The organism is Streptomyces sp. NPDC050433 (assembly GCF_044458565.1).
GTDB lineage: Bacteria > Actinomycetota > Actinomycetes > Streptomycetales > Streptomycetaceae > Streptomyces.
This window is the reverse complement of sequence record NZ_JBITIB010000002.1, coordinates 285,716-342,230: the sequence shown is the minus strand read 5'-3', so window position 1 is coordinate 342,230 and position 56,515 is coordinate 285,716. Positions and strand designations below refer to the sequence as shown.

Annotated in this window: 53 protein-coding genes and 1 pseudogene (2 of these 54 cut by a window edge); 17 read left to right on the top strand and 37 right to left on the bottom strand. The window is 70.7% G+C overall.

The window, feature by feature from the left end:
- From ACIBLA_RS04305 to ACIBLA_RS04280, 6 genes are all read right to left on the bottom strand, one after another.
- Nucleotides 1–70: the beginning of an ABC transporter permease gene (locus ACIBLA_RS04305; RefSeq protein WP_363244250.1), read on the bottom strand. The gene continues 995 nt to the left of window position 1, outside the view; the window shows 70 of its 1,065 coding nt (coding positions 1–70); the start codon lies at nt 68–70; its stop codon lies beyond the left edge, outside the window.
- Complete coding sequence (locus ACIBLA_RS04300; RefSeq protein ID WP_363244249.1) at nt 67–1,599, bottom strand: sugar ABC transporter ATP-binding protein; 1,533 nt, start codon at nt 1,597–1,599, stop codon at nt 67–69. The genes ACIBLA_RS04305 and ACIBLA_RS04300 overlap by 4 nt, the downstream gene beginning before the upstream one ends.
- A gap of 157 nt (nt 1,600–1,756) precedes the next feature.
- Nucleotides 1,757–2,938 (bottom strand): ROK family transcriptional regulator, encoded by a 1,182-nt coding sequence (locus ACIBLA_RS04295; protein ID WP_363244248.1) that lies wholly within the window; start codon nt 2,936–2,938, stop codon nt 1,757–1,759.
- A 329-nt stretch (nt 2,939–3,267) separates the two neighbouring features.
- Entirely contained in the window at nt 3,268–3,951 is a 684-nt protein-coding gene (locus ACIBLA_RS04290) for a GntR family transcriptional regulator (protein ID WP_363244247.1), read from the bottom strand.
- 93 nt (nt 3,952–4,044) lie between these two features.
- Nucleotides 4,045–4,992 carry a beta-ketoacyl-ACP synthase III gene (locus ACIBLA_RS04285; protein ID WP_363244246.1) on the bottom strand — a complete coding sequence of 316 codons (948 nt, stop codon included), beginning with the start codon at nt 4,990–4,992 and terminating at the stop codon, nt 4,045–4,047.
- A 224-nt stretch (nt 4,993–5,216) separates the two neighbouring features.
- Entirely contained in the window at nt 5,217–6,599 is a 1,383-nt protein-coding gene (locus ACIBLA_RS04280; RefSeq protein ID WP_363244245.1) for an OFA family MFS transporter, read from the bottom strand.
- Between the two features lie 195 nt (nt 6,600–6,794).
- Between ACIBLA_RS04280 and ACIBLA_RS04275 the strand changes: the two genes are divergently transcribed.
- From ACIBLA_RS04275 to fdhD, 5 genes are all read left to right on the top strand, one after another.
- Nucleotides 6,795–7,766: a 2-dehydropantoate 2-reductase gene (locus tag ACIBLA_RS04275; RefSeq protein ID WP_363244244.1), complete on the top strand. Its 972-nt coding sequence runs from the start codon at nt 6,795–6,797 to the stop codon at nt 7,764–7,766.
- Between the two features lie 194 nt (nt 7,767–7,960).
- Nucleotides 7,961–9,919, top strand: coding sequence for a molybdopterin oxidoreductase family protein (locus ACIBLA_RS04270; protein WP_399197701.1), 1,959 nt, complete (start codon nt 7,961–7,963; stop codon nt 9,917–9,919).
- Nucleotides 9,920–9,925: 6 nt separating this feature from the next.
- Complete coding sequence (locus tag ACIBLA_RS04265; protein ID WP_399197700.1) at nt 9,926–11,866, top strand: NAD(P)H-dependent oxidoreductase subunit E; 1,941 nt, start codon at nt 9,926–9,928, stop codon at nt 11,864–11,866.
- The gene (locus ACIBLA_RS04260; RefSeq protein ID WP_399197699.1) at nt 11,863–12,720 is read left to right on the top strand and encodes a 2Fe-2S iron-sulfur cluster-binding protein; all 858 of its coding nucleotides are present in this window, start codon (nt 11,863–11,865) and stop codon (nt 12,718–12,720) included. Before ACIBLA_RS04265 ends, ACIBLA_RS04260 begins: the two co-directional genes overlap by 4 nt.
- A 61-nt stretch (nt 12,721–12,781) precedes the next feature.
- A complete protein-coding gene (gene fdhD / locus ACIBLA_RS04255) occupies nt 12,782–13,621 on the top strand; it encodes a formate dehydrogenase accessory sulfurtransferase FdhD (protein ID WP_363244240.1) in 840 nt (279 codons plus the stop codon).
- 133 nt (nt 13,622–13,754) lie between these two features.
- Here fdhD and ACIBLA_RS04250 read toward each other — a convergent pair whose 3' ends face one another.
- From ACIBLA_RS04250 to ACIBLA_RS04235, 4 genes are all read right to left on the bottom strand, one after another.
- Nucleotides 13,755–14,690: a GNAT family N-acetyltransferase gene (locus tag ACIBLA_RS04250; RefSeq protein WP_363244239.1), complete on the bottom strand. Its 936-nt coding sequence runs from the start codon at nt 14,688–14,690 to the stop codon at nt 13,755–13,757.
- Nucleotides 14,691–14,805: 115 nt separating this feature from the next.
- Nucleotides 14,806–15,153 (bottom strand): YciI family protein, encoded by a 348-nt coding sequence (locus tag ACIBLA_RS04245; protein ID WP_363244238.1) that lies wholly within the window; start codon nt 15,151–15,153, stop codon nt 14,806–14,808.
- On the bottom strand, nt 15,150–16,082 hold the full coding sequence (locus ACIBLA_RS04240; protein ID WP_363244237.1) for a virginiamycin B lyase: 933 nt from the start codon (nt 16,080–16,082) through the stop codon (nt 15,150–15,152). Before ACIBLA_RS04240 ends, ACIBLA_RS04245 begins: the two co-directional genes overlap by 4 nt.
- Entirely contained in the window at nt 16,079–16,756 is a 678-nt protein-coding gene (locus ACIBLA_RS04235; protein ID WP_399197698.1) for a CatB-related O-acetyltransferase, read from the bottom strand. The genes ACIBLA_RS04240 and ACIBLA_RS04235 overlap by 4 nt, the downstream gene beginning before the upstream one ends.
- Before the next feature lie 287 nt (nt 16,757–17,043).
- Between ACIBLA_RS04235 and ACIBLA_RS04230 the strand changes: the two genes are divergently transcribed.
- The gene (locus ACIBLA_RS04230; protein WP_363244235.1) at nt 17,044–17,943 is read left to right on the top strand and encodes a LysR substrate-binding domain-containing protein; all 900 of its coding nucleotides are present in this window, start codon (nt 17,044–17,046) and stop codon (nt 17,941–17,943) included.
- A 59-nt stretch (nt 17,944–18,002) separates the two neighbouring features.
- Here the strand turns inward: ACIBLA_RS04230 and ACIBLA_RS04225 are convergent, their stop codons facing one another.
- A complete protein-coding gene (locus ACIBLA_RS04225) occupies nt 18,003–19,118 on the bottom strand; it encodes a bile acid:sodium symporter family protein (RefSeq protein WP_399197697.1) in 1,116 nt (371 codons plus the stop codon).
- Nucleotides 19,119–19,278: 160 nt separating this feature from the next.
- On the opposite strand from ACIBLA_RS04225, the gene ACIBLA_RS04220 reads away from it, so the two are divergent.
- The 3 genes from ACIBLA_RS04220 (at nt 19,279) to ACIBLA_RS04210 (ending at nt 23,216) form a co-directional block, all read left to right on the top strand.
- Nucleotides 19,279–20,199 (top strand): LysR substrate-binding domain-containing protein, encoded by a 921-nt coding sequence (locus ACIBLA_RS04220; protein ID WP_399197696.1) that lies wholly within the window; start codon nt 19,279–19,281, stop codon nt 20,197–20,199.
- 308 nt (nt 20,200–20,507) lie between these two features.
- Nucleotides 20,508–22,307 (top strand): long-chain fatty acid--CoA ligase, encoded by a 1,800-nt coding sequence (locus tag ACIBLA_RS04215; RefSeq protein WP_363244232.1) that lies wholly within the window; start codon nt 20,508–20,510, stop codon nt 22,305–22,307.
- 69 nt (nt 22,308–22,376) lie between these two features.
- Complete coding sequence (locus ACIBLA_RS04210) at nt 22,377–23,216, top strand: aldo/keto reductase (protein ID WP_363244231.1); 840 nt, start codon at nt 22,377–22,379, stop codon at nt 23,214–23,216.
- A 25-nt stretch (nt 23,217–23,241) separates the two neighbouring features.
- Here ACIBLA_RS04210 and ACIBLA_RS04205 read toward each other — a convergent pair whose 3' ends face one another.
- The 6 genes and pseudogenes from ACIBLA_RS04205 to ACIBLA_RS04180 all read right to left on the bottom strand — a co-directional run bounded on the left by ACIBLA_RS04205 (nt 23,242) and on the right by ACIBLA_RS04180 (nt 28,401).
- On the bottom strand, nt 23,242–23,943 hold the full coding sequence (locus ACIBLA_RS04205) for a hypothetical protein (RefSeq protein WP_363244230.1): 702 nt from the start codon (nt 23,941–23,943) through the stop codon (nt 23,242–23,244).
- A gap of 31 nt (nt 23,944–23,974) precedes the next feature.
- Nucleotides 23,975–24,271, bottom strand: a pseudogene (locus ACIBLA_RS04200) (helix-turn-helix transcriptional regulator); the annotation flags it as partial.
- A gap of 51 nt (nt 24,272–24,322) precedes the next feature.
- Nucleotides 24,323–24,625, bottom strand: a complete 303-nt coding sequence (locus ACIBLA_RS04195; protein ID WP_363244229.1) for a 4a-hydroxytetrahydrobiopterin dehydratase — start codon at nt 24,623–24,625, stop codon at nt 24,323–24,325.
- 3 nt (nt 24,626–24,628) lie between these two features.
- Entirely contained in the window at nt 24,629–25,948 is a 1,320-nt protein-coding gene (locus tag ACIBLA_RS04190) for an NAD(P)/FAD-dependent oxidoreductase (RefSeq protein ID WP_363244228.1), read from the bottom strand.
- 55 nt (nt 25,949–26,003) lie between these two features.
- Nucleotides 26,004–26,945: a LamG-like jellyroll fold domain-containing protein gene (locus ACIBLA_RS04185; protein WP_363244227.1), complete on the bottom strand. Its 942-nt coding sequence runs from the start codon at nt 26,943–26,945 to the stop codon at nt 26,004–26,006.
- Entirely contained in the window at nt 26,935–28,401 is a 1,467-nt protein-coding gene (locus ACIBLA_RS04180) for a PQQ-dependent sugar dehydrogenase (RefSeq protein WP_363244226.1), read from the bottom strand. The genes ACIBLA_RS04185 and ACIBLA_RS04180 overlap by 11 nt, the downstream gene beginning before the upstream one ends.
- A 277-nt stretch (nt 28,402–28,678) precedes the next feature.
- On the opposite strand from ACIBLA_RS04180, the gene ACIBLA_RS04175 reads away from it, so the two are divergent.
- Complete coding sequence (locus ACIBLA_RS04175; protein WP_363244225.1) at nt 28,679–29,299, top strand: Hsp20/alpha crystallin family protein; 621 nt, start codon at nt 28,679–28,681, stop codon at nt 29,297–29,299.
- Nucleotides 29,300–29,437: 138 nt separating this feature from the next.
- Here the strand turns inward: ACIBLA_RS04175 and ACIBLA_RS04170 are convergent, their stop codons facing one another.
- The 13 genes from ACIBLA_RS04170 to ACIBLA_RS04110 all read right to left on the bottom strand — a co-directional run bounded on the left by ACIBLA_RS04170 (nt 29,438) and on the right by ACIBLA_RS04110 (nt 43,091).
- Nucleotides 29,438–29,983 (bottom strand): ferritin-like domain-containing protein, encoded by a 546-nt coding sequence (locus ACIBLA_RS04170; RefSeq protein WP_363245533.1) that lies wholly within the window; start codon nt 29,981–29,983, stop codon nt 29,438–29,440.
- 6 nt (nt 29,984–29,989) lie between these two features.
- Nucleotides 29,990–30,268: a DUF5133 domain-containing protein gene (locus tag ACIBLA_RS04165; protein ID WP_363245534.1), complete on the bottom strand. Its 279-nt coding sequence runs from the start codon at nt 30,266–30,268 to the stop codon at nt 29,990–29,992.
- Between the two features lie 140 nt (nt 30,269–30,408).
- Complete coding sequence (locus tag ACIBLA_RS04160) at nt 30,409–32,253, bottom strand: transketolase (protein ID WP_363245535.1); 1,845 nt, start codon at nt 32,251–32,253, stop codon at nt 30,409–30,411.
- A gap of 256 nt (nt 32,254–32,509) precedes the next feature.
- A complete protein-coding gene (locus ACIBLA_RS04155) occupies nt 32,510–33,175 on the bottom strand; it encodes a GntR family transcriptional regulator (RefSeq protein WP_363245536.1) in 666 nt (221 codons plus the stop codon).
- Between the two features lie 170 nt (nt 33,176–33,345).
- Nucleotides 33,346–34,830, bottom strand: a complete 1,485-nt coding sequence (locus tag ACIBLA_RS04150; protein WP_363245537.1) for an aldehyde dehydrogenase family protein — start codon at nt 34,828–34,830, stop codon at nt 33,346–33,348.
- A gap of 102 nt (nt 34,831–34,932) precedes the next feature.
- On the bottom strand, nt 34,933–35,913 hold the full coding sequence (locus ACIBLA_RS04145; protein WP_363245538.1) for an ABC transporter ATP-binding protein: 981 nt from the start codon (nt 35,911–35,913) through the stop codon (nt 34,933–34,935).
- On the bottom strand, nt 35,910–36,932 hold the full coding sequence (locus ACIBLA_RS04140; RefSeq protein ID WP_399197695.1) for an ABC transporter ATP-binding protein: 1,023 nt from the start codon (nt 36,930–36,932) through the stop codon (nt 35,910–35,912). Before ACIBLA_RS04140 ends, ACIBLA_RS04145 begins: the two co-directional genes overlap by 4 nt.
- The gene (locus ACIBLA_RS04135) at nt 36,904–37,647 is read right to left on the bottom strand and encodes a GntR family transcriptional regulator (RefSeq protein WP_363245540.1); all 744 of its coding nucleotides are present in this window, start codon (nt 37,645–37,647) and stop codon (nt 36,904–36,906) included. The genes ACIBLA_RS04140 and ACIBLA_RS04135 overlap by 29 nt, the downstream gene beginning before the upstream one ends.
- 41 nt (nt 37,648–37,688) lie before the next feature.
- Nucleotides 37,689–38,510 carry an ABC transporter permease gene (locus ACIBLA_RS04130; protein WP_363245541.1) on the bottom strand — a complete coding sequence of 274 codons (822 nt, stop codon included), beginning with the start codon at nt 38,508–38,510 and terminating at the stop codon, nt 37,689–37,691.
- A 64-nt stretch (nt 38,511–38,574) separates the two neighbouring features.
- Nucleotides 38,575–39,522: an ABC transporter permease gene (locus tag ACIBLA_RS04125; RefSeq protein ID WP_363245542.1), complete on the bottom strand. Its 948-nt coding sequence runs from the start codon at nt 39,520–39,522 to the stop codon at nt 38,575–38,577.
- A gap of 31 nt (nt 39,523–39,553) precedes the next feature.
- Nucleotides 39,554–40,831 (bottom strand): NAD(P)/FAD-dependent oxidoreductase, encoded by a 1,278-nt coding sequence (locus ACIBLA_RS04120; protein ID WP_399197694.1) that lies wholly within the window; start codon nt 40,829–40,831, stop codon nt 39,554–39,556.
- A gap of 61 nt (nt 40,832–40,892) precedes the next feature.
- Nucleotides 40,893–41,561 carry a haloacid dehalogenase type II gene (locus tag ACIBLA_RS04115; RefSeq protein ID WP_363245544.1) on the bottom strand — a complete coding sequence of 223 codons (669 nt, stop codon included), beginning with the start codon at nt 41,559–41,561 and terminating at the stop codon, nt 40,893–40,895.
- 63 nt (nt 41,562–41,624) lie between these two features.
- Complete coding sequence (locus tag ACIBLA_RS04110; RefSeq protein WP_399197693.1) at nt 41,625–43,091, bottom strand: ABC transporter substrate-binding protein; 1,467 nt, start codon at nt 43,089–43,091, stop codon at nt 41,625–41,627.
- A 412-nt stretch (nt 43,092–43,503) separates the two neighbouring features.
- Between ACIBLA_RS04110 and ACIBLA_RS04105 the strand changes: the two genes are divergently transcribed.
- A complete protein-coding gene (locus ACIBLA_RS04105) occupies nt 43,504–44,343 on the top strand; it encodes a helix-turn-helix transcriptional regulator (protein ID WP_363245546.1) in 840 nt (279 codons plus the stop codon).
- Between the two features lie 98 nt (nt 44,344–44,441).
- On the opposite strand, the gene ACIBLA_RS04100 is transcribed toward ACIBLA_RS04105, so the two are convergent.
- The 4 genes from ACIBLA_RS04100 to ACIBLA_RS04085 form a co-directional block, all read right to left on the bottom strand.
- Nucleotides 44,442–44,612 carry a hypothetical protein gene (locus ACIBLA_RS04100; protein ID WP_363245547.1) on the bottom strand — a complete coding sequence of 57 codons (171 nt, stop codon included), beginning with the start codon at nt 44,610–44,612 and terminating at the stop codon, nt 44,442–44,444.
- A gap of 96 nt (nt 44,613–44,708) precedes the next feature.
- Nucleotides 44,709–45,074, bottom strand: coding sequence for a hypothetical protein (locus ACIBLA_RS04095; protein WP_363245548.1), 366 nt, complete (start codon nt 45,072–45,074; stop codon nt 44,709–44,711).
- 157 nt (nt 45,075–45,231) lie between these two features.
- A complete protein-coding gene (locus ACIBLA_RS04090; RefSeq protein WP_399197692.1) occupies nt 45,232–47,364 on the bottom strand; it encodes a phage holin family protein in 2,133 nt (710 codons plus the stop codon).
- Between the two features lie 126 nt (nt 47,365–47,490).
- A complete protein-coding gene (locus tag ACIBLA_RS04085; RefSeq protein WP_363245550.1) occupies nt 47,491–47,895 on the bottom strand; it encodes a hypothetical protein in 405 nt (134 codons plus the stop codon).
- 266 nt (nt 47,896–48,161) lie between these two features.
- Between ACIBLA_RS04085 and ACIBLA_RS04080 the strand changes: the two genes are divergently transcribed.
- Both ACIBLA_RS04080 and ACIBLA_RS04075 read left to right on the top strand, forming a co-directional pair.
- Entirely contained in the window at nt 48,162–48,953 is a 792-nt protein-coding gene (locus tag ACIBLA_RS04080; RefSeq protein ID WP_363245551.1) for an MBL fold metallo-hydrolase, read from the top strand.
- A gap of 11 nt (nt 48,954–48,964) precedes the next feature.
- Complete coding sequence (locus ACIBLA_RS04075; protein WP_363245552.1) at nt 48,965–49,588, top strand: VTT domain-containing protein; 624 nt, start codon at nt 48,965–48,967, stop codon at nt 49,586–49,588.
- 170 nt (nt 49,589–49,758) lie between these two features.
- Here ACIBLA_RS04075 and ACIBLA_RS04070 read toward each other — a convergent pair whose 3' ends face one another.
- Together ACIBLA_RS04070 and ACIBLA_RS04065 are read right to left on the bottom strand one after the other, a co-directional pair.
- Nucleotides 49,759–51,000 carry an aminotransferase class I/II-fold pyridoxal phosphate-dependent enzyme gene (locus ACIBLA_RS04070; RefSeq protein WP_399197691.1) on the bottom strand — a complete coding sequence of 414 codons (1,242 nt, stop codon included), beginning with the start codon at nt 50,998–51,000 and terminating at the stop codon, nt 49,759–49,761.
- A gap of 52 nt (nt 51,001–51,052) precedes the next feature.
- Nucleotides 51,053–51,625, bottom strand: a complete 573-nt coding sequence (locus ACIBLA_RS04065; protein ID WP_399197690.1) for a TIGR03086 family metal-binding protein — start codon at nt 51,623–51,625, stop codon at nt 51,053–51,055.
- A gap of 102 nt (nt 51,626–51,727) precedes the next feature.
- Between ACIBLA_RS04065 and ACIBLA_RS04060 the strand changes: the two genes are divergently transcribed.
- The 4 genes from ACIBLA_RS04060 (at nt 51,728) to ACIBLA_RS04045 (ending at nt 55,140) form a co-directional block, all read left to right on the top strand.
- Nucleotides 51,728–53,233, top strand: a complete 1,506-nt coding sequence (locus tag ACIBLA_RS04060; RefSeq protein ID WP_399197689.1) for a bifunctional phosphatase PAP2/diacylglycerol kinase family protein — start codon at nt 51,728–51,730, stop codon at nt 53,231–53,233.
- Between the two features lie 32 nt (nt 53,234–53,265).
- Nucleotides 53,266–53,823, top strand: a complete 558-nt coding sequence (locus tag ACIBLA_RS04055) for a GNAT family N-acetyltransferase (RefSeq protein ID WP_363245556.1) — start codon at nt 53,266–53,268, stop codon at nt 53,821–53,823.
- 89 nt (nt 53,824–53,912) lie between these two features.
- Nucleotides 53,913–54,722 carry a methyltransferase domain-containing protein gene (locus ACIBLA_RS04050; protein ID WP_399197688.1) on the top strand — a complete coding sequence of 270 codons (810 nt, stop codon included), beginning with the start codon at nt 53,913–53,915 and terminating at the stop codon, nt 54,720–54,722.
- Between the two features lie 58 nt (nt 54,723–54,780).
- Nucleotides 54,781–55,140, top strand: a complete 360-nt coding sequence (locus ACIBLA_RS04045; RefSeq protein ID WP_363245558.1) for a VOC family protein — start codon at nt 54,781–54,783, stop codon at nt 55,138–55,140.
- Between the two features lie 55 nt (nt 55,141–55,195).
- On the opposite strand, the gene ACIBLA_RS04040 is transcribed toward ACIBLA_RS04045, so the two are convergent.
- A protein-coding gene (locus tag ACIBLA_RS04040) for a DUF5107 domain-containing protein (protein ID WP_363245559.1) crosses the window boundary here: on the bottom strand, nt 55,196–56,515 show its 3' portion. Its footprint extends 663 nt past the window's final position; the window shows 1,320 of its 1,983 coding nt (coding positions 664–1,983); the start codon falls outside the window, past its right edge; the stop codon is at nt 55,196–55,198.

The window sequence follows — 56,515 nt, the reverse complement described above, 5'->3', positions numbered from 1 at the left end:
TCAGCGGTACGGCGTCGGCGGGTGCGGCGTCGGGCCCGCCCTGCTGCGCCTCAGAGGCAGGCTGTTTCATGGCGTCGGACTCCCTTCCATCACAAGGTCGAGTACACGGTGCTCGTCCAGCTCCTGGGCCGGTGCCGTATGGACGACACGGCCCTCCCGGAGCACCAGCACCCGGTCCGCGAGGCCAAGGACCTCGGGGACCTCGCTGGAGACGAGAAGTACGGCGAGGCCGTCGTCGGCCAGCCGGCGGATCACGGAGTACAGCTCGGCCCGCGCCCCGACGTCCACTCCGCGGGTGGGTTCGTCGAGGAGCAGGACCCGGCAGCCGCGCAGCAGCCAGCGGGCGAGGACCGCCTTCTGCTGGTTGCCGCCCGACAGGGTGCGGATGACCGCGTCGGGGTTGTCGGGGCGCAGGGAGAGTTCCTGGGTCGCGGCCCTGGCGGCCTTGCGCTCGGCGGCGCTGTCGAGCCAGCCGCCGCGGGAGAAGCGGGACATGGAGGACACCGACACATTGCGGGTGACCGACTCGATGAGCAGCAGGGCCTGGGCCTTGCGCTCCTCGGGGGCGAGGCCGAGTCCGGCGCGGACGGCGGCGCGGACGCTGCCGGTCTTCAGCTCCTTGCCGTCGACCAGCACCCGGCCGGCGGTGGGTTTGCGGGCGCCGAAGATGGTCTCCAGGATCTCGGAGCGTCCCGAGCCGACGAGACCCGCGAGGCCGACGATCTCGCCGGGCCGCAGTTCGAGGTCGACCGGTTCGAACTCGCCTTCCCTGGTGAGGCCTTCGGTCCGCAGCACGGGCTCGCCGCGCGGGGCGTCGGCGACCTGCGGGCGGTCGGGGAAGACGTACGCGACCTCCCGGCCGGTCATCAGCGCGACGACCTCGCTGGTGGGGGTCTCCTTCGCGGGCAGTCCCACGGCGACGGTGCGGCCGTCCTTGATGACGGTCACACGGTCGCCGATGCGGCGGATCTCCTCCAGGCGGTGGGAGATGTAGATGACGGCGACGCCGTCGGCGGTGAGCGAGGCGACGATACGGAAGAGGTTGTCGACCTCGTCGGGGTCGAGCGCCGCCGACGGCTCGTCCATCACGATGAGGCGTACGTCGTGGGAGAGCGCGCGGGCCATGGAGACGATCTGCTGGTGCGCGGCGGAGAGTTCACCGACGAATCGGCCGGCCGGGATCTCGGGGTGGCCGAGCCGCGCGAGCAGTGCCGTGGCGGCGGCCCTGGCCTCGCCGCCCTTGACGATGAAGCCGGCGGAGGTCGGCTCGTGGCCGAGGAAGATGTTCTCGGCGACCGACAGGCCCTCGACGAGGTCGAGTTCCTGGTAGATGGTCGCGATACCGAGCTTCATCGCCGCGATGGGCGACCCCAGTTGGACCTCTTCGCCGCGCCAGGTGATGACACCGTCGTCGGGCTGGTGCGCGCCGGCGAGCACCTTGATGAGTGTGGACTTGCCGGCCCCGTTCTGGCCGAGCAGACAGTGGACTTCGCCTGCCTGGACCTCCAGGTCCACGCCGTCCAGGGCGCGGACGCCCGGGAACAGCTTGGTGATGCCGGACATGGTGAGCAGGTGGCCTTCGGGTGGTGCTGGTGCCATGGCGTATCCCCTCGGCGGATGCGGCCGGTGAGCGGGTGTGCGGGCGAACAGGGCAGGGCGGAGCGAGGTGCGGTGGTGCTTTTGTTCTGTCTTTTGCTGTTATTTCGGTGATGCGGGTGAAGCGTGTGCCGTACGGCCCGACGCCGGGGTGCCGGTGTCAGGCCGGGGAGAAGAGATGGTCGCTGATGAGGCGGGCCGCGCCGGTGACTCCGGCGGTCGGTCCCAACTCCCCCAGCACGATGGGGAGGTTGCCGGTGGCCAGCGGGAGTGACTGGCGGTAGACCTGGGTGCGGACGCTGGCCAGCAGGGTGTGGCCGAGTCCGGTCACCCCGCCGCCGATCACGACGAGGCCCGGATTGAAGAAGCTGACGAGTCCGGCGATGACCTGGCCGACCCGGTTGCCGCCCTCGCGGATGAGGTGGAGGGCGGTGGGGTCGCCGGCCGCGGCGGCGACGGCGACGTCGGCGGCGGTGAGCCGGCCGGCCGCTTCGAGGCGCGAGGCGAGTTCGGCGGAACGGCCCGTACGGGCGGCGTCCTCGGCGTCCCTGGCCAGCGCGGCACCGCTGAAGTGGGCTTCCAGGCAGCCCCTGTTGCCACAGACGCAGGCGCGTCCGTCGGGTTCGACGCGGATATGGCCGATGTCGCCCGCGCTGCCCGTCGTACCCCGGTAGACCTCGCCGCCGACCACGATGCCGCAGCCGATACCGGTGCCGATCTTGACGCAGAGGAAGTCGCCCACGGAGCGTGCGACGCCCGCGTGCTGCTCGCCCATGGCCATCAGGTTCACGTCGTTGTCGACCATGACGGGGCAGCCGAGGTCCTGGCTCAGTGCCTCGCGTACGGGGAAACCGTCCCAGCCGGGCATGATCGGCGGCGCGACCGGTACGCCTTCGGGGAAGCGGACGGGGCCGGGGACGCCGATGCCGGCGCCGTCGAAGCCGTCGGCGAGCCCGGAGGCCTTGAGCTTGGCGGCCATCGCGAGCACCTGCTCGAAGACGGCGACCGGGCCCTCACGGACGTCCATGGGGTGGTTGACATGGCCGAGGACTTCGAGCTCGGCGTTGGTGACGGCGACGTCGATGGACGTGGCGCCGATGTCGACGCCGAGGAAGCGCAGGGCGGGCGCGAGCCGGATGTTGTGGGAGCGACGGCCGCCGCGCGACGCTGCGAGTCCGTCGGCGACGACGAGCCCGGTCTCCAGGAGCCGGTCGACCTCCACGGCGAGCTTGGAGCGGGACAGGTCGACCTGATCGCCGAGCTGGGCGCGGGAGTTGGGCCCACCGTCACGCAAGAGCCGGAGCAGTCGCGCCTGATGGGCGTTCGCGGGTCGTGCGGTCATTCGTCTCACGCGCCCCTCCCCGCCTCTCGGCTGTGTGTGCGTCGCTACGTCGGGTGTCGTTTCGACGGGCTTTCGAGGGGAACGTAGCAGCGCTTTCCCCGAGTGGGAAGAAGTTGCGCAGGAATCCTCCCCAACTTTCTCCACAGTCAGGACAAAGCCGTTTGGCTGGCCGTCGATACAGAGTGCCCGTACGGACAGGGCGGCCCGGTCGCTCGGCCGGACGACCCCGTTCGCGCCACTCGTGGCGGCAGCCGTTTCCGGGCATACGAAAGGCGCCTCCGCGATGTGCCGGAGGCGCCTCACTGTTCACTCGCACACGTGCGAATCGGTCAGACGCGGGTGTCCCCGCGGTGGTGGTACGTGGTGCGCGTCTGCTCCGTGTGGGCGCGCATGACCTCCGTCGCGGCCCGCTCGTCCCGCGCGGAGATCGCCGCGATCAGGGCCCGGTGCTCAATCCAGGACTGCTTGCCCCGCTGCCGCGCCACGGGCGCGTAGTACCAGCGCACCCGGCGGTCCACCTGCGCCGCCAGCTCCGCCAGGACGACGTTGCCCGCCAGCTCCATCACCTTCGCGTGGAAGGCCGCGTTCGTCGCGACCGTCAGCTCCACGTCGTCGTCGGCCACCGACTGCTCGCCCCTGGCGCAGAGCGCTTCCAACGCCGCGATACCCGCCGAGCCCGAATTCGCTGCCGCAAGCCTCGCCGCCTCGGCCTCCAGGAGCGTACGGACCGAGAGCAGCTGGTCCGCCTCCGCCTCGGTCGGCTCATGGACGAACGCACCCTGGGCGGGCCGCAGATCGACCCAGCCCTCGGTGTTCAGACGCTGCAGCGCCTCGCGTACGGGCTGCCGCGAGACCCCGAGATGCCCGGCGAGTTCGCTCTCCACCAGATGCTGTCCGGGCCGGAGCTGACGGACGGTGATGAGTTCGAGCAAGGCCTCGTAGACGCGCTCGCGGAGCGGGCCAGGGCGTTCGAGTTTGGGCACTGAGCCCTGCGGCAGTCCTGCGGACAACATGCGGTCCCCCATCCTGGCTGATCTACGGCTAAGACCTCGGCAGCTGAAAGCAACGATTGGCTATCGTCTACAGTCTACCGAGAACCGTAGCGGTCAGGGGCAGCGGATGACCTGTCCGGCGTAAGAGAGGTTTCCGCCAAAGCCGAAGAGCAGCGCCGGAGCGCCGGAATCGACCTCGCCGCGCTCCACCAGTTTGGACAGCGCCATCGGAATGGAGGCGGCCGAGGTGTTGCCGGAGTCCACGACATCGCGCGCGACGACCGCGTTGACGGCACCGATCTTCTGGGCGACGGGTTCGATGATCCGCAGATTGGCCTGGTGCAGCACGACGGCGGCCAGGTCCTCGGGCGCGATGCCCGCGCGCTCGCACACCTTGCGGGCGATCGGCGGCAGCTGGGTGGTGGCCCAGCGGTAGACGGACTGGCCCTCCTGCGCGAAGCGCGGCGGGGTGCCCTCGATCCGTACGGCGTTGCCCATCTCGGGCACCGAGCCCCACAGCACCGGGCCGATGCCGGGCTCCTCGCCCGGCCGGACCGCCTCGACGACCGCCGCGCCGGCGCCGTCGCCGAGCAGGACGCAGGTGGAGCGGTCGGTCCAGTCGGCGATGTCGGCCATCTTGTCGGCGCCGATGACCAGCGCGCGGGTCGCCGCCCCGGCGCGTACGGCGTGGTCGGCCGTGGCGAGCGCGTGGGTGAAGCCGGCGCAGACCACATTGAGGTCCATCACGGCCGGTGAGCCCATGGAGAGCCGGGCGGCGACACGCGCGGCCATGTTCGGCGACCGGTCGATCGCCGTGGACGTGGCGACCAGGACGAGGTCGATGTCCTCGGGGGTCAGCCCGGCCGCGGCGAGCGCCTTGGCGGCGGCGTGCGCCGCCAGCTCGTCCACCTGCTCGTCGGGCCCGCCCACGTGCCGTGTCTTGATGCCGACGCGGCTCGTGATCCACTCATCACTGGTGTCGACCATGCCCGCCAGGTCGTCGTTGGTGAGCACCTTGGCGGGCTGGTAGTGCCCGAGCGCGGCGATACGAGTGCCGGTCATGCCCGGGGGCCTCCTCTGCTGTCGACGTCAGAAGATCCCCAGTCTCGTCAGCGACTCACGAGTAATGGGGCAGGTGACCCGACAGGATTCCACCTCTCCTCTTGGAGACTCCGGATCATCCGGTGAACAGTTGTGTCGCCTTGCGGACCAGTTCGTACAGACCGTACGTGAGCGGGACCCCCACCCAGACCCAGGCGAAGACGATCAGCGCGGTACGACGGGACTCAGGCACTGCGCTCCCGCTCTCCGGTGCTGTGGTCATCGGCGGTCTCCTCCTGTTCGGCCGACTTCGGTCCGGTCGGCACGGCTGCTTCCGGCAGATGGTGGCGCGGATGTACGGGGCGTACCAGCTCGTTGGCCACGAATCCAACGACGAGCAGCCCGATCATGATGGTCAGCGAGAGTCCGTACAGACCGGGGCCGCTCTTGCCCGCCTCCTCCTGGCTGTCGGCGACCCGGTTGACGATGAGCGGGCCGAGGACGCCGGCCGCCGACCAGGCGGTGAGCAGCCGCCCGTGGATCGCGCCGACCTGGTAGGTGCCGAACAGGTCCTTCAGATACGCGGGGACGGTCGCGAAGCCGCCTCCGTAGAAGGAGAGGATCACCAGCGCGCAGAGGATGAACAGCGGCTTGGACGTGTCGCCGAACAGCGCGATCAGCAGATACATCAGGGCGCCGACGCCCAGGTAGAGGCGGTAGGTGTTCTTCCGGCCGATCACGTCGGAGGTGGACGACCAGCCGATCCGGCCCGCCATGTTGGCGGCGGACAGGAGCGCGACGAAGCCGGCCGCGGCGGAGACGGAGACCGGTGTGTCGGTCTCGGCGAAGAAGTCGGTGATCATCGGGGCGGCCTTCTCCAGGATGCCGATGCCCGCGGTGACGTTCATACAGAGGACGATCCACAGCAGCCAGAACTGCGGTGTGCGGACAGCCGACTTGGCGGAGACCTGGGCGGTGGTGATCAGTGCCGACGCGGGCGCCGCCACCGCCTTCGGTGCCGAGTCCGGACGCGGTACGCGGATCAGCAGGACACCGAGCAGCATGAAGACCGCGTAGACCAGGCCGTGCACGAGGAAGGCCTTGGCGATGCCGTCGCTGGTGGAGCCGAACGACTCCAGCATCTGCGCCGACCACGGCGACGCGATGAGCGCGCCGCCGCCGAAGCCCATGATCGCGATGCCGGTCGCCATGCCCGGCCGGTCGGGGAACCACTTGATCAGCGTCGAGACGGGCGAGATGTAGCCGATGCCGAGTCCGATGCCGCCGACGAAGCCGTAGCCGAGGACTATCAGCCAGAACTGTTCGGTCGCGGCGCCGAGCGCGGACAGCAGGAAGCCGGAGGAGAAGCAGACGAGGGCGACGGTCATCGCCCAGCGTGGGCCGTTGCGTTCGACGAGTGTGCCGCCGAAGGCGGCGGACAGGCCGAGCATCACGATGCCCAACTGGAAGGGGAGGGCGCTCTGGGTGCCGGAGAGGCCGAGAGCGGATTCCAGCGGCGGCTTGAACACGCTCCAGGCGTAGGCCTGGCCGATCGAGAGATGGACCGAGAGGGCTGCGGGGGGTACCAGCCAGCGGCTCCAGCCGACCGGGGCGAGAGGTGGGGTCATGGTCGCGAACTCTAGGAAGCGTCCCGGCCGTTTGGGAAGATCTTTGACCTGCTGTTCACGTCGACAGTATGCCGACGACCGAGGTCTTGTCGGCGGTATTTCCATACTGTAGACAGTATACCGTCGGCAACATGTGTCTCTTCGCTGATTCCCACGCTTCTCTCAACACCCTCAAAGCGAACGGAGAGCCCCACGGTGAAAGTCGCAGTCGTCGGCGCCGGTGCTATCGGCGCCTATGTCGGAGCCGCGCTTGATCGCGCAGGCGCCGAAGTCCATCTCATCGCCCGTGGACCGCACTTGGCGGCCATGAGGCAGCACGGAGTCCGGGTGTACAGCCCTCGCGGCGATTGGACCGCGCGGGTGCACGCCACCGACAAGCCGGCCGACATCGGTCCGGTCGACCATGTGTTCCTGGGTCTCAAGGCGAATTCGTACGCGGCGTGCGGGCCGCTCATCGCGCCTCTGCTCCAGGACCACACGGCGGTCATCGCCGCCCAGAACGGTATTCCCTGGTGGTACTTCCACCGGCACGGCGGCCCGCACGACGGCCGCCGTATCGAGAGCGTCGACCCCGGCGGCTCGGTCAGCGCCGTCCTGCCGCCGGAGCGCGCCATCGGCTGTGTGGTCTACGCGGCGACGGAGCTGGAAGGGCCGGGAGTCGTACGGCACTTGGAAGGCACCCGGTTCTCCATCGGGGAGCCGGACCGGTCGCTCTCGCCACGCACCCAGGAGTTCAGCGAGGCCATGCGGGCGGGCGGGCTCAAGTGTCCGGTCGAGGCCGAACTGCGCGACGAGATCTGGATCAAGCTCCTCGGCAACATCTCCTTCAACCCGATCAGCGCGCTGACCCGCGCGACGATGCGGGAGATGTGCCAACACCGCACCACACGCGAGGTCATCGAGCTGATGATGACCGAGACGCTCCGGGTGGCCGAGGCACTCGGCTGCCACCCCGACATCTCGGTCGAACGCCGGCTGGCCGGCGCCGAACGGGTCGGGGACCACCGGACCTCCACGCTCCAGGACTTGGAGAAGGGGAAGCCGATGGAGCTGGACGTACTGCTCGCGGCCGTCGTCGAACTCGCCGCGATGTGCGACGTCGACGTACCGACGCTGCGCACGGTCGACGCCATCTCGGACCTGCTGGCCCGCGGCGCCGCCGCATAGCGGTCCGACCTCCGACCGCGGGACGGGCTCTGTCGCGCCCGTCCCGCGGTCATGGACGAACTGACCCGCCGGGCTGATCCGGCGCGCCCCGTCCCGACACAAAACCCCTGCGCAAGGCTTCCGCATCCCACGAACCATCGGGATACTGTATGCAATGGCGCGGCCACAAGCCATGACTCATGAGGGAGCGCAGCGTGAAAAGCAGCGCAAGAAGGCGAGATCGCACACCGAAGACCTACGCCAGGCTCGAACACCCACTGGTGCGGGACGAGAAGGGCGGCCCGTTCCGGCAGGCGACCTGGGAAGAAGCACTGGACCGGGCCGCCGAGGGGCTGGGTGCCGCGCGCGGGGCGTTCGGCATGTTCTCCTGCGCACGGGCCACGAACGAGATGAACTACGTCGCGCAGAAGTTCGCGCGCGTGGTGATGGGCACCAACAACGTCGATTCCTGCAACCGGACTTGTCACGCCCCGAGCGTCGCCGGTCTCTCCGCGGCGTTCGGATCCGGCGGCGGCACCTCCTCGTACGGGGAGGTCGAGCACACGGACCTGATCGTGATGTGGGGCTCCAACGCCCGCTTCGCACACCCGATCTTCTTCCAGCATGTCCTCAAGGGCATCAGGAACGGCGCGCGGATGTACGCCGTCGACCCCCGCCGCACCAGCACGGCCGAGTGGGCCGAGAGCTGGATGGGGCTCAACGTCGGGACGGACATCCCGCTCGCCCACGCCGTGGGCCGCGAGATCATCCATGCCGGCCTGCACAACAAGGCGTTCATCGAACAGGCCACCACCGGATTCGAGGAGTACGCGGCCGAGGTCGAGCCGTGGACCCTCTCGGTGGCCGAGCAGGTGACGGGCGTCCCCGCCGCGGCGATCCGCGACCTCGCCCACGCCTACGCCCGCGCCGAGCGGGCCCAGTTGTGCTGGACGCTCGGCATCACCGAGCACCACAACGGCACGGACAACGTCCGGGCGCTGATCAATCTGTCGCTGCTCACCGGGCACGTCGGACGGTACGGCTCCGGGGTGCAGCCCCTGCGCGGGCAGAACAACGTGCAGGGCGGCGGCGACATGGGGGCCATCCCCAACCGGCTGCCCGGCTTCCAGGACATCCTGGAGCCGGAGGTACGGCAGAAGTTCGAGACCGCGTGGGACACCGTGATCCAGCCCCACTACGGCCTCAACCTGACCGACATGTTCGAGGCGATGGAGACCGGCGACCTCAGGGCCGTCTACTGCATCGGTGAGAACCCGGCGCAGTCCGAGGCCGACAGCGAGCAGGCCGTCACCCGGATGAAGGCGCTCGACTTCCTGGTGGTGCAGGACATCTTCCTCACCAAGACGGCGGAGTTGGCGGACGTGGTCCTGCCCGCGACGGCCGCCTGGTGCGAGACCGACGGCACCAGCACCAACAGCGAGCGCCGGGTCCAGCGCGTACGCAAGGCCCTCGACCCGCCCGGCGAGGCCCGCGAGGACATCGACATCATCTGCGACCTGGCGCAGCGGCTGGGGCACCCGTGGAAGTTCGCGGACGCGGAGACCGTCTGGAACGAGCTGCGCGCGCTGTCCCCCGACCACTTCGGGATGACGTACGACCGGCTGGAGGAGCACCAGGGCATCCAGTGGCCGTGCCCCGACACCGAGCGGCTCGAACCCACCTATCTGCACGGCAGGTTGTGGGACGCGGACCCCGAGAAGCGCGGCAGGCTCGCCCCGTTCGGCATCGTGAAGCACGACCCGCCGGTGGATCTGACGGACGATCAGTATCCGATCAGGCTCACCACGGGACGGCGGCTCGACTCGTACAACACCGGTGTGCAGAGCGGGAGTTTCGCCTCCCCGCTGCGCCGCGGCGAGTACCTGGAGCTGTGCCCGGAGGACGCGCAGTTGTACGGCGTCGAGGTCGGCGAGGAGGTCCAGATCTCCTCACGGCGCGGCACGGTGCGGGCCCCGGTGTGGATCGACCCCGGACTGCGTCCCGGACTCGCCTTCATGACCATGCATTTCCCGGACGAGGTGGACACCAACCAGCTGACGATCGAGGCGAACTGCCCGATCGCCGGCACCGCCGAGTTCAAGGCCTCGGCCATCCGGATCGAGAAGTTGCCCGGATACGTGACAGAGATGTCCGCGACAGCGGCGAGGAGCTGAGAATCAGTGGACCTGCACTTCGGTGACAGCGAACCGACGGACGAGGAACGGGCGGCGGTCGACTCGCTGCTGGGCCCCGCGACGTCGGCGTGGGAAGGCGCGGCGGACCGCTCGGACACGGATCTGCGCTGGGCCCGCGGTGGTCGCGAGGCACGCGAACGGCGCGACCTGCTGTTGCCGGGGCTGCACGCCGTCAACGACCGCGTCGGCTGGATCAGCGAGGGCGCGCTCGCCTACCTCTGCCGGCGGCTCACGGTGCCGCCGGCGGAGGCGTACGGCGTGGCCACGTTCTACTCGATGTTCGCCGTCAAGCCCCGGCCCGCCAAGGTGCTGCACGTCTGCACCGACCTGGCGTGCGCGGGGAACGGGTCCGCGAAGCTCTGCGCGGACCTGGAGGAGCGGATCGGCGCGGCGGGCTCGGCGGCGGACGGTGTCGTCTGGCAGTCGAGCCCGTGCCTGGGCCTGTGCGAACGGGCCCCAGCGGCACTGGTGTTGCAGGCGGGCACCCCGTCCGACACCGTGCCCGCCCACCGGGACCCCCGGCTCAGGGACGCCGGTACGGCGGCGTGGGCGTCCGCCAACGGCTCGTCCGCCGAACCCGCCCCCCGGCGGCAGGCGTTCGCCGTCATCGCGCCGGCCACCGTCGACGCGCTGGTCGACGCCGCCGCGGCCCCGGAGGACGCCCCCGGCGAACCGTCCGCCGCCATGGCCGTACCGCAGGCCGGGCAGGAGGGCCTGATACTGCTGCGCCGGGTCGGCGTCGTCGACCCGTACAGCATCGACGACTACCGGACGCACGGCGGATACAGCGCCCTGCGGCGGGCGTTCGACATCGGACCGGCGGAAGTGATCCGGGAGGTCACCGACTCCGGACTGCTCGGCCGCGGCGGCGCGGCCTTCCCCACCGGGCGCAAGTGGCAGGCCACCGCCTCGCAGCCCGACCGGCCGCACTATCTGGTCTGCAACGCCGACGAGTCGGAGCCCGGCACCTTCAAGGACCGGGTGATCATGGAGGGCGACCCGTTCGCCCTGATCGAGGCCATGACGATCGCCGGTTACGCCACCGGCGCCCATGTCGGCTACCTCTATCTGCGCGGCGAGTACCCGCGCGCACTGCACCGTCTTGAGAACGCCCTCACCCAGGCGCGGCTGCGCGGATTCCTCGGTGACGACGTCCTCGGCCAGGGGTACGCCTTCGACATCGAGATCCGCCGGGGCGCCGGCGCGTACATCTGCGGCGAGGAGACGGCCCTCTTCAACTCGATCGAGGGCTTCCGCGGCGAACCGCGCTCCAAGCCGCCGTTCCCGGTGGAGAAGGGGCTGTTCGGCAAGCCGACCGCCGCCAACAACGTCGAGACGCTGATCAACGTGCTGCCCATCCTGACGATGGGCGCCGAGGCGTACGCGGCGATCGGCACCGGGAACTCCACCGGGCCCAAGCTGTTCTGCGTCTCGGGCAATGTCGAGCGGCCCGGCATCTACGAGCTGCCGTTCGGCGCCACCCTCGGTGATCTGCTGGACCTCGCGGGCACGCCGACCGAGATCAGGGCGATCCTGCTCGGCGGCGCGGCGGGCGGTTTCGTAAGGCCCGACGAGCGGGACATCCCGCTCACCTTCGAGGGGACCAGGGCCGCCGGGACCACCCTCGGCTCCGGCGTGATCCTGGTCATGGACGACACCGTCGGCCTGCCCCGGACGCTGCTGCGCATCGCCGAGTTCTTCCGCGACGAGTCCTGCGGACAGTGCGTGCCCTGCCGGGTCGGCACCGTCCGCCAGGAGGAGGCGCTGCACCGCCTCAAGGACCGCACGGGCGCCGCGGCGTCCGACGACATCGCGCTTCTGCGCGAGGTCGGACAGACCATGCGCGACGCCTCCATCTGCGGTCTGGGACAGACCGCGTGGAACGCCGTCGAGTCCGCCATCGACCGTCTGGGGGCTTTCAAGTGACCGTTGTACCGCTCCAACTGCCGCGCCGTCTGCTTGAGTTCACACTCGACGGCGAGCCCACCCGAGTCCCCGAGGGCTCCACCATCCTGGACGCCTGCCGGGCGGCGGGCAAGGACATCCCGACGCTCTGCGAGGGCGACACGCTCACGCCGAAGAACGCGTGCCGGGTCTGCGTCGTGGAGGTCGAGGGCGCCCGTACGCTCGCCCCGGCGTGCTCACGCCGAGCCGAGGCCGGCATGGAGGTGAAGACGGACTCCGAGCGTGCCCGGACCAGCCGCAAGGTGGTCCTCGAACTGCTCGCCTCGTCCACCGACCTCTCCACCACGCCCCGCGCGGCCGAGTGGATCAAGGAGTACGAGGCGAAGCCCGACCGCTTCGGGCCCGACGCCGCACGGGTCAACGAGACGCCGAAGATCGACAACGATCTCTACGTCCGGGACCTCGACAAATGCATCCTCTGCTACAAGTGCGTCGACGCGTGCGGCGACCAGTGGCAGAACACCTTCGCCATCTCCGTCGCCGGGCGCGGCTTCGACGCCAGGATCTCCACCGAGCACGCCGTGGCGCTCCCCGAATCGGCGTGCGTCTACTGCGGCAACTGCATCGAGGTCTGCCCGACCGGCGCGCTCAGCTTCAAGTCGGAGTTCGACATGCGCGCGGCCGGGACCTGGGACGAGTCGGCGCAGACGGAGACCACGACGGTCTGCGCGTACTGCGGAGTGGGCTGCAACCTCACTCTGCACGTGCAGGAGAATGAGATCGTCAAGGTCACCTCACCGCACGACAACCCGGTGACCCACGGCAACCTGTGCATCAAGGGCCGCTTCGGATACCAGCACGCGCAGCAGCGATAGAGCCGGCGGTCCGGCAAGCCAGGGACCAGCGAACAGGAAACAGCGAACAGGGAGGATCACCATGGGACGGGTCACCGAGCGCCGCCGCACCATCCGCATCAGGGACGGTGCCGTCACCACCCGCCCCGACACCCTGGTCGCCGAGGAGCCCATGGAGATCAGGCTGAACGGCAAGCCGCTCGCCATCACCATGCGCACCCCCGGCGACGACTTCGCGCTCGCCGCCGGATTCCTGGTCAGCGAGGGCGTCCTCGGCTCGGCCGAGGACGTCCGCTCGATCGTGTACTGCGCCGGGGCGACGGACGACGGCAGCAACACGTACAACGTGGTGGACGTCCAGCTCGCGCCCGGCGTCCCGATGCCGGACATCACGCTGGAGCGCAACGTCTACACCACGTCCTCGTGCGGCCTGTGCGGCAAGGCCAGCCTCGACGCCGTTCGCACCACGGCCCGCTTCCCGATCTCCGACACTCCCCCGGTCCGGGTCGAACCTGCTGTGCTCTCCGGCCTCCCCGACCGGCTGCGGGCAGCACAGCAGGTCTTCGACCGGACCGGGGGTCTGCACGCGGCGGCCCTGTTCTCCGAGGACGGTGAACTGCTCGACATCCGGGAGGACGTGGGCCGCCACAACGCCGTCGACAAGCTCGTCGGACGGGCGCTCCAGCAAGGTCTGCTGCCACTGTCACGGGTGATCCTGCTGGTGTCGGGGCGGGCGTCCTTCGAGCTGGCCCAGAAGGCGGTGATGGCCGGAATCCCGGTCCTGGCGGCGGTCTCGGCACCGTCGTCGCTCGCCGTCGACCTCGCCGCGGAGGCCGGGCTGACGCTCGTCGGCTTCCTCCGCGGCCCCTCCATGAACGTGTATGCCGGCGACGACCGCATCGCCCTCCACAGCGAGGTGTGACGCGCTGCCGCCGCACGGGATACACGGGATAGGGACCCGGCCGGCGGGGAGCGCCCCCTGCGCCGGCCGGGTCTTGCCTGCTTTACTTTTTTGGGGCTCGGTTCGCCTCTGACCAGCGGCTCGGCAGGTGGGGTCAGTCCCAGACCAGATTGAGGGAGCGTTCGAAGTTGACGTATCCGGCTCGGGCAAAGGCTTTTGCCATGGGGACGTTGCCGAGGTCCGTCGATGCCCTGATCCGGTCGACGCCCTCGGCGGCCAGGATACGGGTGCCCTCGGCGAGGATTTCGTCGATGTAGCCGTTGCCGCGGTGTGCGGGCAGGACACCGATGTACGCGATGATCGGGTGGTAGCTGTTGCGGGCCGGGATCACGAAGCCCACCGGGCCGCCGCCGTCGGGCAGTTCAGCGATGCGCCACCATTCGTGCGGGCTCTTGAACCTGGCGAACTCTCCGTCGTAGTGCCGTTCCGCCGCCTCGCGCGAGGTCAGTCCGGATGCCAGGTCCGCCTGGCCGTGGGCGTCGAGGGTGCCCTCCATGACCGGGGTCATCAGGGCGAGGAGGTCCTCGCGGTCGGCGACCGGGCGGAAGACGAGACGCCCCTTGGACTCCGGGAGCAGGGACGACGGGGTCCATTGCAGCCGCAGCCGCTCGACCAGCAGCCGTGCGCCCGTGCTCTCCAGCAGGCGCGTGCGGGACTCGACCACCTCGCGGGCTGCGGGGTCCTCACGCCAGTCGGGCGGGACGAAACGACCGTACTCCGGCAGTTTGGCGCCCGCAGGGAAGACGGCCGCCGTCGCTGTCTCGAACAGTCGCCGGCCGATCTCGTCGCGGTCGGCTGTGGGCAGCGTGTCGTCGATGTCGAAGAAGTCGAACTGCAGCGGGATGTCACCGCCCGGGGTTGTCCACCAGGCGAGCCGGGCGAGGAGGCGGTCGCCGTCCAGGGCCACCCAGGTCCACTCGGGGCGGCGGCATCCGTTGGCGAAGTCGTCGGTCAGTTCGTGGTCCAGGACGTAGGAGAGCCGGCAGAAGAGTTCGATCTCCTCGGGGCCGGTCAGAGGTCGGTAACTCACCGATGTCAGTGTCAAGTCAACTCCTGTGAAGGGGTACAGCGCTCGGGACCCGGCAGGACGTGCCGGTCAGGCGCGCCGGATGTCCGGGCAGATGGCGGCGCGGGCCATCTGCCGCTCAGGCCGATTCGAGGACCGGGCGGATTTCGAGCGCCTCCGGGGTGGGGAAGCCGCGGGCCAGCTCGATGGCCTCGGCGTGGTCGGCCACCTCCAGCACGAACCAGCCGCCGAGGGTCTCCTCCCCGCTGTGCACCGGTCCCTCGGTCACCGCTGCGGATCCGTCCGCCGTCTTGCGCACGGTGACAGGGCCCTGGTGCTCGGTGTCGAGGGCGTCGCCGCCCGCCAGCTTGCCCGCTGCCGCGAGCTCGCCGATCCACGTCTCGTACGCATTGCGGTAGGCATCGCGGTCGGCCTGGATCCGGGCGCGTGACGCCTGCGTCTCGAAGATCACGAGGGCGTATTTCATGAGCCATTCTCCTGTTCGGTGTTCCTGGTGGTGATGTTGGTTCTGGTGGTGGGTGGGATACGGGCCAGTGCGCCTGTCTCCAGGGCCGTCCACAGGGCGCCGTCCGGGCCCACCGTGATCCCGTGCGGTTCGGAGGCCGGGGTGGGCAGGTCGTGGGCGGTGACCGTGCCGTCGGAGGTGATCGAGCCGACGCGGTTGCCGGCCCACTCGGTGAACCACGCGGTACCGTCGGTGTCGGTGGTGACGGCGTGCGGCCGGGCCGAGCGGTCGGGCAGCGGGTACTCGGTGATCCGGCCGTCGGGCGCCCTGCGACCGATCTGACCGGCGGCGATCTCGGTGAACCAGACGCCACCGTCATGGCTCGCGGCGATACCCACCGGGGCGGCGGCCTCGGTGGGAAGCTCGTGGATCGTGATGCGGCCGTCCATGCCGATGCGGCCGATGGCGTTGGCCTGGTTCATCGTGAACCACATTGCCTCCCCGTCCGCGGCGATCGCGGAGGGGAACGCGCCGGTGCACGGCAGCGGGTACTCCGTGACCGATCCGTCGGTGGTGAGGCGGCCGATGCGGTCGGCGGCGGTTTCGGTGAACCACAGCGCGCCGTCCGGGCCCGCGGCGATACCGAAGGGACCGCACCGCGCGGTCGGCAGCGCGAACTCCGTCATGTGGCCGGCCGTCGTGATCCTGCCGATTCGGTGCGCCCGGTACTGGGTGAACCACAGGGCGCCGTCCGGCCCGGTGGTGATGACCGTCGGACCGCTGTCCGTGGCGAGCTGATGGCTGGTCGGCTTCTGTCCCGGGACGAGTCGGCCGATCTGGCCGCTGTGCACCATGGTGAACCACAGCGCGCCGTCCGATCCGGTGGTTATCGCGTACGGGCCGCTGTCGCGACCGGACACCGCGTACTCTTCGACGGTCCGCGTCGTCACTGCTGCTCCAGACCTTCGGCGGCGGCGATGCGTTCGATGTCCTGCGGGGAACCGGCCATGATGGTGCGCGCGTGCGCGGTCACCAGCTCGACGGGCCAGTCCCACCAGGCGGCGCGCACGAGCCGTTCGATGTCGTTGTCGTCGAAGCGCTGTCTGATTGTTCTGGCCGGGTTCCCGCCCACGATGGTGTACGGCGGCACATCGGCGGTGACCATCGCGCCGGCCGCGATCACGGCACCGTCGCCGATCCGTATTCCCGGCATCACGGTGGCTCCGTATCCGAACCACACGTCGTTGCCGACCACCGTGTCCCCGCGGCTGGGCATGCCGGTGACGATGTCGAGGGTCTGCTCGGCCCACTCCCCACCGAACATGGTGAAAGGGAAGGTGGACACCCCCATCGACGGGTGGTCGGCGCCCGCCATCAGGAATCGAGTGCCCGTGGCGATCGCGCAGTACTTGCCGATGATCAGCCGTTCCGGACCGTAGGCGTAGAGCACATTGCGCTGCACGAAGTCGGTCGCGCCGTCGGGGTCGTCGTAGTAGGTGAAGTCACCTGCCACGACGTTGGTTCCGGCGACCAGTGGCTTGAGGAAGACGACCCGCTCGTGGGCAGGCAGTGGGTGGAGCGAGGCCGGGTCAGGTGTCCGGGCGGCTCTCGGGTCGGATGTCACGTGGGAATCGCTCCGTGGGGGTTCGTGCGCGGCGGCCGGGGCCCGGGGCGTGAGGCCCAGGACCGGTGAGGTACGCGACTTCCGCGCGGTCCGGGTTTTGGGGGCCGTCGGCTGGATCGAGCGAGCCGATCCTGCTGTCTTGTGCCGGTTCATGCTGTCACCTGTGGGGGGCTGACCGGCTCGGCACCCAGCATGCGGAGCGAGCAACCTGGGAACAACGGCCGATCTTGTTATGGTCGTTAACCCAGAGGTTCATGAATGCGGGGGCATGAGGGAGCAGGGGCGGAATGGAACTGCGGGACATAGAGATCTTCCTGATACTCGCGGAGGAACTCCACTTCGGCCGCAGCGCCGAACGCCTGCATGTCTCCCCAGCCCGTGTCAGCCAGGCGATCAAGAAGCAGGAACGCGTCATCGGCGCTCAGCTCTTCGAGCGGACCAGCCGCCACGTGCGGATGACCCCTGTCGGAGAGGTGCTGCTCCAGCGGCTTAAGCCGGCATACGAGGGCATCCAGGAAGCCATAGCCGAGGTGACCACCATCGCCCGCCATCCGTCCGGCACGCTGACGCTGGGGGTCATGGGTGCACAGATGCATGACATGCGCCCGGTCCTGACCCATTTCCGGGCCGGGCACCCGTCCGTCGGACTCCGGTTCAAAGAGGTGTTCTTCAGCGATCCGTTCGGAGCCTTGCGGGCCGGTGAGGTCGACGCGGTGACCACGTGGCTGCCCGTTCGCGAGCCGGACCTGACCGTCGGGGTGGTGCTGCGCGAGGAACCGCTCCACTTGATGGTGGCCACCGACCACCCGCTCGCCCGGCAGGAGTCGGTGAGCGTGGAGGTGCTCGGTGACCACATCGTGCCGCGCCTGAACGGCCCTCTTCCCGCCTACTGGGAGAGCGCCGTCCTGCCGGCCCGCACACCGGCCGGACGCCCCGTCCGCCGCGGCCCGGCCGTCTCGACGTTCTACGAGATCCTTGCCCTCGTCGCGGCAGGCGACGTGGTGTGCACGGTCCCCGACGAGGGACGGCGCTACAACGCGCAGCCCGACGTCGCCTTCCTTCCCCTCCACGATGCCCCGCCCGTCCAGTGGGCCCTGATCTGGCGCACCAACAGCGCGAACCCACTGGTACGCGCACTCGCCGAGGCGGCGACGGACTGCGGGGACGCAACCAGAATGACCATGTAATCCGCGTGACCGCGGGTGCGTGGCCAAGTGAGCCTGCCTGGGACTCCAGTCGTAGATCGCTATCTCGGTTCACTCGCCGGAGACGTGGGCCGGGGCTCAGACATGGGCCGGCGTTCAACCGGTCGTGGCTCAACGGACTGGGGTTCATGTGGCTCATCCGGGAGGGGGTCGCGGGAGCGGCGTTTGGCCAGCAGCGCGCAGACCACCAGTTGCAGCATGTGGAACAGCATCAGCGGCATGACCGCCAGGCTGGCCTGCGCGCCGAACAGCACGCTCGCCATCGGCAGTCCGGCCGCGAGGCTCTTCTTCGACCCGGCGAACTGGATCGCCACCCGGTCCGCCCGGTCGAAGCCCAGCCGCCGCGCCCCGTACCAGCTGATCGTCAGCATCGCCGCGAGCAGCACCACCTCGACCGCGAACAGCGCTCCGAGCCGCCCCGGAGTCACCTGGTGCCAGACGCCCGCGACCATGCCCTGGCTGAAGGCCGTGTAGACGACCAGCAGGATCGATCCGCGGTCCACCCGGCCAAGCAGCGTGCGGTGCCGGGTGAGGAAGCCGGCGACCCAGCGGCGCAGCAACTGGCCGGCGACGAAAGGCAGCAGCAGCTGCGCCACGATCCGCAGGAGCGAGTCGGGCGAGAAGCCGTTCGCGCCGCCGCCGAGCAGGAGGGCGGCGAGCAGGGGTGTCGCCACGATGCCCGCGATGCTGGAGAAGGACCCGGCGCAGATCGCCGCCGCCACGTTGCCGCGTGCGATGGACGTGTACGCGATGGACGACTGGATCGTCGAGGGCACCAGGCACAGGAAGAGCAGCCCGCTGTACAGCTCCGGTGTCAGGACGAAGGGCACGAGGCCTCGCGCGGCCAGTCCCAGCAGCGGGAAGACCAGGAACGTGCAGGCCAGGACGGTCAGATGGAGCCGCCAGCTCTTGAGTCCGTCCAGCGCCTCGCGGGTCGAGAGCCGGGCGCCGTAGAGGAAGAAAAGAAGCGCGACGGCGCCGGTCGACGCCCCGCCGGCGACGTCCGCCGCGGTGCCGGAGGCGGGCAGCAGTGCCGCGAGGGCGACGGTGCCGAGGAGGGCGAGGATGTACGGGTCGACGCGCGGCCAGGACGGCATGCGCCGGGACGAGCGCGGACGGGGAGACGGGGAGGGGGACGAGGTACGGCGGCGGTTCATGTGCTCCACTGGCTCTTGCTCGGACGCGTTACTGATCATGTCCGTGTTCGGGACGGATCGCGCGCTCTCCATCGTCCAGGTTCCGAGCTTGATCGGGAATCCCGTATACGGCTCTGACTGTCATCACGTTCCACGATGACGGCGGACTACCCTGTTCCGCATGTACGACGTGTACGACCCCGCACAGCTCCGCACCTTCCTGGCCGTGGCGCAGACCCTCAGCTTCACCCAGGCCGCGCGGCGGCTGGGGGTGCGGCAGTCGACGGTCAGCCAGCACGTACGACGGCTGGAGGCCGCGGCCGGTGACCGGCAGCTGTTCACCCGGGACACGCACAGCGTGGAGCTGACGGAGGACGGCGAGGCCATGCTGGGCTTCGCCCGTACGATCCTGGCGGCCCACGAGCGGGCTGCGGCGTACTTCTCCGGGACCCGGCTGCGCGGCAGGCTCCGCTTCGGTGCCTCCGAGGACTTCGTCCTGACGCGGCTGCCCGAGATCCTGGAGTCGTTCCGTACGGATCACCCCGAGGTCGATCTGGAACTGACCGTCGAGCTGTCCGGCACGCTGCACGAGCGGCTGGCGGCCGGTGAGCTGGATCTGGTGCTGGCCAAGCGCGGGGGCGACGACACGCGTGGCGAGCTGGTCTGGCAGTCCACGCTGACCTGGATCGGGGCCCCGCATGTGCGGGTCGACCCCGAGCGCCCGGTGCCGCTGATCCTGTTCCCGGCGCCCGGTATCACCCGTGCCCGTGCGCTGGAGGCGCTTTCGGCAGAGGGCAGGGCGTGGCGCATCGCCTGTACGAGCGCGAGTCTGAACGGGCTGATCGCGGCGGCCCGCGCGGGGCTCGGCGTGATGGCGCACGCCCGTGGCCTGATCCCGCCGGGCCTGGTGCCGGTGCCGGCGCGTGCGGGGCTGCCGGAGCTGGGCGGTGTGGACTTCGTCCTGCTGCACGGACGGCGGGACGGAAGACGGGACGGACGCGGTCGTCGTGGGGGCGCGTCGGACCGCGGTCCCGCGGACGCGCTCGCCGACGCGATCCTGGCCGGCGGCGACCGGCTGCACCGCCCCGCCGACGCGCGGTGAGGGTCGGCACCGACGAGAACACGCCAGACCGGGACGCTGGTACAGGCCAAGCCCCTCACCACCAGCGGAGGGGCGTAATCGCGCCGTACAGATTCGGTGGAGATTCCCTCCAAGCGCACTTACTCTACGGTCAGAAGACCGCCCCCACCCCCTCTCCGGGACTCTCTTCCGGGCTCTGACCTGGAGCGATACAGCAAGGCGCCACTTCCGTCCGCTCCCTGCCGCCGGACTGCCCCTTGGGGTACCGTCACGGCGCCGTGCGGAGCGCCACAAGGAGCAGGTCATTGCGCGAGTTCACTGTCCGTCCCATGGCGTCCGCGCCCCATGCGGGTGGGCTGGCGGATGTCGTATTCGATCATGCGCTGGATGATCCCGACCGTGTCGCGCTCGGCCGCAAGGGCGCGGACGGTCTGTGGCGGAACGTGAGTTCGGCCGAATTCCGCGACGAGGTGCTGGCCCTGGCGAAGGGGCTGCTGGCGCAGGGTGTGCGGTTCGGTGACCGGGTCGCGATCATGTCCCGTACCCGGTACGAGTGGACGGTCTTCGACTTCGCGCTCTGGTCGATCGGCGCCCAGTCTGTGCCGGTCTATCCGACGTCCTCCGCCGAGCAGGTCTTCTGGATGCTGTACGACGCCGAGGTGTCGGCGTGCATGGTCGAGCACGAGGACCACGCGATGACCGTCGGCTCGGTGATCGACCGGCTCCCGCGCCTCAAGCGGCTGTGGCAACTGGACGCCGGAGCCGTCGCCGAACTGACGGGCGCGGGCGCCGAGATCGACGACGATGTGGTGCACCGGCACTGCCGGGCGGTGACACCCGACTCCACGGCCACGGTCATCTACACCTCGGGCACCACCGGCCGCCCCAAGGGCTGCGTCATCACGCACGCGAACTTCATGTTCGAGACGGACACGATGATCTCCCGCTGGGAGCCGGTCTTCCACTCCAAGCGCGGCGACGAGGCGTCGACGCTGCTCTTCCTGCCGCTGGCGCACGTCTTCGGCCGGATGGTCGAGATCGCCGCGATCCGGGGACGGGTGAAGCTCGGCCACCAGCCGGTGATGCGGGCGAGCGAACTCCTGCCGGATCTGGCCGCGTTCCGGCCGAGCTTCATCCTGGCCGTGCCGTACATCTTCGAGAAGATCTTCCACGCCGCGCGCCGCAAGGCGGAGCGCGAGGGGAGGACGGGGGCCTTCGACAAGGCCGTGGAGGTGGCGGTGAAGCACGCGGAGGCCATGGAGCACAAGGCGTTCGGGCTCGGCCCAGGACCGTCGACGGGGCTGCGGATCCAGCACCAGTTCTTCGAGAAGGCCGTGTACTCGAAGGTGCGCGCCGCCATGGGCGGCCGGGTGCGGCACGCGATGTCGGGCGGTTCGGGGATGGACCGGCGGCTCGGCCTGTTCTTCGAGGGCGCCGGTGTCACGGTCTTCGAGGGGTACGGCCTGACGGAGTCGAGCGCGGCGGCGACGGCCAACCCGCCGGAGCGCACCCGGTACGGGACGGTCGGCCAGCCCATTCCCGGCACCACGGTGCACATCGCGAAGGACGGCGAGGTGTGGCTGCACGGCGCGCACATCTTCGGCGGCTATCTGAACGACCCGAAGGCCACCGACGCCGTCCTGCGCGACGGCTGGCTCGCCACGGGCGACCTCGGCGCGCTCGACGAGGACGGCTATCTGACCATCACCGGGCGGAAGAAGGAGATCCTGGTGACGTCGGGCGGCAAGAGCGTGTCGCCGGCCGGTCTCGAGGAGCGCGTACGGGCCCATCCGCTGGTCGCCCAGTGCATCGTGGTCGGCAACGACCGCCCGTACATCGCGGCGCTGGTGACCGTCGACCAGGAGGCGGTGGACCACTGGCTCTCGATGCAGGGCAAGCCGCCGCTGCGGCCGGTGGACCTGGTGCGCGACCCTGATCTGGAGATGGAGATCCGGCGCGCGGTGGTGGCGGCCAACACGCTGGTGTCGCAGGCCGAGTCGATCCGTACGTTCCGGATCCTGGCGCATCCCTTCAGCGAGGAGCACGGGCTGCTGACGCCGTCGCTGAAGCTCAAGCGCAAGGCGATCGAGACGGCGTACACGGTCGAGGTGAACGCGCTGTACCGCTGACGGAATGCCTGCGCGCCCTCGTTCGTTGAGGCCCTGAGAATCAGCCGACGACATAAGGATCGACCGCACGTGAGCAAGGTCCCCTCCCTGACCCTCAACAACGGCGTCGAAATGCCCCAACTGGGGTTCGGTGTCTGGCAGGTCCCCGACGACGAGGCGGCGCGGGCGGTGAGTACGGCCCTGGAGGTCGGCTACCGCAGCATCGACACGGCAGCGATTTACCGGAACGAGGAGGGCACGGGCAGGGCCATCGGCGCGTCCGGGATCGCGCGCGAAGAACTGTTCGTCACCACCAAGTTGTGGAACTCCAGGAAGGTGACATGGACGCGGGACAGCGTCCTGAGCGCGTTCGACACGTCACTGTCGAAGCTCGGTCTCGACCACGTCGACCTGTATCTGATCCACTGGCCACGTGCCGCGCGTGACGACTACCTCACGATCTGGCGCGCGTTCGAGGAGATCGCGGAGAGCGGCCGGGCCAGGGCCATCGGTGTCTCCAACTTCCAGCCGGCGCATCTGCGCCGGCTGCTGGACGAGACGTCGGTCGTGCCCGCGGTCAACCAGGTGGAGCTGCACCCTCAGTTCCAGCAGGCCGAGGTGCGTGCCGTCCACGCCGAGCACGGCATCGTGACGGAGGCCTGGTCACCGCTGGGCTCCGGCAAGGGGCTCCTGGAGGTCCCCACGGTGCTCGCGATCGCCCGCAAGCACGGCAGGACGGCCGCGCAGACGGTGCTGCGCTGGCACCTTCAGCTCGGGAACGTGGCGATCCCGAAGTCCGTCACGCCGTCGCGGATCAAGGAGAACTTCGACCCGTTCGGCTTCGAACTGGACGCCGAGGACCTGGCGGCGCTGGCCGCGCTGGACTCCGACACCCGGCTGGGAGACGACCCGGACACGTTCGGCAACTAGGGAGTGCCTTGTCGATCGGGCCGGATCAGGCGCGGGACGGGACCGGTCCCGTCCCGTGCCCGGCGGCGTCGAGTTCGCGGCCGAGCAGTGCCAGGCCCGCGAGGAGGCAGACCATGCCGACGGGCACGGTCCAGTGGTTGCGGCCGAAGCCCATGCCGACGGCCATCACCATGGTTCCGGCGGTCACCAGCGCGGCCGATCCGGGTGTCCCGCGCCGTACGACGGCGGCCAGGACCGCGAAGACGATCAGCCCGACGAAGACCACCTGGGCGCCGATGCCGTAGATGACCGCCTCGGCGCCGGGGATGTCCTTCACCCCGGCGAAGGCGTCTTTCAGTTCGGCGCTGTTGGCCGAGGTGAAGCCGCCGACGAGGTCGATGGAGAGCTGGACGACGTTCGCCAGCGAGCTGAACAGGACGATCACGACGCTCGCGGTCACCGCGACCCGCTGCCCCGTGGTCCGTGCTCCGGCTATACGGCGGAAGCGCAGGCCCATGACGGCGAACAGGACGAATCCCGCGAGCCACACCGCGTGTGCGGCGGTCCACCAGCCGCCGGGTTCGGACTGCCCGTCGATCGGCCGCATCAGCAGCCAGCCGCCGAGGAAGAGCGCGGGCGCCGCCGCGAAGAGCGCGCGGGTGCTCAGGCCGCCGGGCGCGGGCCGCGATGCGGGGACGCCGGTGTCGATACCGGTACGGGCGGGGCGCGTTGAGCTGGTCAGGTTCATGCTCGAACTGTCCCAGCGGCCGGGTGACAGATCACTCAGGTCGGCACCCGGAAACCACCTGGGGTTTTCCCCCGGTCACCAACTCCGGTTTCCCCGCACGGTGTTCCTGCGGGCTGATGCCCCGTACCCGCTTGAACGCCACGCTCAGCGCGAACGAGCCACCGTAGCCGACCTGCCGGGCGATCGACTCGACCGTCGCGTCCGTCTGCCTCAACCGGTCGGCGGCCAGCGAGAGCCGCCAGTCGGCGAGATACGCCATCGGCGACTCCCCCACCAGCGCGGTGAAACGGCGGGCGGGCGCCGCGCGCGAGACCCCGCACTTACCCGCCGGATTAGTGCCGTGACCGGCGTCCAGGTCTCAGGGACGACCGCCTCCGTCTCAGCTCGCGCCGTGTGTGGGCGCGATCTCCTCGACGCGTGCGGCCAGATCGAAGTCGCGCTCGGTGATCCCGCCCACGTCGTGGGAGTTCACCGCCACGTCGACGGTGTTGTAGCCGAGGGTGAGATCGGAGTGGTGGTTCAGCTCCTGCTGGATGCGCGCGACGTGCACGACCATCGCCGTCGCGGCGAAGTGGTCGGCGAGCCGGTAGCTCCGGGTGAGCTTCCCGTCCTCCACGGACCACTCGGGCAGCGCCACCAGCCGGTCCTCGATCTCCTGCGGTGTCAGCGATTCCTTCGCCATGGCTCACTCCTTACGGGGCCCGCCGGGGACCCTCGCCAGTTCGGGAGACGCGGTGTCGAGCGGCACCGTGTAGGAGCGTACGAGCCCGAGCTGCACGGACTGCCGGGTCTGTACGGCGTCGAGCAGCCAGTCCGCCGCGACACGCACCCGGTTCCCCGGCATGGCCGCCAGGTGGTAGCCGCGCGTGACGGCACCGGCGAGCGCGCCGGAGAGCGGTACCCCGAGGGGGTTGGCCGCCGCCTTGACCCCGCCGAGGTCGACGAGGAAGCCGAGATCGTGGTGCACGTACGTCTCGCCGTCCCCGTACCCGAGGGACGCCGCGACGTTGCGGCCGGCGACCTTGCCCTGACGGGCCGCGTGCTGCGCGGTCATCGGTGTGCACTGTCCGGGCCTGGTCAGATCGGGTACGGCGGCGGCGTCGCCGCACGCGAAGACCTCGGGGTGGCCGGGTACACGCAGCTGTGGGTCGACCAGCAGCCTGCCCTTCTCCACGGGCAGTCCGACCTCGGCGACCAGCGGGTCGGGCCGTACGCCGACGCACCAGACGAGGGTCCGGGTCTCGATGAATTCCCCGTCGTCCAGCTGGACGCCCCTCGGGGTGGCCTCCTGGACGGACGTGCCGGTGCGGACGTCGACGCCGCGCCCGCGCAGGACGCGGTCGGCGGTGTCGGAGAGCCTGCGGTCCAGCGCGGGCAGAACCCTGGGCGCGATGTCGATGAGCAGCCAGCGCGGGGCGAGGGTGTGTCCCCAGCCGGGCTGCTTGCGGATCAGGGCGTCGGTGAACAGCTTGCCCTGGGCGGCGACCTCGGTGCCGGTGTAGCCCGCGCCGACCACCACGAAGGTGGTGCGCGTCGCGCTTTTCGCGGGGTCGCCGGCGGCGGCGAGTTCGATCTGGCGGGTGACGTGGTCGCGCAGGTAAAGGGCCTCGGGCAGGCCCCGGAAGCCGTGCGCGTACTCGGCGACGCCCGGGATCGGCAGCAGTTTGTTGACGCTGCCGACGGCGAGGACGAGCCGGTCGTAGGTCAGCTCGCCCCGCTCGCCCTCGGGGCCGGTGTACCGCACGAGCCGCTTCTTGAGGTCGATGTGCCCGGCCTCTCCGAGTACGACGCGTACGCGCGGCAGCGAGCCGGGAAGGGAGACGGTCACCCGGCGCGGCTCCAGGACTCCGGCCGCGACCTGGGGCAGGAGCGGAAGGTAGAGGAAATAGTCGGTGGGGTTGAGCAGGACGATTTCGGCCTTGTCCCGTACGCGCCGGGAGAGCGTACGGGCGGCCTCGAAGCCGGCGAATCCGGCTCCGACGACGACGATGCGGGAACGGCTCACGTTCGACTCCGGACGGTTACGTATCGGGTCGTACGGACAGTTGCCCCCTACGCCATTATCCTCGCGTGCGCCGGTACTGCGACATGATCTCGGTGGGTGTGAGCGCCCGGTCGAAGAACGTCAGGTCGTCCATCCGGCAGTCGCAGGGATTGCCCTCCTGGGTGTTCTGCGGATAACTGCCGCCGATCTTGATGCCACGCGGATCGGTGGGCGACGCCGCGTCGGGCTCCGGCGGTCCGTCCACCGCCCACGGGTCGCCGGGCACGACGTACCGGCCGGGCAGCGGGCGGCCGTCGCGGTACAGCGCCATGGCGCCGGTGTCGAAGTCGAACGTCGCGGCGAGGGAGACCCAGGTGTCCGGCGGCAGGATCCGCCGCCAGTCGGCGTCGGCGGCGAACGTCTGCGAACTCCCGCCGTCCACCCGGCGGCCGAGGGCCACGACCTTCATCTCCCCGTTGACCGTGATGAGTTCGAGCAGGGCGCGTACGTCGTGGCCCTGCGAGGTGCCGGAGAGGATCCCGGCGAGGCCGATCGCGTTGTAACGGTCGTCCGGGTCGGGGGTGTTGGAGTTCGGCGCGGGGTTGTCGGCGGTCATCTTGAACCAGCCCATGACGGTCGTCTGCCGCGCTCCGTTGAAGGCGCGCAGGGTCGGCACCCCCTGCGGGCCGTACACGCCGGCCTTCCAGTCGTCGGTGCTCGCGGTCGCGGGCGAGACCTGGCGGGTACGCAGGACATGCCCGCGCCGCTCGTCGTCCCTCACCCGTGCCCGCTCGCCGCCGTTGACGAGTTCGAGCGTGGTGCCCGAGCGGCCCCGGTCCCGCTCGCGGGCCGGGTCTCCGGGGACGGGGTGCTCGAAGTCGTACGCGGCGACGGGGCGCGGCAGGTGTCGCGGCGACGGCTGCGGCTCACCCGCCGGGGCGAACGCCGTGACCAGCAGCGTCGTGGCCAGAGCCAGGGTCAGTGCGAGTCTGCGTCGTCCCGCTGTGTCAGCGCGCATCGGTCACCTTCCAGATCTTGCCGTTGGCCTTCGCCAGGACGTACAGCTCACCCGCGCGGTCGGTGCCGAACCGCAGGTCGACCCTCTTGTCCCCGGCCAGCGCCGCCATCGAGGTCGTCGTGCCCGCCGCGTCGAGGACCTTGAACTGGTGGACCTCGGCGAGCGGCCCGCCGCGGCGCATGTCCGCCACGTCGGAGTAGAAGATCCGGCCGCCGACGCCCTCGCCGTAGACGTACTTGCCCCGCAACTCGGGGATCTCCGCGCCCCGGTAGACGAAGCCGCCGATCACCGCGTTGCCGCTGTCGGCGCACGGTGTCTCCGGCGGCGGGACGTGGTCGAAGGCCGCGACCGGATAGGTGTAGCCGTACTGCTCGTCGTTCTCGGGGAGTTGGTAGACACCGCAGGTCGGGTTCCCCTCCTTGCGGTACTCGAAGGGTCCCTCGCGGTCGCTCCAGCCCAGGTTGTCGCCGGCCCTGACGTCGTACACGGACTCGATGCGGTGCTCCCCGATGCTGCCGACGAACATCTGGCCGCTGCCCCCGGAGTCCCAGCTGAACCGGTGCGGGTCACGGAAGCCGTACGCGTAGATCTCGCCGAGCACGTACTTCCGGTGGACGAAGGGGTTGGACGGCGGGATGCCGTACTTGCCGCCGGGGCCGTTGTGACCGCGCGGATCGATGCGCAGGATCTTGCCCTGCGGGACATACAGATCCTGCGGCACCGAACTGCGCCAGCCCGCCCCGCCGTCCCCGGCCGCGATGTAGAGCAGCCCGTAATCCTCGTCTCCGGGGCGGGCGTTGGGGTTGAAGTTGATCTCCTGGATGTCGTGGATGGTGCTCTGGAAGCCCAGCCGCATCACCTCGCGGCGCTTGCCGCTGAACGTAGCGGCGGCCGGGTCGTCGGCGGTCCATTCCGTGACCACGCTGTGGACGACCGTGACTCCGCCGGAGGGCAGGTCGGGGCGCTTCTTCAGCGCGTCCCTGGCTTCGGTGTGGACGGTGTAGAAGCGGCCGTTCTCCGCGAACTCGGGGTGGAACGCGACGAATCCGAACCCGCTGCCGAGGCCCTGGTGGGACCAGAAGTCGGCGCCGAAGGCCGCACCGACGTCCAGATACTCGGTGGGCTTGCCCGCGCTGTCCAGCAGGTGCAGCTTGCCGTTGAGGTCGGGGACGTACAACCGGCCCGATCCGTCGGGGACTTCACCGACGAAGTTGATCCGGGCCCAGCGCTTGAGCCGGTCGTCGGTCGGCGGAGGCACCGGCGCCGACTTGGGGAGCGTCGAGAACTCGTCAAGAACCAGGCCAATTTCGGAGAGTGTCGGATCGGGCAGTGGATCGGCGATCGGCCCGTCCTCACGCGCGGACGCGGGTGGCACGAGCAGTGTCATCAGCAGCACCCCCGCCGCGACGGCCAGTCGTTTTCTCGCTGTTCTTCCTGTTGTTCCGGGCTTGTTCATCCCGCTCACCTCGTCGGCTCGGACGGTTACAGCACGGACCTACGGCTTTTCAACCGGATAGAAAGCGCTTCCAACGAAGCGTCCGCGCCAAGCTACAAACGAGACAACGGCGCGGCAAGAGGCCCGGAGCGAGCAATGTGGCCCGTGCATCGTTTTCGGGCACGACCGCCCCATGAGACGGTCAAGTCCCCAGGGGTGCGTGGGGAGTCGGCCTCGAATGGCGGTACTGTGCGCGCGCGCCGTCATCCTGGACGGCGCGGTCAACGCGGAGGATTCAGTGACTGTATTCAACAGATCGTGGCGACGCCCGGGGGCGCTCGTGACGGTCGCGGCGGCGGGTGCGCTCGGTGTCGGTCTCTTCGTCGCCCCGGCGGTGGCGCACACCCCGGCCTGGGCCGTGACCTGCTCGGAGGTGAGCGTCGATCTCGTCAACTACACCGCCGACAAAGAGAACACGGTGACCCTGACGGTCGACGGCAAGGACCTGCTGCCCACCGAGAAGTTCGGCGGGGAGTTCCACAGGAAGATCGAACTGCCCGAGCACGACAAGAAACTGACGCTCCACATCGTGGTGAAGGACGGTTCGGGCAACGACGGTTCGCTCGACGAGACCAAGACCGCGCCGGTCTGCGAGGGCAACGAGCCGGAGCCCACGCCGTCCACGACGCCGCCGACGGACGAGCCCGAGCCCACGCCGACCGAGGCGACGCCCGAGCCGAGCACGTCGAGCCCTGCCGCCGAGGTTCCCTCGTCGCAGCCGAGCCCCGCCGGTGACGACCTCGCCGAGACGGGTTCCTCCAGCACGACACCGCTGATCGCGGCCGCCGCCGCCGTCATACTCGTGGCCGGTGCGGGCATCACGTGGGCCGCGCGCAAGCGCCGCACCGTGGGGAACTGACCCCCGCGCGACCACCGCTGACAACCGCCGACGGACGGCGGGCACCACCGCCGACGGACGCGGAGACGCCGCCGGCCGGCGGACACTCGCGTGTCCGCCGGCCGGCGGCGGTGCTGTTTCGCGGGGCCCGTCAGGGGCTCAGGACTTCGCGGCGGCCGGCAGCCGGTCCAGCAGTCCCCGCAGGTCGTCCGCGTGCTCCTCCTCCTGCGCGAGCAGGTCCTCGAAGATCCGGCGCGTGGTGGGGTCACCGGTGCCCAGCCACTGCGCGATCTCCGTGTACGCCGCGATGGCCACCCGCTCGGCCACCAGATCCTCCTTGATCATCTCGATCAGGTCCATGCTCGCGTCGTACTCCGCGTGCGAGCGCTTGGTCAGCGTGTCCGGATTGAAGTCCGGCTCGCCGCCGAGCTGCACGATCCGCTGCGCCAGCCTCTCCGCGTGCTGCTCCTCCTCACCCGCGTGCTCCAGGAATTCCGCGGCGACCGGCTCCGCATAGAGTCCCGTCGCCGTGTGGTAGTGCCTCTTGTAGCGCAGGGTGCAGACGATCTCGGTGGCCAGCGCCTCGTTCAGCACCTGGATGACGCGCCCGACATCCGCCCCGTAGGCGTCCGTCACCGGACCCTTCTCGATCTCCCTGCGCGCGCGGTCGCGAATCGTCTCGATGTCGGTGAGGAATTCGGCCATGGTCGTTTACATCCTTTCTTTCCTGCTGCTGTTGTGCCGACGGGCCCGCAGAATTCCCTGGCCCTCCGCTTTCCGGTCGACCCGCGGACCTCTGCCGAGATACGACTCCGCCGCGAGAATCGCCTCTTGGGCGGTGCGGTGTCCCATCAGCACGCACAGGGTGTACGCGACGTCGTCCAGCCGTCGCCGTCGCACCGGGTTGTGCGGCTCTTGCAGGACCAGCTGCTCCCAGGTCCGGTAGCGGCGCAGCAGCTGGGCGAGCCCGGCCTTGTCCGGCAGAAGCATGCTCTTCTCCCGATTCCCGAAGTCGGCCCGGCTGACCGGGCAGCGGAAAACCCACAGTTGTCCGGTCCGTCCACAGTGCGCCGATCACCCGGTGTACGCAAATGGACGCGTTCGGCGATCGCCGCTCCGCCGCCGTCCTGTCAGCGCACCACAGCCGTTCCGGTGAGGAGCTTCACGGCGGCGGCGATCGAATCGGCGTCGATACCGGCGGCGCGCAGCTGCTCGTCGGGGGTCGCGGACCCCGGCATGTTCCGTACGCCGAGCCGCACCAGCCGGGGCGCGGGGCGGCCGTCGGAGAAGACCTCGGCGACGGCGTCGCCCAGTCCGCCCTGCGGGTGGTGGTCCTCCACCGTGATCAGACAGCCCGTGTCGGCGGCGGCGGCCTGGAGGGTGACCTCGTCGGCCGGCTTGATCGAGTACATGTCGATGACCCGCACCGTGATGCCCTCGGCGGACAGCAGCTCCGCCGCCTGGAGGCACTGGTGGACGGTGATCCCGGAGCCGATCAGTGTCATCCGGTCGTCGATCGTGTGACGGAGCACCTTGCTGCCGCCGACCGGGAACTGCTCGTCGGGGCCGTAGATGACCGGCGTCTTCCCGCGCAGCGTGCGCAGATAGCTGACGCCCTCCAGCTCGGCCATCGCGGCGACGAGCCGGGTCGTCTGGTTCGCGTCGCAGGGCTGGAGCACCGTACTGCCGTGCAGGGCACGGAACATGGCGAGGTCTTCCAGGCCCATCTGGGAGGGCCCGTCCTGGCCGATGGAGACACCGGCGTGCGAGCCGACGACGCTGATCGACGCACGGCTGACCGTGGCCATCCGAAGGAAGTCATGGGCGCGGGTCAGGAAGGCCGAGAAGGTGGCCGCGTACGGGATCTGCCCGCAGGCCTGCATGCCGACGGCGGCGGCCACCAGCTGCTGCTCGGCGATGTACATCTCGAAGTACCGCTCCGGGTGCTCCTTCGAGAAGTACTCGGTACGGGTCGAGTCACCCACCTCGCCGTCGAGCGCCACGATGTCGCCGCGCGCGGTACCGAGCGCGGTCAGGGCCTGCCCGTACGCGTCACGGGTGGCGATCTCGTCGCCCACGGAGAAGCGCGGCAGGTTCAGATGGCCGACCTCGGGCCGGGCGTCTGCCACCGCCGAGGTGGGCTTGCGCACCTCGACCCGCATGGACCGCCGGCCGCCCAGCTCCTCGATGGCGCCCGCCGCGTCCGGGAGGGGCTTGCCGTGCATGCCCTCCTTGTCCTCGACGGAGGCGACACCCCGGCCCTTCTTGGTGGCGGCGATGATCGCCGTCGGCTCCCCAAGGGTGGAGCGCGCCTCCTCGCAGGCCGCCTCGATGGCCTCGATGTCATGGCCGTCGACCTCGATGGTGTGCCAGCCGAAGGCGTGCAGCCTGCGGGCGTACGCGCCGAGGTCACGCCCGTGGCGGGTGGGGCCGCGCTGGCCGAGCCGGTTCACGTCGACGATCAGCGTCAGCGAGTCGAGATGCTGGTATCCGGCGTGTTCGGCGGCCTCCCAGACCGATCCCTCGGCCATCTCGCTGTCGCCGCAGAGCACCCACACCCGGTACGGGGCCTTGCCGAGCCGCTGCCCGGCGAGCGCCATCCCGACGCCCACCGGCAGGCCCTGCCCGAGCGATCCGGTCGCGACGTCCACCCAGGGAAGCCGGGGCGTGGGGTGGCCTTCGAGCCGGCTGCCTTCCCGGCGGTAGGTGCGGAACTCCGACTCCTCGATGGCACCGGCCGCCAGATACATGGAGTAGAGCAGGGGCGACGCGTGGCCCTTGGAGAAGACCAGCCGGTCGTTGCCCGGATGGTCGGGCCGGTCGAAGTCGTATGTGAGGTGGTTGGCCAGCAGGACGGCGCCGAGATCGGCGGCGGACATCGACGAGGTCGGATGTCCGGAGCCCGCCAGGTCCGCGACGCGGACCGAGTCGACCCTGAGCTGCTGCGCCAGTTCTGCCAGAAGTTCGCTACGCATGTCACTCCTCGTCCTCACGGGATACGACCGGGTACGGCCGGACGGGGGGACGGCGGACTTCCCTTGGTGTTCGGGCGCCCGGGTGTCCGAACACCCAGGCAAGTCCGCCGGCGGCGGCATGCGGGAGTCACGCCAGGTTCTACCCCTTATCCACCAGATTGCCCCACTGGAGAGAAGCTCGCAGAACACCGGGCCCGCGGGGTGGACTCCGCACCGGCCCGGTCACCGTCCACGGAGCGCGGAGCGCCCCGCCCGGTCAGGAGGGAATGATCAGATGACGCAGCGCCGAGTCGAGATGACCGTCGATCGCCGCGAGCAGCCGCCGCTCGGACCCCGTACGCAGCAGGTCGATCAGCTGACGGTGTTCCTTGACGAGGGAGTGGTCGACCGGGGTGCCGCCGACCGTGCCGGTCAGGAAGATCCGGGTCTCCGCGACGAGCGTCGCGTACATCCGTGAGAGCCGCGGGCTCTCGGCCGATTCCACCAACAGCTCGTGGAACGCCAGGTCCTGGGCCACCACGTCGGACAGCTCCTTGCCGGGAAGCGCTTCGGCCAGCTCGTCGACGGCCTTCTCCAGCCGGGTCAGAATCCGCTCATCCTTGCTTCTCCAGAGCAGGGTGGCCGCTTTGCGCTCGATCAGACGCCGGGTCAGAAAGACGTCGCCCATGTCCTCGGGGCCCAGCTCGACGACGAACACACCACGGTTCTTGACGTTGCGGAGCAACCCCTCCTGGATCAGCCGCTGAAGTGCCTCGCGCACCGGACCCCGGCTGATTCCGAAGGTCACCGCCAGCTGCGCCTCGGCCATCTGGCTCCCTGGCGGGAACGTGCCGTCCACGATGCGCTGCCTGAGCTGGTCGATGATCAGGCTTGACGTGGTGCGACTGGTGATCGGGACAAGTCCCTGAATCACTTGGGTCACGGCTCTCCCCGCTGGGCAAAAGATCGTTTGACTTCGCACGAGCGTGGGCCCGGCTGTACGGCCGGAGGGGCCGGCTCGCACCGACCCCTGCTCGACTATTGTCTACAATACACTGCCCGCCATCGGTGAGGGTCGGAACTCCGCCATCGGCGCCCAACCTGGCTGGAAAGTCAGCCCCGGTACACGGCGACGATCTTGGGTTCGGTCATGGCTTCCACCGCGTACCGCACCCCCTCCCGGCCGACGCCCGATCGTTTGGGTCCGCCGAACGGCATGGCGTCGATCCTGAAGTCACTGGTGTCGTTGATCATCACCGCTCCTACCCGGAGCCGTCCGGCGATCGCGAGCGCGGCGTCGAAGCCGCCCGTGAAGACACCGGCCTGCAAGCCGAACTCGGTGCTGTTCGCGCGGGCGACCGCCTCGTCCACCGTCCCGACGGCCTCGACGGCCAGCACGGGCCCGAAGACCTCGTCGGTCATGAGACGGCTGTCCGCGGGCACCCCGGTGAGGACCGTCGGCCAGTGGTACGTGCCGTCCCGCCGGCCGCCGGCCCGGATCTCGGCGCCGCCCGCCCTCGCCTCCGCGACCCACTCGGCCACCCGGATCGCCTCCCGCTCCTCGATCAGCGGGCCGATGTCCGTCAGCGGATCGCGTTTGCTGCCGACCCTCAACCGCCGGGTCGCGGCCACCACTTCGTCGGTGAACGGCTCGGCGAGTTCCGCGGCGACGAAGACCCGCTGCACGGACAGACAGTTCTGCCCGGCCACTCCGAACGCGCCGGCCACCACGGCCTGGGCGGCACGCCGTACATCGGCGTCCGCGAGAACGATCACGCAGTTGTTGCCACCCAGCTCCATCAGGGTCTTCTTGGCCCCGGCGGCCCTCGCCACCGCGTTCCCCGTACGGTGCCCTCCGGTGAAGGACACCAGGTCGACCAGCGGATGGCTCACCAGGGCCTGCCCTGCCGTGCTGCCCTTCCCCGGCACGACCGCGACGCGTTCGGCGGGGACGCCCGCGTCCAGCAGGACACGGACGAAGGCCAGTGCCGTGAAGGGGGTCGCCTCGGCCGGTTTCAGGACGACGCCGTTGCCTGCCGCGAGTGCGGGGCCCAGTTTGTGCGCGACCAGATTGAGCGGGTCGTTGAACGGGGTGATGGCGGCGACCACACCGACCGGTTCGCGGGTGTACCAGCCGAGTCGGCCCTGGCCGCGCGGCGTGTCGTCGAAGGGCAGCGTCTCGCCGGTGAGCCGTCCGGCCTGCTCCGCGGAGAGCCGGAGCGTATCCGCGGCGCGGTCCACCTCGGCCCTCGCCTCCCGTACGGTCTTGCACCCTTCCCGCGAGATCACCTCACTCAGCAGCGCCCGGCGCTCCCGGACCAGGGCGGCGGCGGCCCCCAGCGCCTCGCGCCGACGCCAGGCGGGCCAGGGCGGCCCCTCGTGCACCGCGGCGGCCACATGGGTGACGGCCGTGTCGATGTCCTCGGCGGTCGCGTCCGCGACGTACCCGAGCAGGGCGCCGTCCTCCGGGTCGTACACGGGAAAGGAGGCCCGGCCGTCGCGCCAGGCGCCCGACCAGAACGCGCCCGCGGGAGGCCGCCAGTCCGACGGCGTCGTCCCCGGAGCCACCGTGGCGGCGGCTCCGACGGCGGCGGTCATCACGTCACCTTCGTGAAGGGGCGGGCGGGCAGCTGGTGATCGTGCTCACGCGCCGTCCCGGACTCGTCTGCAGACATGGCGGCATCCTCATTTCTCGGTGGTTCACTGATCCCAGAAGTGGCAGGAGACGGTGTGGCCCGTACCGGCCTGGTACGACTGAGGCGCCTCGGTCGCACAGCGCGCGCGGGCCTTGGGACATCGCTCGTGGAACCGGCACCCGTCGGGAGGGTTCACCGGGCTGGGCGGCTCGCCGCGCAACGTGCCGAAATCGGTCTCCACGCCCGGCTCCTCCGGCAGCGACGCCGCCAGCAGCGCCTGCGTGTAGGGATGGGCAGGCCGTTCGAACAGCTGGTCTCGGGGGGCCACCTCGACGATCTTGCCGAGATACATGACGGCCACCCGGTCGCAGACATGACGGACCACGCGGAGGTCGTGCGAGATCATCAGCACCGTCAGTCCCAGCCGGTCCTTCAGCTCCATCAGCAGATTGAGGATCTGGGCCCGGATCGAGGCGTCGAGCGCCGACGTCGGCTCGTCGCAGATCAGGAACCGAGGTTCGAGCAGCAGAGCCCGCGCCACCACCACACGCTGCAACTGACCGCCGGAGCACTCCGCGGGACGGCGGTCGAGGAACGACTCGTCGAGCCCGACCTGCCGCAGCATGTCGGCGATCCGGACGCCGCGTTCCTCGCGGGAACCCACGCCGTGCTGGGCCAGCGGCGCTTCCAGGCTGGTACCGAGCCGCATCCGGGGATCGAGCGCGGCGTACGGGTCCTGGAACACGAGCTGCATCGCCCGGCGCAGGGCCTTGCGGTCCGCGCCCCTGCTCCCGGCGACCTCGGCGCCGTCGAACAGCACCCGGCCCTCGTCGAGCGCCGTGAGTCCGAGGACCGCTCGGGCCAGTGTGCTCTTGCCGCAGCCCGACTCCCCCACCAGGCCGAGTACTTCACCGACTCCGACGCTGAACGACACGCCGTCGACGGAGAGCACCCGCCGGCGCCGCCCGGTGAGCGAACGCGCGCCCGTCGGGAAGGTCTTGACCAGGTTCTCCACCCGTACGAGCACGGGAGCCTCGGGTTTCACGCGCTTGCCTCCTCACGTACCGGCGCCCAACATCGGGAACGGTGACCGGTACCGCAGGCGTGCAGCGTCGGCTCGGAGTCCTCGCAGCTCTTGGCGATACCGAGCCCCTCGGCGACCGAGCAGCGCGGGCGGAATCTGCACCCGTGGTCGAGCGCGCGGGACTGGGCGGCGCTGCCCGGTATGGAGTAGAGGCTGCCGTGGTCCGAGTGGAGCAGGGAGGCACGCATCAGGGCCTGGGTGTACGGGTGTTGGGGCCTGGCGAAGATGTCGGTGGTGGTGCCGTCCTCGACGATGCGCCCGGCGTACATGACGGCGACCCGGTCGGCGATCGAGGCCACAATGCCGAGGTCATGGGTGATGAGCAGGACGGACAGCCCCGCCTCGCGCTGTTTGTGGCGCAGCAGCCGCAGAATCTGGGCCTGGACGGTGACGTCCAGCGCGGTCGTGGGCTCGTCGGCGATGAGCAGTCCCGGCTCACCGCTGAGTGCGGCGGCGATCATGACGCGCTGGGCCATTCCACCGGAGAGCTGGTGGGCGTAGCCGGCCGCCCGGCGCTCGGGCTCGGGAATCCCGACGTCCTTCAGCAGCGCGGCCACCCGTGTCCTGGCCTGTCGACGGGTCAGCCCCCGGTGCAGCCACAGTGGTTCCGCGACCTGGTCGCGCACCGTGGCCGTGGGGTCGAGCATCGCCTTCGGCTGCTGGAAGAGCATCGCCACCTGGCTGCCGCGCATCCGGTTCATCCGGCGCGGGGACAGCCCCACCACCTCCTGTCCTTCGAGGACGATGGAGCCGGCGGTGATCCGTGCCTCGGAGGGCAGCAGTCCCATGACGGAGCGCGCGGTCACGCTCTTGCCCGAGCCCGACTCGCCGACGAGCGCGACGATCTCACCGCGCCCGACCGTCAGATCGAGGCCGTCGACGGCGTGGGTGTGGGCGGCGTCGTTGAACTCCACACGCAGGCCCTCGACCCGCAGAACGGTGTCGCCCCGCTCAGGGGTTTCGTCGCGTTGTCGGCGCATGTCCGGTCTCCTTTCCCTGGACTGAGTGGTACAGACGGCGCCGGACGGTCACCACGGCGTCGGCAAGGTGCTGATGAAGGGTGGCGAGCGCGGCGTCCAGATCGTCGCCCGCGATCAGCCGGGCCAGTTCCTCGTGCTCCGGCACGAGATCGTGATGCGCGGGGTCCGCTCCGGCCATCATGTGGAGGCAGAGCCGGGTCTCGGACATCAGGGTGGAGAACATCCGGCTGAGACGGTGGCTGCCGACCGCGTCGACCACCAACCGGTGGAAGCGCACGTCGAGTTCGCCGACCGCCGACCAGTCGTCCTCGGCCGCGGCGGCGTCCATCTCGTCCACCGTCTCGCGGAGCGCGTCGAGGAGTTCCGGGGAGGCGGACCGCCGCATGACGCGGCGGAAGGCCGCGGCCTCCACCGCCTCCCGGGCGAAGAAGACATCGATGATGTCCTCCTCGCTGAGCACCGGGACGAAGACGCCCCGGTGCGGCTGGCTCGCCAACAGCCCTTCCTGGATAAGCCGTTGCAGGCTCTCGCGGATCGGCCCCCTGCTGACGCCCAGCCGTTCGGCCAGTTCGGCCTCCTGCAACTGGCTGCCCGGCAGCAGGGTGCCCCGGTGGATTCCGTCGCGGAGCTGCTCGGTCACCAGCGCGGTCAGCGTCTTGCGGGAGACCGGGGTCATGGGTGAGGTGTCTTTGGTCGTGGGATCGCCTGTGGTCATCGGACCGCTTCTCTCCTTCGTCTGGGTGATACGCGCCCCATTCACCGGCTCTTCTCCGCCGGTTCCACCCCCTGGCCGATCAGGGAGACACTCAGCGCGGTGAGGAAGATCGCCAGACCGGGCACCATCACCAGGAGGGGCATCTGCTCCATGTAGGGCTGGGCGTCGACGAGCATGGCGCCCCAGTCCGAGTCCGGCGGCTGTACTCCGAGCCCGATGAAGGACAGTCCGCCGACGGTGATCAGCTTGTGTCCGAACCGCAGGAAGCTGAGTGCGGTCATCGGGCGCATGGCGTTGGGAATGACATGCCGGACGATGATGAAGGTGCGGGAGCATCCCAGCGCTTCGGCGGCCTCGATGAAGTCGCGGCTGTTGATCTCCAGGGCCAGACCTCGCATGAGGCGGGCGAAGGGGGTCCAGCCCACGATGGTGAGGGCCGCGATCAGCGTCCCGTAACCCGTTCCGAACACGGCGATGAGGAAGAGGGCGACGACGACGTCGGGGATGGAGATCAGCAGGTCGACGACGCGCATCAGGAATTCGTCGACCATGCCGCCCACCCGGGCGCTGAACGCTCCGATCAGTGTGCCGAAGGCCGCCGAGAGCACCAGGGTGATGGCGGCGATGGAGACCGAGAACCGCCCGCCGTACATCAGTCTGCTGAGCACGTCCCGGCCCAACTGATCGGTTCCGAGCCAGTGTTGACCGCTCGGACCGACCAGCCGCTGGGACAGGTCCTGTGCGGCCGGGTCGTACGGGGCGATCCACGGCGTCAGTGCCAGGACGGCTATCACGAGGACGAAGACGGCGGCTCCCACGCGTACCGTCCACGGCCAGCCCCGTACCGTCGCGGTGGAGGACACCGCCGCTTTCCGCACCCCCGAGGCCGGCGGGCGTGTGTCGCCCGACCGGATGCCGGGAGCTTGTTCAGTGAGTGCCATGGCGGGCCCCCGCGGTTGGGTTGATCACTTCGCTGAGCAGGTCGGCGGCGGTGCTGACGACGATCGCCAGGGCGACGAGGCAGAGCAGTCCGCCCTGGATGACGGGCATGTCGTGGTTGACCACCGCCTTGTAGACGAGTTGCCCCATGCCGGGGATGGCGAACATCACCTCGACGACGACGGAGCCCCCCAGCAGGCCGGCGAACCAGAGCGAGGCCAGGTTCAGCACGGGCAGCAGCCCGTTGCGCAGACCGTGTCTGACGAGCGCCTCGCCGGAGCTGAGCCCCCGGCCGCGGGCCGCGACGATGTACGGCGCCGCCAGGACGTCGATCATCGAGGCTCTGGTCACGCGGGCGAAGTAGGCCAGGGGCCGTAGCGTCAGCGTGAGCACCGGCAGGATCAGGGACTCCGGTGAATTCCAGCCCGCCGAGGGCAGCCAGCCCAGATAGCGGGAGAAGAGCAGGACCAGCACGGGTGCCAGCCAGTACTCGGGCAGGGCGACGAACCCCTGCGTCAGAAAGGTCACGCCCGTGTCGATCTTCTTGCCCGGCCGGGTCGCGGCCAGTGTCCCCAGAGGCACCGCGAGCAGGATCGCGGTGCTCAGGGCGATGACGGCGAGGGTCAGGGAGACACCGAGCGCGCCGCCGAGCAGTTCCTCCACGGGGGTTCTGCTGGTGAAGGAGAGGCCGAAGTCCCCTTGTACCGCCCGGCCGAGCCAGCTCAGATACTGCACGAGAAGCGACTGGTCGAGTCCCAGTTCGCGCTTCATGGCCTCGACCGCGGCGGGGTCGGCCCCGCCCTCCGACACCTGCGAGCGCAGGATCGTCCGTACCGGGTCACCGCCGCTCAGATACGGAATGAGGAAGGTGAGCACGGAGACGACGAACAGTGTGGCGACCATGACCGCGCCGCGCCGAAGGGCGAATCGGACCATCTCCCCACCTCCTTGATCCAGCCGTCGCCGGCTATTTGATGGCGTCGAGCGCGCGGTAGTACGCGCCGGCGAAGGGCAGGAACCACGGCGGGCCGAAGTGGCCGGGAACGCGCGGGAATTTCAGCCCGCGCCAGGGGTTGGCCTCCGGCTTGCCGTTCAGCACCTCGGCCATCAGGCTGCCCATGTGGGTGGCCATCTGGACGCCGTGGCCCGAGTAGCAGGCGGAGTAGAAGAGCCCTTCGCGCTCTCCCGCGTGCACCATCTGATCCAGACTCAGATCCACCAGGCCGCCCCAGCAGTAGTCGATGCGGGCGTCCGCGAGTTGGGGGAAGACCGAGAGCATGCCCTTGCGCAGGATCCGGCCGCTCTTGAGGTCGGACTGCGGACTGGAGATGGCGAACCGGGCGCGGCCACCGAAGAGAAGCCTGTTGTCCGGTGTGATGCGGAAGTAGTAGAGGAGGTTCTTGGAGTCGGACGCCATCCTGCGGGTTGGCATCAACTGGTCGACGACGTCCTGGTCGAGCGGTTCGGTGACGATGATGAAGCTGCCGACCGGCACGATGCGGTTGCGCAGCCAGCGGTACGACGACCCGGTGTAGGCGCCGCTGGCGAAGAGCACCTGGTCGGCGCGGAGCGTGCCGACCGGGGTGGTCAGGTCGTGGACCTGACCGTTGAGCCGGCGGACCTTGGTCACCGGGGCCTTCTCCAGGATCCGCACGCCGAGCCGTTCGGCGGTGTCGGCGAGTCCGCGGACGAACTTCCCCACGTGCAGGCCGGCACCCTGCGGGTCGACCATGCCGCCGTGGTAGAAGTCGGACCCGATCTCCGCGCGGATGTCCTTCTTGGAGATCAGCTCCGTCTTGTAGCCGATCAGGTCGTGCAGCGCCTCGTGGGTGCGCTGCATCCGCTCGTAATGGGTGGGCCGGCACGCGAGGTTGAGCTTGCCGCTGCGCTGGAAGTCGCAGTCGATCCCCTCGTCGGTGACCAGTTTCTCGACGGTGTCGATGGCGTCGTTGTAGGCGAGATAGAGGTTCTTGGCGGTGGGGACCCCGTAGCGGGCCACGGCGGTGAGAAAGCCGATGGCCAGCCCGGGGGTCGCCATTCCGCCGTTACGGCCGGAGGCACCCCAGCCGACGGCGTCCTGTTCCAGCACCGTGACCTGGGCGCCCTTGCGGGCCAGATGCACGGCGGCGGACAGGCCGGTCAGTCCGGCGCCGACGATCGCGACGTCCGTACGCCCGTCGAGCGCGAGGGCCGTGCGGTCCGGGGCGGCCGGGGCGGTGTCCAGCCAGTAGGGAATGGGCTTCACGGAGTGCTTCTTCCTCTCGACGCGCTGCTGCGCGGGCACGGATCGGCCGGGGTGCGGGACGTCAGAGGCCGAGCAGTCCGGGCAGCTCGGTCAGGGTCGGGATCTCGCTGTAGCCGTAGTACGGGGTGCTGGGCTCGTAACCGCGGTTGATGTAGACCTTGTTGGTGATCCGCAGGTCATGGGCGGGGATGAGGTCGTAGCGCAGGCTGGACGAGACATGGAGTATGTCGCCGGGGCCGCAGTCCAGTTGGCCGAGCATGTACTCGAACGCCTGGAGGCGCGGCTTGTAGGCCTGGGCCTGCTCCGCCGTGAGCACGGCGTGGAACGGGGCGCCGAGCTTCTCGACGTTGGAGCCGATCTGACTGTCGGCCGCGTTGGAGAGGATGACCAGCGGGTACGCCTCGGCCAGCTTGGCCAGGGCTTCCGGGACGTCCGGGTGGGGGCCCCAGGTCGGGACCGCGGCGACGATGGCGTCGGCGTCGGATTCGCGGTACTCCAGCTTCCACAGCGCGGTCGCGCGCTGGAGGGCGTTCTCGATGACCTCGGGGTAGGGCTGGTACGCCCCGATGACCTCGTCGATCCGGTACGCCTCGAAGTCGTCGAGGAAGTCCTCCATCCGGTCGGCGGTGACCCGGTCCGCGTACAACTCGCGGGTGAGGGCGGACATCTGGAAGAGGGTGAGGGTGCCGTAGCAGTCGAAGGTGATGTACTTGGGCCGGAAGTCGATCACGATGGGCTCCTTCTGGGGCTGTTGTGCTGTCATTTCGAGGCGACGGCTGTTTCGAGGTGAGGGCTATTTCGAGCTGACGGCGAGTTTCGCGGTCAGGGTGTAGTAGGGGTGGATGGTGTAGCCCGTCACCTGGTCGGCGCGTGCGACGGACTCCGTCTCGTGGACCAGGAAGACGTTCACGGCGCGGCTTTCGAGCTGGGCGGCGGCCTGTGACTCGACGGCGTAGCGCACTCCCCTGTTGGTGGTGGTGCCGGCCTTCTTGATGAGGAAGTCCATCTCCTTGTCGCAGAAGTGCGAGATGTTGAACTTGCCGTCGCAGCCGTAGTCCGCTTCGAGGAAGCCGACGGGGTCGGGCATGTCGCCCAGGTGGTTGCGTGACATGAGGGTCATGTCGAAGTCGCCGGAGAGCATGTCGGGTTCCAGCGAGGCGTAGTCGGCGGTCTTGATGGTCACCTTGACGCCGATGGCTTTGAGCTGGTCCTGGATGACGGCCGCGAGGTCGGCGAAGCCGGCACCCTCGGTGTACGTGAGCAGCCGTACGTTGATTGACGAGGGCTTGACTCCGGCCTCGGCCAGCAGTTGTTCGGCCTTGGCGGGGTCGGCCTTCACGGGCTTCGCGCCGCTCGGGGCGAAGGGTTCGTTGGGGGCGAACGGCCCCACGGCCGGGCGGGCCGTGCCGAGGTAGACGGCCTGGTTGATCTTCGTGGTGTCGATGGCGGCCTGGATCGCCCGGCGGACCTTCTCGTTGTCGAAGGGGGCCTTCTTGTTGTTCAGGATCAGACTGGTGGTCCTGGACGTTTCGGCGGTGTCGACGTGCGTTCCGCTGGTGCCCTTCAGGCTGTTGGTGCTCGTGGCCGGCAGTTTCCTGACGAGCTGGGCCTCACCGGTCTGGATCTGGGTGGTCCGCTTCGCTCCGTCGGCGATGAACCGCACCTCGGCGGAGGCGAGTTTCGGGCGCCCGCCCCAGTAGTCGTCGTTGCGCTTCATGTGGACGGACTGCTGGGGAACCTCTTTGGCGAGGGCGAAGGGCCCGGTACAGGTGGACTTGGGATTCGTCTGGGCCGTCTTGTAGGCCCCGGGCGCGAGGATGCCCGTGTTCGGGGTGGCCATCCGCTCCGGCACCAGCGGGTCGGGCTCGGGTGTCGTGATGACGACAGTCTTCTTGTCGAGGGCTTTCACGCCGGATATCGCGGCGGGCGAGAAGCCAGCCGAAGGGGCCTTCGCCTTCAGCGCGTGCTGGAGCGCGCCGACCACGGCCTGGGCGTCGAGCGGATCGCCGTTCTGGAAGGTGACGCCGTCACGAAGGACGAACTTCCAGTTCATCGGGGTGGTTTGCTTCCAGGACGTGGCGAGCATCGGGTCGAGTTCGCCTTTGGCCGTACGGGAGACGAGCGTCTCCAGACAGCCGGCCTTGGACAGAACGAAAGCGTCGTCGGTCTCCAGGGCCCAGCTCCCGGCCGGGGCGAAGGGCTCATCGATCACGATGCTGCCCTCACCACCACCGGCGCTGTCCTGGGTGGCTCCGTTCATGCCACAGGCTCCGAGTGCGAGGCTCATCACCGCTGCCCCGCAGGTCACACGCGTTCTCTTCATAGCTACTCACTTGTTCGATGAAGGTCAGGGACGCGCCCCGGCTCCAGTTGCCCCAGTGCCCGTGGACGATGACAAATCGCTGCGAGTGCCTTGCTGATGAACAGGGAACGTACGACCTGGACGGTCTGTTGTCTACAATCTTTCGTAAACAGTAAGTTGCCAACCTCCACCATGCTGACTTCCCACCTAGCCGTCGCGGACGCCTCGCACCCACCACCACCTGGGGTTTCACCCCGACGACAGCTCGCCGCGACGGTGTAACAGCGGGCGAGCTTTTTTCAACCGGGGCGAACGTGGGGCCTGATCGGGTGCCTGCCGAAGGGTGCCTCGGCTCGGCTACCGTCCACGTATGACAACGCGTACGCCGGGAAACGGGGTCGGGCCGCTACTCAGGGGCTGGCGTGAACAACGCCGGATCAGCCAGCTGGAGTTGGCCCTGCGCGCCGACTCGTCCGCCCGTCACATCAGCTTCGTCGAGACGGGCAGGTCCCGGCCGAGCGAGGCGATGATCCTGCGGCTCTCGGAGCATCTGGACGTCCCCGTGCGCGAGCGCAACACCCTGCTGCTGGCGGCCGGATACGCGCCCCGCTTCACCGAGACCGCGATGGACGACCCGTCGATGGCGGTGGTGCGGGAAGCGCTGGAGCGGCTGCTGCGGGGGTACGAGCCGTATCCGGCGCTCGTGGTCGACGGGACGTACACGCTGGTGGCCGCCAATCGGGGACTCGCCCTGATCATGGAGGGCGTGCCCGAGCATCTGCTGGTTGCACCGGTGAACGCGATGAGGGTCATCCTGCATCCGGAAGGGGCCTCGCGGCGTATCCGCAATTTCCGGCAGTGGCGCGGGCATCTGCTCGACCAGATGGAGCGGCAGCTCGCGCTCGACCGCTCCGACGCGCTGCGGGCGGTGTACGAGGAGGTCGCCGCGTACCCGCCGCCGGAGGGCGGCGACGGCGACCCGGACGAGGCTGCGGACACCGGTGAGGACGCCGATGAGACGGCAGCGTTCGCAGTCGGGAACTTCGCCCTGCCGCTGCGGATCGAGCACGGAGGCCAGGTCCTGACCTTCCTGTCGTCGATCTCGACGTTCAACACACCGATGGACGTGACGGTCGCCGAGCTGGCGATCGAGACGTTCCTGCCCGCAGATCCGGCGACGGCGAAGTACCTCATGTCGGCGCTGGGCTGAGCGCGGGGCACGGGCAGGGGCGGGGGCAGGGGCAGGGGCAGTCCGATCGGACCACCGGGTCCGCACAGTGGACCCGGTGGTCCGATCCGATCACGCCGTTATGACCCGTCGGGTTCCTCCCGGCGGGTCTCCGGCGTCCGTGACGGGGTGGAGCCGGGCGCGGGCGCGGCTGCGGCGGCGGTCGTCGGGCTCTTGGTCTCGTGCTCGTTGCTGCGCGCCGCCTCGGCGCGCAGCAGAGCGTTGAGTACGGCGAAGGGGTCGATGGGCATGGCTGTGTCCTCGCGGTGCGATGGGAGTTGACCGGCCGGTGGGGTCGGGGCCCGACAGGGCCTACGGGCACGCGGGCGTGCCGCGTGCCGGACCTCTCAGCAGCGCAGCACCACACGGCGGGCCGTCGGCGGCGCGGCCGATCCGTTCCGCGAACGCGCGGCGTCTCCTCCGTACGGAGGGCGGGGCGCCCGGCGCTCCGCCCCGGCACGCGGGCCCGTGGCCCCGCGTCCGGCCCCGGCCGAGGCGGACTGGGCGGCCATCGCCGTGTCGTGGTGCCCCTCCCCGGTGGGCTCGGGCGCCGTCGAGACGGCCGGGCGGGGTTCCGTGCCGCGCGCGGGCGACGCGGAGGGGTCGAGCAACATCCCAAGGAGGGTGCACAGCACCAGCAGCGTGACGACGCGCACGGCGGGCCGGCCCGCCGTGGCGGGCCGTGCGCTACGCGGTTCCGGGGCGCTGTTCACTCGGCACGACCTCCTGATCGTGCATCCTGTGCTCGCGGAGGCCAACCTGCTCGCCGGGAGGCCGATATCCGCTCTCCCGAGGGACACGCGTTACGCCGACCCGTGCAGGGCCGCCCTCGTCCGGCCGCCGTGCGCCCGACCGGTCACCGCGTGAGCCTCAGGCGCCCTCGGGGTCGGGCTCCGTCTCCTGCGGAGGAACGGTCGTGGTGGCCGAGGTCAGGCCGAGCGGGATCTGCGGCCCCAGGCCGTCGTACAGCCAGCGTTTGAGCAGCGTGTGGACCTGCTCCGCGCCCACCAGCTCCCCGTCGCCGGGCACCGGCGCGGGCAGGGTCAGGGGTGACAGCAGGAAGGCGTTCGACTGCTCCCCGCCGAGTCCGCCGTGGGAGCCGATCTGCTCCTCGAACGCGTGCACCCGGCCCGTCGCCGGGTCGTACATCGAGTTGACCATGATGTCCGCGACATGCGGGAAGGTGTCGGTGCGCCGGACCGCGTCGGCGGCACCCGGCCCCATCGTGGCCAGCAGCCCCGTGTCGTCCAGCTTGGCGACGGGGATCTCCGCCCCGGCCGGGCCGAGCACCACGGAGCCGTTCTCCTCGCTCCGTACGAGGAGGAAGCCGATGCCCGGATGGTTGGCGAGGGTCCGCAGCAGCGCCGGGTGGCGTTCGTCGATCTGCTCGCGGCTCATCCGCTCCGGGACGTCCGGGAAGGAGATCAGCCCCAGGTTCCCCGAGGCGAGCACGATCGGGTCGGAGCCGCGCACCGGCCGTCTCTCGCCGCCGGCCTCGCCCTCGTCACCCTCGACGGGGCGGTGGAGGGCTATCCGCACGGCGTCACGCGCCGCGTCGCGGGCCTCGGCACCGCTCTTGGTACGCACCGCGCGGCGCGGTACGGGCAGGCCGCAGCCGGCCCGTACGAGATCCCGGAGCGTGAGCCCGTACACGCCCAGGAAGGTCTCGCCGGGGCTCTGGCCGTGGTCGGAGAGAAGCACCAGGCGGTACGGGCGGGGCGCGTGGTCGGCGACCTTGGCCAGCAGCGCGATCGAGCGGTCGAGCCGCTGAAGGACATGCATGGCGTCACGGCTGTGCGGCCCGGAGTGGTGGGCGACCTCGTCGTACGCGACGAGGTCGGCGTAGACGGCGGCGCGCCCGGCCAGCATGTCCCCTATCACGGCCGCGACCACGACGTCCCGCTCGACGACGGTCGCGAACGCGCGGATGAACGGGTAGAGCCCGCCCCGGCTCACCCTGGGCCGGTCGCCCCGCACGCGCGCCCGCGTGGACTGGCCGATCTCGCGGCCGACCTCGGCGACGAAGGAGACGGCCGTACGGACGGCGTTGGCCGGGTCGGTGAAGTACGCGAAGTAGCCGGCCCGTGAGCGGGTGGCCCGCCCGCGCCGAGCGGCCATCGACAGGACGAGGGCGAGCTGGTCGGCGCCGCCGCTGAACAGGTTGCCCCGGCTCGCGCCGTCGAGGGTGAGGAGCCCGGCGTCGCGGGTGTGCTCGACGGCGCGGCGCTGGAGTTCGGCGGCGCTGGCGGGCCGGTTGCTGACCATGATCCGCCCGCTGTCCTTCTCGTACCAACGGAAGGCCGGGACATCGTGGTTGCTCCCGTGCAGGATGCCGAGCTGGCTGGCGCCCGTCTGGCTGGACCAGTCGGTACGCCACGGGGTGAGGCGGTGCGTGGGGCGCTCACCGAGCCAGCCGGCCACGGTGGGCATGTGGCCGTCCGCGACGGCGTCGAGCAGCACCTGGTGTCCGACGCCGTCGAGTTGGAGGAAGAGCGTGCCGGGCGACGCCGGTTGGCCGAGGTGGGCGCTGTCCTCGCCGCGACGGCGCCGGCGGCGCTGGGCGAGGCGCGAGAGCCTGCGCCGGTAGGCGTTGTCGTCGCGGACGGCGAGCGCGGTGGAGGTCGCCGAGGCGACGGCGGACATGACGGCGGCGACCACGACGGCGTTCTCGGGGTTGGCGCTGCCGCCGCCGTCGGGGGTGAGTTTGAGCGCGACCAGCAGCAGCGAGCCGTTGAGGAAAAAGACCAGCAGACCGAGCACCAAGGCCGGTACGAGCAGCAGGGCGCGGACCAGGAAGGGCCAGACGAGCGCGCTGAGCAGGCCGAAGGCGCCCGCTCCCCAGGCGGCCGTGATGGCCGTCCTGGTGAGGCTGTCGTCGGCGCCCTGGAGCTGGAAGTCAGGCAGGATGCCGGCCAGCACCAGCATGGTCAGCGTGGAGACCGCCCAGACGACGACCACCCGCACGAGGGCCCTGCCGGCCGTCCGCCATCGACCCTTGAACACCGCGTCTTCACCTCACGTCCCCGGCCCGCACACCTCCGCGGGCTCGATGAACAGCCTGACACAGCGCGCGGCGGGGCCGGTCTTCTTAAAGAGGCCGGGCCGGGCAAGGGCTGGCGGCTGGCGGGTTCAGCAGCCGTCGTAGCCCGCCGTCGGCATGGAGAGCCTGCGGTGGACCTTGGCCTTGGACGTCGCGTCGTACGCCGGTTCGTCCGTGCCCACGGTCTCCAGGGGGATGCCACGGCGTTCGCACTCGGCGGTGAAGGCGGGGACGGACGCGAACGCCCGGTCGAGCACCCGCTCGTTGGGGACGACGAAGGCGTCGATCAGACCGGCGTCGACGTCGACCCAGAGGCCGCAGTGGTCGGAGCGCATCCCGTAGAGGAGCAGTTGCCGTGTGACGACGTACCCCTTGTCGGCGGCCCAGCGCGCGCACATCGCCTGCTGGCCGCGGATGTCGACCAGGAACGGCTCGCGGTCGAGCTCTTCGAGCGGGGTGAGGCTGGCTATGGCCGCCACTCGTAAATCGCCCATGTCGCCGGCCCCCCGCTTCGCTTCGCACGACCGCTCCCCCCGAAGCCGCCCCCTGCCCCCCGGTGTTCATCCCCCGGTGTTCGACGACCCTACTCCGAACAGGCCCTTACAAGGAGGCGCGTATCGGGCACGGGCAGGCGCACGGAGGTGCCACAGGCGCACGCCCTCAGGCGCGCGGATCACGGGGACGCGAGCCGTGGGCCGTACGCCGGCCGCCCCGCCGCCGTACGCTGAGAGCTGGATACGGACGGAGCTGAGGTCCCGCTTTGGGAAATGTCATCACCTGGTGGGGTCATGCCACCTGCACGGTCGAGGACTCCGGTGTCCGGGTGCTGACCGATCCGCTCTTCGCACGGCGCCTGGCGCATCTGCGCCGCAGGCGCGGTGACGTGCCGCCGCCGGAGGCCGCGGTCGCGGACGCCGTCCTGGTCTCGCATCTGCACTCCGACCATCTCCATCTGCCGTCCCTGGCGAAGCTCGCGCCGGGCACCCGGCTGATCGTGCCGCGCGGCGCGCTGCGGGCCGTGCCCGGACTGCGGCGGCTCGACGCCGTCAGACGCCGGGGCGGTCTGCGGATCACCGAGGTCGAGGCGGGCGACGAGGTGGAGATCGGGCCGGTGTGGGTACGGGCGGTGCCCGCCTGCCACGACGGGCGGCGGCTGCCCGTGGGACCGCAGCGCTCCCCCGCGCTCGGCTATGTGATCACCGGTGAGCGCCGGACGTACTTCGCGGGCGACACCGGGCTGTTCGACGAGATGGCGGACGTCGTGGGCACCGTCGATGTGGCGCTGCTGCCGGTGGGCGGCTGGGGGCCGCATCTGGGCCACGGGCATCTGAACGCCGACCGGGCGGCCGAGGCGCTGGCCCGGATCGCTCCGGGCGCCGCGGTGCCGGTGCACTACGGCACGTTCTGGCCGATCGGCCTGGACGGCGTCAGACCGCACGAATTCCATTCGCCCGGCGACGAGTTCGTCCGCCAGGCGGCCCGGCGCGCGCCCGGAGTCGCCGTGCACCGGCTGCGGCACGGCGAGAGTGTGCGGCCGGGGGCCGCGCCGTGATCGACCAGCTCATGAGCCAGCTGCCGTCGGAGCCGGCGCAGCAGGCCGTCACGTATCCGTCGCTGTTCCTGCTGGTGGCGCTCGGCGCGCTGGTGCCGGTGGTGCCGACGGGCGCCCTGGTGAGTTCGGCGGCCGTGGTCGCCTTCCACCAGACGGCGCCGCTCGCCCTGTTTTACATATTCGTGGTGGCGTCGTTCGCGGCGTTCCTCGGCGACATCTCGCTCTACTGGCTGGGACGGCGGGGGGTCAACTCGAAGAACGGCTCGCGCTGGCTGGCGGCGCTGGAGCAGCGGGTCTCCGAGGACACTCTCGAACAGACGCAGCGCAAGCTGCGGGAGCACGGCGTGACGGTGCTGGTGCTGTCCCGGCTGGTGCCCGCGGGGCGGATTCCGGTGATGCTGGCGTGCCTGCTCACCAGGTGGCCGACATCGCGCTTCATCAAGGGCGCGCTGCCTGCCTGTCTGGCGTGGGCGGCGACGTACCAGCTGATCGGGATCCTCGGCGGTTCGCTCTTCGACGAGGCGTGGGAGGGCGTGGTCGCGGCGGTGGGGCTGACGGTGCTGATCAGCTCCGCCCCGGCCCTCTGGCGCAGGCTGCGAGGGCACGGCAAGGGGACGGACGGTCAGCGGGCGTGAGGGTTCGGCGGCCGTCCGGCGGTGGTCCGGCCGCACGCGTGCGGAGCCGACGGGCAGGTCCCAGGCGGCCCTGACCTCCGCTCCAGCGGCTCTGTCACGGAGCCGGACGCCGTCCGGCGGCCTGGCGGTCGCCTGCGACGCTCTCGGCCCTCTCAGCGCTCTCAGCGCTCTCAGCGCAGTTCCCCCAGAGCCGCCGTCAAAATGCCGAGCGCTCGGGCAACATGAGGCAGCTCCAGCGGCTCCACCGCGGTGAGGGACTCCGTCCGCTCCTCCGGGGTCGACCCGAGCAGCGGTCCGGTGGCCAGCCGCACGCGCAGCGCGCCCAGTTCGTCCCCGAACCGGTGCCCGCCGGGCACCGGCGTACCCAGCCGTTCGCCCAGGAACTCTTCGAGTTCCATGGAGTCGCCGACGCCCCGCGCGCCGAGCCCGCGGCGCAACGGCCCGAGGTCCGCGTACAGATGACGCCCCGCCCGCGGCGGCCTGGCCAGCGCCCCCGCGGTGTGTACGGCGTGGTGCAGGGCGGCGGCCACGCGCGCGTGGAGCGCGCTCGCCGCGGCGGCCCGCGCCGTCACGGCCGCCGGCTCGTCCAGCGCGTAGGCGCCGGCGGCGGCGACCGGCCCCGCGACGAGCGCGCCCAGCGCGGTGAGATGGTCCACCGTCCTGGCCCGGCGGTCGGCGCCACCGGGCGTGGAGGGGAAGCGCGCGACGGCGGCGGGCCACGCCGCGGGGGCGAACGCGCCCGCCAGGTCGAAGAAGACGGTGACATCGTCGGGCCACATCTCGGCGGGGCTGAGCGGCACCGTCTCGTGCGGCCGGTGCAGGGTGTCGCGCCAGGTCTCGTCGCTGATGATGTGCAGGCCCTCGCCGACCGCGGCCTCGCACGCCTCCCGGAGAAGCTCGGGCGGGGCCACGGTGCCGGTCGGGTCGTCGGCGATCGAGAGCAGCAGCAGCCGTGGTGTGCCGCCCTCCGCGCGTACCCGGCGCACCGTCTCCAGGAGGGCGTACAGATCGGGTACGCCGCCGCACTCGGCCGGGGTCGGCACCTGGAAGACGGGCCGGCCCAGGAGTCTGGCCTGCGGCGCCCACGACGCCGGGTGCGGGCGGGGCATCAGGACGTCGCCGCCGTGCGCGGCGAGCAGCGCGAGCAGCAGCGGCTGTGCCCCGGCCGCCGCGGCGACCTCCTGGGGATGTGCCGGCAGACCGCGCCTCGACCAGTAGCCGCAGGCCGCCTCACGCAGGACGGGTCCGCCGCCGGGCGGCTCGGGCTCGGTACGTCCGGCGGCGTCGGCGAGTACGGCGACCAGCTCGGGCAGGGCGGGCAGGCCCGCGTCCGGGGCCAGGGGCCCGTACCGTACGGGACCGCGCCCTTCGTGAGCAGTACCGGCCGTACTCGTGGTCCCCGTCGTCCCCATGCGCGCCACCTCCCGCTCTCACCGGCCCGCGAGATCCCGCCCGGACGGGCGCCTACGCCTCGCGGCCCACCATCGCCAGCAGCCGGGTCTGGGCGTCGGCGCCCCGTGGCGGATCCAGCGGGGGGTCGAACAGGCCGCTCTGCGACAGGCTCTCCGCGTACGGCTTGATCTCCTCCAGCGCGAAGTCGACCAGCGGTCCGGGCAGCCGCTCGTTCGCGCCGATCCCGCGCGACAGGTCCCAGGTGTGCACCACGGCGTCGAGCACCATCTGCGAGCAGTACGCGTCGGCCTTGGTCGCGCCGTACGAGAGCGGCACCGGGCGTTGCAGCGCGCCGCGCCCGGCGAACGCGGCTCGCGACGCCGCCGCGGCGCGGTCCCAGGCCGCGACCGGATCGTCGCCGAGCACGTCGCCGTCGAAGGCGTCGCCGACCTCGGCCATGGTCCGGCCGTCGGTCACCAGCGGGGGCACCCACAGCTGCTCGGCCGTCAGGTGGTTCACCAGATCGCGTACGGACCACGCGGCGCAGGGCGTCGACGTGCCCCACTGGTCCGCGCCGACGGCGTGCACCCGGTCCGTGAACAGGTCGAGCGCCTCGCCGTGCCGGACCAGCAGTGGATTGTCCATGTCTCCCACTCTCCCCGGCCGCTCGGCCGGGCGCGAGTCAGGCCGGTCACGGCCGGTTCCGGCCCCTGCTTGGGGCCCCGGGGTACGGGGTACCCGCGTCCCATGTCTGACATCCACGCGGGCCGTACCCCGGCCGATCCCGGCACCCGGAGCAGGGTCGCCGCACTGCTCTCCGGCTGGGACCAGGCGGTCTTCCGGTCGGCGGCGGACCGGCACTGGCCGGGCGCCGAGCCCGTGCTGCCCCGGCTCAGCCGGTCGGCCAACCACGGCCTCCTCTGGTTCGGCGCCGCCGCCGGAATCGCCCTCCTCGGGCGCGGGCAGCGCTCACGGCGTGCCGCCCTGCGCGGGGTGGCCTCGCTGGCGGTGGCGTCGGCGGCCATCAACACCGTCGGCAAGCGGTCGGTACGGCGCCGGCGGCCCGTCCTGGAGACCGTTCCGGTGATCAGGCAGCTGAAGCGGCAGCCGATCACGACCTCGTTCCCGTCCGGGCACGCGGCGTCGGCCGCCGCGTTCGCCACGGGTGTCGCGCTGGAGTCGAAGGGCTGGGGCGCGGTGGTGGCGCCGATCGCGTTCTCCGTCGCCGCGTCCCGCGTCTACACCGGCGTGCACTACCCGAGCGACGTGCTGGTGGGCGCCGCGCTGGGGGCGGGCGCGGCGTACGCGGTACGCGGCATCGTGCCGACCCGCTCCCAGCTGCCCTCGCCCGGCCGACCGCACACCCAGGCGCCGGCCCTGCCGGGCGGCGAGGGCATGGTGGTCGTCGTCAATCGCGCGTCGGGCTCGTCGGACGCCGCCGCGGGTGCCCTGCGCGACTCGCTGCCGCTGGCGGAGTTCGTGGAGTGCGATCCGGAGTCGGTGAACGCGCAGTTGGAGAAGGCGGCGGAGCGATGTGTCGCGCTCGGCATCGTCGGCGGTGACGGCACGGTCAACCGGGCGGCGGTGGTCGCCGCCCGGCACGGGCTGCCGCTGGCGGTGTTCCCCGGCGGCACCCTGAACCACTTCGCGTACGACCTCGGGATCGAGGACTTCCACGACACGTGCCGCGCGATGGCCGAGGGTGACGCGGTCCGCGTCGACCTCGGGCGGTTCACCGGGCCCGACGGGGTGAGCGGCCACTTCCTCAACACCTTCAGCCTGGGCGTCTATCCGGAGCTGGTGCGTGTCCGGGAGCACTGGTCGCCGCGGATCGGCGGCTGGCCCGCCGGGGTGGTGGCGGCCGTGAAGGTGCTGCGCGGCCGGCATCAGGTGGATGCGGAGTTCCAGGGCCGGCGGCGGTCGCTGTGGATGCTGTTCGCCGGGAACGGCATCTACCAGCGCTTCGGGTTCACCCCCGGCCACCGGCACGACCTCGCGGACGGTCTGCTCGACGTCCGGGTCGTGCACGGCGGGAGCTTCCCCGGCCTGCGGCTGCTGGCCGCGGCGGCGGCCGGGCCGCTGAGCAGGTCGCCGGTGCACGCGGCGGAGCGGATGCGGCGCGTACGGGTCAAGGGGATCGCGCCCGGTACGCCGCTGGCCTTCGACGGCGAAGTCGCCGAGTCACCGGTCGAGTTGACCATCGACAAGGGGAACGAGGCGCTGACGGTGTACCGCCCGCGCACGCTCCAGTGACGGTCGGCCACGCGTACGTCAAGATCGTGGACATGAAATCCGTACCACCGCCCTTCCTCGAAACGCCGCGGCTGCGGCTGCGTGACTGCGTCGAGGCCGACCTCGACCGGCTCCTCGCGCTGGACAACGACCCCGGCGTGAAGCGCTTCATCGACGGCGGCGTGCCCGCCGTGCCCGAGGCGTTCCGGGCCGAGGCCCTGCCCCGGCTCCTCGGGCGCGGCTTCTGGGCGGCCGAGGAGCGGTCCACCGGTGAGTGGCTGGGCTGGTTCGAGCTGAGGCCGCTGAACGACGCCGGCTGGCAGGTGGTGGAGCTGGGCTACCGGCTGCACCGGGGCGCCTGGGGCCGGGGGTACGCCACGGAGGGCGCCCGCGCGCTGGTGCGCAAGGCCTTCACGGAGCTGGGCACCGAGCGGGTGACGGCGAACACGATGACGGTCAACGTGGGCTCCCGGCGAGTGATGGAGAAGGCCGGGCTGACCTTCGTGCGTACGTACTTCGAGGAGTGGCCGGAGACCATCGAGGGCTCGGAGGAGGGGGATGTGGAGTACGCGCTCACCCGTGAGGAGTGGCGGCGAGCAGCGCTCGACTGAGACGAGAGGACCACATCGCAAGACGCGGGTCTCATATTCCGACATCGCGCGTACGGTGAGGGGACCGCTTCAGGAGAGGGAGTCCGCCCGTGCCGAGAGAGACCGCCGTCTACACCCACGGCCACCACGAGTCGGTCCTGCGCTCGCACCGCTGGCGCACGGCGGCGAACTCCGCGGCGTATCTGCTCCCCGAACTCCGGTCCGGTCTCGACGTGTTGGACGTGGGCTGCGGTCCGGGCACCATCACGGCCGACCTGGCCGCGCTGGTGTCGCCCGGCACGGTGACGGCGGTGGACGCGGCGGCGGACGTGCTGGAGCGCGCCGAGGAGGCGGCCCTGGCGCGGGGCGTGGACAACGTCCGCTTCGCGGTCGCCGACGTCCACGCGCTGGACTTCCCGGACGACTCCTTCGACGTCGTCCACGCCCACCAAGTGCTCCAGCACGTCGGGGACCCCGTGCAGGCGCTGCGCGAGATGCGCCGGGTGTGCAGGCCCGGCGGCACGGTCGCGGCACGCGACAGCGACTACGGCGCGTTCACCTGGTACCCGTCGTCACCCGCGCTGGACGGCTGGCAGGAGCTGTACCGCCGGGTCGCCCGCGCCAACGGCGGCGAACCCGACGCGGGCCGCAGGCTCCGCGCCTGGGCCCGGAACGCGGGCTTCACGGACGTCACGTCCACGGCAGCGGCGTGGTGCTTCGCCACCCCGGAGGAACGCGCGTGGTGGAGCGGCCTGTGGGCGGAGCGGACGACCGCTTCGGTGTACGCGGAACTGGCCGTGCGCGGCGGCCACACGGACGAGAAACGGCTCACGGAGATCGCGGCGGCGTGGCACGCGTGGGGCGAGGACCCCGACGCGTGGTTCATGGTCCCGCACGGTGAAATCCTGTGCCGGGTCTGAGGGTTGGTTCCCCGTGGTTCATGGTCACGGAGAACGGTGCTTCGATACCCTCACCGGTATGGAAATCCTGGGAACCACGCTGCGTATCTGCGTCGACGACCTGGAGACCTCGGTCGCGTTCTACGAACGCCTGACCGGCAGCCCCGCGCTCCGTTTCGAGCGCGGCGGGGTCTCCGTCGCCGCCGTCAGTTGCTTCCTGTTGATGAGCGGTCCCGCGGAGGAGATCGACGTACTGCGCAAGGTCACCGCCACGATCGCCGTCAAGGACGTCGACGAGGCCTACGCCGCGCTCACCTCGGTCGGCGCCCAGGTCCTGGCGGGCCCGGTCCCCACCCCGGCGGGCCGCAACCTGATCGCGGTCCACCCGGACGGCTCGGTCTTCGAGTACGTGGACCGCAACCCGGTCCAGACCGGCTGACGGAGCATCGGGCCTGGGCCGGCCGGGGACGAACCGGCCCCCGGCCGGGCCCCGTTCAGTCCCCCGGCCGCATTCGGTAGTCGTACTCCTCCGGCAGCGGGTCGTCCGTCAGGGAGGACCAGACCTCGTTCAGTGTCTCCGCGCCCTCCCGTAGGTCCGCGACCTCGAAGCCCGCGTCGAACACGGCGCGGGCCGCGGGCTTCTCGCCCTCGGCCAGCAGCAGTTGGGCCTCGATCAGACGGAAGGCGCCGCGTCGGCGGATCTCGATCGAGAGCCGGTCGAAGATGCGGCGGGCGTCGCGTGCGCGGTCGACGGGCAGCAGTGCGGCGATCGCCTCGCGGGCCAGTGCCGCCGTGGCCGCCGTCCAGGACTCGCCGTCGTCGGCCCGCTCGCGGCAGAGGTCGTCGAAGGCCTCCGCGTACTGGTCGGCCGCCCGCTCCGGGTTGCCGCCCGCCAGGTCGGCGACGGCCAGGCAGCGTAGCAACGGCCAGCGGGACGTGGCGAGTTTGAGGCCGCGTTCCCAACTCCGTACCGCCTGGGCCAGATCGCCCGCGTGCCACTGCGTGATGCCGAGGTGATACTCCGTCAGCGGCTCGGCGGGCGCCGTCTCCAGCATGTCGCGCCAGTGCGGGGCGACGAGCGTGGGGCCCGGCGGCTCGGCCTCCCGAGCCTTCGGGAACGTGCCCTGGGTGTACAGCTCGACCCACGGCGCCTGCTGCCCGCCCAGCATGGACTCGTCGAACGGCGTACCGGGCAGCTCGTACCCGCCTCTCATCGCGCCGCGCATGACTTCGAGCGCGCCCCAGCCCGAGCCGGTGGCGAGCCGTTCGCCGGGCTCGGTGTCCGCGTGCGGCAGCCATGCCTCGTACGCGGCGTCGACGTCCGCGCGGGGCAGGGCGTGTTCGAGCCGGTCGGCGACCTCCGCGCGGGCCGCGTCCCAGTCGGAGCCGTGGACGGTCGCCGGGTCGGCCGCGAGCGGGCCGTACGACTCCAGCCAGCTGAAGTCCTCGTGGCCGTCGAGCTTGACGTGTTCGAGCTGCGTACGGGCGAGCCCGGCCTGGATCTCGGCGTAGCCGGGGGTGCCCGGTTCGGTGAGCCACTGCTGCCAGCGCCGGCCGCCGCGCCCCGCACCCCACGTGAAGAGTTTGCGTCCGCTCAGCGTGTCCGTGGAGGTCTGGACGAGGCCGTGGCCGTCCGCGTCGAGCGAGGTGATCCACTTCCGGGCGCCGCGGGGGACCTCGTAGAAGTAGTCCGCCGGGTACTCGCCGCGCAGCGGGTACGTACGGTCGACGCCGTCGTAATCGGGCACCGGGACCCGGCGCAGGCTCCGTTCGTACCCGAAGTGCCACGCCTCCTCGGCGGGCGCGAGCACACG

Coding starts and splice junctions, on each gene's coding strand:
- ACIBLA_RS04170 (WP_363245533.1), bottom strand. CDS start 29,983: ATGGCCGAATTCCTCACCGACATCGAGACGATTCGCGACCGCGCGCGC.
- ACIBLA_RS04180 (WP_363244226.1), bottom strand. CDS start 28,401: ATGAACAAGCCCGGAACAACAGGAAGAACAGCGAGAAAACGACTGGCC.
- ACIBLA_RS04220 (WP_399197696.1), top strand. CDS start 19,279: ATGTACGACGTGTACGACCCCGCACAGCTCCGCACCTTCCTGGCCGTG.
- ACIBLA_RS04195 (WP_363244229.1), bottom strand. CDS start 24,625: ATGGCGAAGGAATCGCTGACACCGCAGGAGATCGAGGACCGGCTGGTG.
- ACIBLA_RS04225 (WP_399197697.1), bottom strand. CDS start 19,118: ATGAACCGCCGCCGTACCTCGTCCCCCTCCCCGTCTCCCCGTCCGCGC.
- ACIBLA_RS04055 (WP_363245556.1), top strand. CDS start 53,266: ATGAAATCCGTACCACCGCCCTTCCTCGAAACGCCGCGGCTGCGGCTG.
- ACIBLA_RS04135 (WP_363245540.1), bottom strand. CDS start 37,647: ATGACCACAGGCGATCCCACGACCAAAGACACCTCACCCATGACCCCG.
- ACIBLA_RS04300 (WP_363244249.1), bottom strand. CDS start 1,599: ATGGCACCAGCACCACCCGAAGGCCACCTGCTCACCATGTCCGGCATC.
- ACIBLA_RS04185 (WP_363244227.1), bottom strand. CDS start 26,945: ATGCGCGCTGACACAGCGGGACGACGCAGACTCGCACTGACCCTGGCT.
- ACIBLA_RS04290 (WP_363244247.1), bottom strand. CDS start 3,951: ATGTTGTCCGCAGGACTGCCGCAGGGCTCAGTGCCCAAACTCGAACGC.
- ACIBLA_RS04160 (WP_363245535.1), bottom strand. CDS start 32,253: ATGCGTAGCGAACTTCTGGCAGAACTGGCGCAGCAGCTCAGGGTCGAC.
- ACIBLA_RS04100 (WP_363245547.1), bottom strand. CDS start 44,612: ATGCCCATCGACCCCTTCGCCGTACTCAACGCTCTGCTGCGCGCCGAG.
- ACIBLA_RS04125 (WP_363245542.1), bottom strand. CDS start 39,522: ATGGTCCGATTCGCCCTTCGGCGCGGCGCGGTCATGGTCGCCACACTG.
- ACIBLA_RS04295 (WP_363244248.1), bottom strand. CDS start 2,938: ATGACCGCACGACCCGCGAACGCCCATCAGGCGCGACTGCTCCGGCTC.
- ACIBLA_RS04045 (WP_363245558.1), top strand. CDS start 54,781: ATGGAAATCCTGGGAACCACGCTGCGTATCTGCGTCGACGACCTGGAG.
- ACIBLA_RS04060 (WP_399197689.1), top strand. CDS start 51,728: ATGTCTGACATCCACGCGGGCCGTACCCCGGCCGATCCCGGCACCCGG.
- ACIBLA_RS04085 (WP_363245550.1), bottom strand. CDS start 47,895: ATGGGCGATTTACGAGTGGCGGCCATAGCCAGCCTCACCCCGCTCGAA.
- ACIBLA_RS04110 (WP_399197693.1), bottom strand. CDS start 43,091: ATGAACGGAGCCACCCAGGACAGCGCCGGTGGTGGTGAGGGCAGCATC.
- ACIBLA_RS04150 (WP_363245537.1), bottom strand. CDS start 34,830: ATGACCGCCGCCGTCGGAGCCGCCGCCACGGTGGCTCCGGGGACGACG.
- ACIBLA_RS04105 (WP_363245546.1), top strand. CDS start 43,504: ATGACAACGCGTACGCCGGGAAACGGGGTCGGGCCGCTACTCAGGGGC.
- ACIBLA_RS04165 (WP_363245534.1), bottom strand. CDS start 30,268: ATGCTTCTGCCGGACAAGGCCGGGCTCGCCCAGCTGCTGCGCCGCTAC.
- ACIBLA_RS04245 (WP_363244238.1), bottom strand. CDS start 15,153: ATGAAATACGCCCTCGTGATCTTCGAGACGCAGGCGTCACGCGCCCGG.
- fdhD (WP_363244240.1), top strand. CDS start 12,782: ATGGGACGGGTCACCGAGCGCCGCCGCACCATCCGCATCAGGGACGGT.
- ACIBLA_RS04075 (WP_363245552.1), top strand. CDS start 48,965: ATGAGCCAGCTGCCGTCGGAGCCGGCGCAGCAGGCCGTCACGTATCCG.
- ACIBLA_RS04280 (WP_363244245.1), bottom strand. CDS start 6,599: ATGACCCCACCTCTCGCCCCGGTCGGCTGGAGCCGCTGGCTGGTACCC.
- ACIBLA_RS04205 (WP_363244230.1), bottom strand. CDS start 23,943: ATGAACCTGACCAGCTCAACGCGCCCCGCCCGTACCGGTATCGACACC.
- ACIBLA_RS04230 (WP_363244235.1), top strand. CDS start 17,044: ATGGAACTGCGGGACATAGAGATCTTCCTGATACTCGCGGAGGAACTC.
- ACIBLA_RS04215 (WP_363244232.1), top strand. CDS start 20,508: ATGGCGTCCGCGCCCCATGCGGGTGGGCTGGCGGATGTCGTATTCGAT.
- ACIBLA_RS04285 (WP_363244246.1), bottom strand. CDS start 4,992: ATGACCGGCACTCGTATCGCCGCGCTCGGGCACTACCAGCCCGCCAAG.
- ACIBLA_RS04140 (WP_399197695.1), bottom strand. CDS start 36,932: ATGCGCCGACAACGCGACGAAACCCCTGAGCGGGGCGACACCGTTCTG.
- ACIBLA_RS04065 (WP_399197690.1), bottom strand. CDS start 51,625: ATGGACAATCCACTGCTGGTCCGGCACGGCGAGGCGCTCGACCTGTTC.
- ACIBLA_RS04070 (WP_399197691.1), bottom strand. CDS start 51,000: ATGGGGACGACGGGGACCACGAGTACGGCCGGTACTGCTCACGAAGGG.